At 37.9% G+C, this 55,911-nt stretch carries 51 protein-coding genes and 1 tRNA gene; 30 read left to right on the top strand and 22 right to left on the bottom strand.

The features are described from left to right. Positions 1 to 28: 28 nt before the first annotated feature. From RM529_RS03820 to RM529_RS03760, 13 genes are all read left to right on the top strand, one after another. Positions 29 to 778 (top strand): rubrerythrin family protein, encoded by a 750-nt coding sequence (locus RM529_RS03820; protein ID WP_311483419.1) that lies wholly within the window; start codon positions 29 to 31, stop codon positions 776 to 778. Between the two features lie 387 nt (positions 779 to 1,165). Then, positions 1,166 to 5,503: a CusA/CzcA family heavy metal efflux RND transporter gene (locus RM529_RS03815; protein ID WP_311483418.1), complete on the top strand. Its 4,338-nt coding sequence runs from the start codon at positions 1,166 to 1,168 to the stop codon at positions 5,501 to 5,503. Between the two features lie 2 nt (positions 5,504 to 5,505). Further along, positions 5,506 to 6,672, top strand: a complete 1,167-nt coding sequence (locus tag RM529_RS03810) for an efflux RND transporter periplasmic adaptor subunit (protein ID WP_311483417.1) — start codon at positions 5,506 to 5,508, stop codon at positions 6,670 to 6,672. After that, positions 6,673 to 7,389, top strand: a complete 717-nt coding sequence (locus RM529_RS03805; RefSeq protein ID WP_151674515.1) for a VIT1/CCC1 transporter family protein — start codon at positions 6,673 to 6,675, stop codon at positions 7,387 to 7,389. Between the two features lie 15 nt (positions 7,390 to 7,404). Continuing rightward, a complete protein-coding gene (locus tag RM529_RS03800) occupies positions 7,405 to 7,893 on the top strand; it encodes a DUF2231 domain-containing protein (RefSeq protein ID WP_008610836.1) in 489 nt (162 codons plus the stop codon). Continuing rightward, positions 7,886 to 8,470 (top strand): HD domain-containing protein, encoded by a 585-nt coding sequence (locus tag RM529_RS03795; RefSeq protein WP_008610837.1) that lies wholly within the window; start codon positions 7,886 to 7,888, stop codon positions 8,468 to 8,470. Before RM529_RS03800 ends, RM529_RS03795 begins: the two co-directional genes overlap by 8 nt. Before the next feature lie 32 nt (positions 8,471 to 8,502). Then, complete coding sequence (locus RM529_RS03790; protein WP_311483416.1) at positions 8,503 to 10,479, top strand: LTA synthase family protein; 1,977 nt, start codon at positions 8,503 to 8,505, stop codon at positions 10,477 to 10,479. Between the two features lies 1 nt (position 10,480). Next, positions 10,481 to 11,365, top strand: coding sequence for a diacylglycerol/lipid kinase family protein (locus RM529_RS03785; protein ID WP_008610841.1), 885 nt, complete (start codon positions 10,481 to 10,483; stop codon positions 11,363 to 11,365). Positions 11,366 to 11,603: 238 nt separating this feature from the next. Further along, complete coding sequence (locus tag RM529_RS03780) at positions 11,604 to 12,044, top strand: thioredoxin family protein (RefSeq protein ID WP_008610842.1); 441 nt, start codon at positions 11,604 to 11,606, stop codon at positions 12,042 to 12,044. Position 12,045: 1 nt separating this feature from the next. Continuing rightward, on the top strand, positions 12,046 to 13,026 hold the full coding sequence (locus RM529_RS03775) for an FAD:protein FMN transferase (RefSeq protein WP_008610843.1): 981 nt from the start codon (positions 12,046 to 12,048) through the stop codon (positions 13,024 to 13,026). After that, on the top strand, positions 13,023 to 13,235 hold the full coding sequence (locus RM529_RS03770) for a DUF4266 domain-containing protein (protein WP_040879443.1): 213 nt from the start codon (positions 13,023 to 13,025) through the stop codon (positions 13,233 to 13,235). Before RM529_RS03775 ends, RM529_RS03770 begins: the two co-directional genes overlap by 4 nt. Before the next feature lie 34 nt (positions 13,236 to 13,269). Next, the gene (locus RM529_RS03765) at positions 13,270 to 14,562 is read left to right on the top strand and encodes a DUF3570 domain-containing protein (RefSeq protein ID WP_008610845.1); all 1,293 of its coding nucleotides are present in this window, start codon (positions 13,270 to 13,272) and stop codon (positions 14,560 to 14,562) included. A gap of 69 nt (positions 14,563 to 14,631) precedes the next feature. Continuing rightward, a complete protein-coding gene (locus RM529_RS03760) occupies positions 14,632 to 16,578 on the top strand; it encodes a protein-disulfide reductase DsbD family protein (protein ID WP_311483415.1) in 1,947 nt (648 codons plus the stop codon). Between the two features lie 180 nt (positions 16,579 to 16,758). Here the strand turns inward: RM529_RS03760 and RM529_RS03755 are convergent, their stop codons facing one another. The 10 genes from RM529_RS03755 to RM529_RS03710 all read right to left on the bottom strand — a co-directional run bounded on the left by RM529_RS03755 (position 16,759) and on the right by RM529_RS03710 (position 29,319). Further along, the gene (locus RM529_RS03755) at positions 16,759 to 17,988 is read right to left on the bottom strand and encodes an SEC-C metal-binding domain-containing protein (protein ID WP_008610847.1); all 1,230 of its coding nucleotides are present in this window, start codon (positions 17,986 to 17,988) and stop codon (positions 16,759 to 16,761) included. Between the two features lie 87 nt (positions 17,989 to 18,075). Next, complete coding sequence (locus RM529_RS03750; RefSeq protein ID WP_008610848.1) at positions 18,076 to 18,786, bottom strand: hypothetical protein; 711 nt, start codon at positions 18,784 to 18,786, stop codon at positions 18,076 to 18,078. A gap of 7 nt (positions 18,787 to 18,793) precedes the next feature. Next, positions 18,794 to 19,570: a hypothetical protein gene (locus RM529_RS03745; protein ID WP_008610849.1), complete on the bottom strand. Its 777-nt coding sequence runs from the start codon at positions 19,568 to 19,570 to the stop codon at positions 18,794 to 18,796. Positions 19,571 to 19,573: 3 nt separating this feature from the next. Next, positions 19,574 to 20,479: a hypothetical protein gene (locus tag RM529_RS03740; protein ID WP_008610850.1), complete on the bottom strand. Its 906-nt coding sequence runs from the start codon at positions 20,477 to 20,479 to the stop codon at positions 19,574 to 19,576. Positions 20,480 to 20,578: 99 nt separating this feature from the next. Then, entirely contained in the window at positions 20,579 to 21,799 is a 1,221-nt protein-coding gene (locus RM529_RS03735; RefSeq protein WP_008610851.1) for a site-specific integrase, read from the bottom strand. Positions 21,800 to 22,029: 230 nt separating this feature from the next. Next, positions 22,030 to 22,103, bottom strand: a tRNA-Asp gene (locus RM529_RS03730). Between the two features lie 86 nt (positions 22,104 to 22,189). Then, the gene (locus tag RM529_RS03725) at positions 22,190 to 23,119 is read right to left on the bottom strand and encodes a DUF58 domain-containing protein (RefSeq protein ID WP_311483414.1); all 930 of its coding nucleotides are present in this window, start codon (positions 23,117 to 23,119) and stop codon (positions 22,190 to 22,192) included. Positions 23,120 to 23,207: 88 nt separating this feature from the next. After that, positions 23,208 to 23,525, bottom strand: coding sequence for a thioredoxin (trxA, locus tag RM529_RS03720; protein WP_311483413.1), 318 nt, complete (start codon positions 23,523 to 23,525; stop codon positions 23,208 to 23,210). A 707-nt stretch (positions 23,526 to 24,232) separates the two neighbouring features. Further along, the gene (gene dnaE, locus RM529_RS03715) at positions 24,233 to 28,621 is read right to left on the bottom strand and encodes a DNA polymerase III subunit alpha (RefSeq protein WP_311483412.1); all 4,389 of its coding nucleotides are present in this window, start codon (positions 28,619 to 28,621) and stop codon (positions 24,233 to 24,235) included. A gap of 248 nt (positions 28,622 to 28,869) precedes the next feature. After that, positions 28,870 to 29,319, bottom strand: a complete 450-nt coding sequence (locus RM529_RS03710; protein WP_311483411.1) for a ferritin-like domain-containing protein — start codon at positions 29,317 to 29,319, stop codon at positions 28,870 to 28,872. A 283-nt stretch (positions 29,320 to 29,602) separates the two neighbouring features. On the opposite strand from RM529_RS03710, the gene RM529_RS03705 reads away from it, so the two are divergent. Then, positions 29,603 to 30,190, top strand: coding sequence for a 30S ribosomal protein S16 (locus tag RM529_RS03705; RefSeq protein WP_311483410.1), 588 nt, complete (start codon positions 29,603 to 29,605; stop codon positions 30,188 to 30,190). Positions 30,191 to 30,205: 15 nt separating this feature from the next. Then, positions 30,206 to 30,733, top strand: coding sequence for a ribosome maturation factor RimM (gene rimM, locus RM529_RS03700; RefSeq protein WP_311483409.1), 528 nt, complete (start codon positions 30,206 to 30,208; stop codon positions 30,731 to 30,733). Positions 30,734 to 30,870: 137 nt separating this feature from the next. Here rimM and ald read toward each other — a convergent pair whose 3' ends face one another. The 3 genes from ald to RM529_RS03685 form a co-directional block, all read right to left on the bottom strand. Next, positions 30,871 to 31,968, bottom strand: coding sequence for an alanine dehydrogenase (gene ald / locus RM529_RS03695; RefSeq protein WP_311483408.1), 1,098 nt, complete (start codon positions 31,966 to 31,968; stop codon positions 30,871 to 30,873). A 103-nt stretch (positions 31,969 to 32,071) separates the two neighbouring features. Next, a complete protein-coding gene (locus RM529_RS03690; protein WP_311483407.1) occupies positions 32,072 to 35,596 on the bottom strand; it encodes a leucine--tRNA ligase in 3,525 nt (1,174 codons plus the stop codon). 147 nt (positions 35,597 to 35,743) lie between these two features. Next, entirely contained in the window at positions 35,744 to 36,670 is a 927-nt protein-coding gene (locus RM529_RS03685; RefSeq protein WP_311483406.1) for a ketopantoate reductase family protein, read from the bottom strand. A gap of 112 nt (positions 36,671 to 36,782) precedes the next feature. Here RM529_RS03685 and RM529_RS03680 point away from each other — a divergent pair, with 112 nt between their 5' ends. The 10 genes from RM529_RS03680 to RM529_RS03635 all read left to right on the top strand — a co-directional run bounded on the left by RM529_RS03680 (position 36,783) and on the right by RM529_RS03635 (position 42,926). Continuing rightward, positions 36,783 to 37,661, top strand: a complete 879-nt coding sequence (locus tag RM529_RS03680; protein WP_311483405.1) for a cell division protein FtsX — start codon at positions 36,783 to 36,785, stop codon at positions 37,659 to 37,661. A gap of 218 nt (positions 37,662 to 37,879) precedes the next feature. Next, complete coding sequence (locus tag RM529_RS03675; protein ID WP_311483404.1) at positions 37,880 to 38,146, top strand: DUF3098 domain-containing protein; 267 nt, start codon at positions 37,880 to 37,882, stop codon at positions 38,144 to 38,146. A 1-nt stretch (position 38,147) separates the two neighbouring features. Further along, on the top strand, positions 38,148 to 38,942 hold the full coding sequence (locus RM529_RS03670; protein ID WP_311483403.1) for an undecaprenyl-diphosphate phosphatase: 795 nt from the start codon (positions 38,148 to 38,150) through the stop codon (positions 38,940 to 38,942). A 13-nt stretch (positions 38,943 to 38,955) separates the two neighbouring features. After that, complete coding sequence (locus RM529_RS03665) at positions 38,956 to 39,240, top strand: nucleotidyltransferase family protein (protein ID WP_311483402.1); 285 nt, start codon at positions 38,956 to 38,958, stop codon at positions 39,238 to 39,240. Next, a complete protein-coding gene (locus RM529_RS03660) occupies positions 39,230 to 39,568 on the top strand; it encodes a HepT-like ribonuclease domain-containing protein (RefSeq protein WP_311483401.1) in 339 nt (112 codons plus the stop codon). Before RM529_RS03665 ends, RM529_RS03660 begins: the two co-directional genes overlap by 11 nt. Then, positions 39,558 to 40,280, top strand: a complete 723-nt coding sequence (gene truB, locus RM529_RS03655) for a tRNA pseudouridine(55) synthase TruB (protein WP_311483400.1) — start codon at positions 39,558 to 39,560, stop codon at positions 40,278 to 40,280. The genes RM529_RS03660 and truB overlap by 11 nt, the downstream gene beginning before the upstream one ends. An 18-nt stretch (positions 40,281 to 40,298) precedes the next feature. Then, entirely contained in the window at positions 40,299 to 41,018 is a 720-nt protein-coding gene (locus RM529_RS03650; protein WP_311483399.1) for an energy transducer TonB, read from the top strand. Between the two features lie 4 nt (positions 41,019 to 41,022). Beyond that, on the top strand, positions 41,023 to 41,598 hold the full coding sequence (locus RM529_RS03645; protein WP_311483398.1) for a DNA-3-methyladenine glycosylase I: 576 nt from the start codon (positions 41,023 to 41,025) through the stop codon (positions 41,596 to 41,598). A gap of 37 nt (positions 41,599 to 41,635) precedes the next feature. Further along, a complete protein-coding gene (locus RM529_RS03640) occupies positions 41,636 to 42,256 on the top strand; it encodes a hypothetical protein (RefSeq protein WP_311483397.1) in 621 nt (206 codons plus the stop codon). Next, complete coding sequence (locus RM529_RS03635; protein WP_311483396.1) at positions 42,231 to 42,926, top strand: DUF2490 domain-containing protein; 696 nt, start codon at positions 42,231 to 42,233, stop codon at positions 42,924 to 42,926. Before RM529_RS03640 ends, RM529_RS03635 begins: the two co-directional genes overlap by 26 nt. A gap of 1 nt (position 42,927) precedes the next feature. On the opposite strand, the gene aat is transcribed toward RM529_RS03635, so the two are convergent. The 3 genes from aat to RM529_RS03620 form a co-directional block, all read right to left on the bottom strand. Next, positions 42,928 to 43,566 carry a leucyl/phenylalanyl-tRNA--protein transferase gene (aat, locus tag RM529_RS03630; protein WP_311483395.1) on the bottom strand — a complete coding sequence of 213 codons (639 nt, stop codon included), beginning with the start codon at positions 43,564 to 43,566 and terminating at the stop codon, positions 42,928 to 42,930. A 141-nt stretch (positions 43,567 to 43,707) separates the two neighbouring features. Further along, on the bottom strand, positions 43,708 to 44,082 hold the full coding sequence (locus RM529_RS03625) for a DUF3127 domain-containing protein (protein WP_311483394.1): 375 nt from the start codon (positions 44,080 to 44,082) through the stop codon (positions 43,708 to 43,710). Positions 44,083 to 44,087: 5 nt separating this feature from the next. Next, complete coding sequence (locus RM529_RS03620) at positions 44,088 to 44,960, bottom strand: flavin reductase family protein (protein ID WP_311483393.1); 873 nt, start codon at positions 44,958 to 44,960, stop codon at positions 44,088 to 44,090. Between the two features lie 114 nt (positions 44,961 to 45,074). Here RM529_RS03620 and RM529_RS03615 point away from each other — a divergent pair, with 114 nt between their 5' ends. Next, positions 45,075 to 46,223, top strand: coding sequence for a sensor histidine kinase (locus RM529_RS03615; protein ID WP_311483392.1), 1,149 nt, complete (start codon positions 45,075 to 45,077; stop codon positions 46,221 to 46,223). Here RM529_RS03615 and RM529_RS03610 read toward each other — a convergent pair. From RM529_RS03610 to greA, 4 genes are all read right to left on the bottom strand, one after another. Then, entirely contained in the window at positions 46,220 to 46,540 is a 321-nt protein-coding gene (locus tag RM529_RS03610; protein ID WP_311483391.1) for an acyl-CoA thioesterase, read from the bottom strand. The genes RM529_RS03615 and RM529_RS03610 overlap by 4 nt on opposite strands. Next, positions 46,485 to 46,601, bottom strand: a complete 117-nt coding sequence (locus RM529_RS03605; RefSeq protein ID WP_311483420.1) for a hypothetical protein — start codon at positions 46,599 to 46,601, stop codon at positions 46,485 to 46,487. Before RM529_RS03605 ends, RM529_RS03610 begins: the two co-directional genes overlap by 56 nt. Positions 46,602 to 46,639: 38 nt before the next feature. Then, positions 46,640 to 47,035 carry an HIT family protein gene (locus RM529_RS03600; RefSeq protein WP_311483390.1) on the bottom strand — a complete coding sequence of 132 codons (396 nt, stop codon included), beginning with the start codon at positions 47,033 to 47,035 and terminating at the stop codon, positions 46,640 to 46,642. Positions 47,036 to 47,139: 104 nt separating this feature from the next. Beyond that, positions 47,140 to 47,616, bottom strand: a complete 477-nt coding sequence (gene greA, locus RM529_RS03595; RefSeq protein WP_311483389.1) for a transcription elongation factor GreA — start codon at positions 47,614 to 47,616, stop codon at positions 47,140 to 47,142. Positions 47,617 to 47,932: 316 nt separating this feature from the next. Here greA and RM529_RS03590 point away from each other — a divergent pair, with 316 nt between their 5' ends. The 3 genes from RM529_RS03590 to RM529_RS03580 are packed head-to-tail and all read left to right on the top strand — an operon-like array spanning position 47,933 to position 48,941. Continuing rightward, positions 47,933 to 48,367, top strand: a complete 435-nt coding sequence (locus tag RM529_RS03590; RefSeq protein ID WP_311483388.1) for a Rieske (2Fe-2S) protein — start codon at positions 47,933 to 47,935, stop codon at positions 48,365 to 48,367. A 47-nt stretch (positions 48,368 to 48,414) separates the two neighbouring features. Then, positions 48,415 to 48,684 carry a hypothetical protein gene (locus RM529_RS03585; protein WP_311483387.1) on the top strand — a complete coding sequence of 90 codons (270 nt, stop codon included), beginning with the start codon at positions 48,415 to 48,417 and terminating at the stop codon, positions 48,682 to 48,684. Beyond that, entirely contained in the window at positions 48,657 to 48,941 is a 285-nt protein-coding gene (locus RM529_RS03580; RefSeq protein WP_311483386.1) for a type II toxin-antitoxin system RelE/ParE family toxin, read from the top strand. The genes RM529_RS03585 and RM529_RS03580 overlap by 28 nt, the downstream gene beginning before the upstream one ends. Before the next feature lie 73 nt (positions 48,942 to 49,014). On the opposite strand, the gene RM529_RS03575 is transcribed toward RM529_RS03580, so the two are convergent. Further along, the gene (locus tag RM529_RS03575) at positions 49,015 to 51,396 is read right to left on the bottom strand and encodes a TonB-dependent receptor (RefSeq protein ID WP_311483385.1); all 2,382 of its coding nucleotides are present in this window, start codon (positions 51,394 to 51,396) and stop codon (positions 49,015 to 49,017) included. A 302-nt stretch (positions 51,397 to 51,698) separates the two neighbouring features. Between RM529_RS03575 and RM529_RS03570 the strand changes: the two genes are divergently transcribed. Then, positions 51,699 to 54,116 carry an ATP-binding protein gene (locus tag RM529_RS03570; protein WP_311483384.1) on the top strand — a complete coding sequence of 806 codons (2,418 nt, stop codon included), beginning with the start codon at positions 51,699 to 51,701 and terminating at the stop codon, positions 54,114 to 54,116. Here the strand turns inward: RM529_RS03570 and RM529_RS03565 are convergent. Continuing rightward, positions 54,106 to 55,464: a sigma-54-dependent transcriptional regulator gene (locus tag RM529_RS03565; protein ID WP_311483383.1), complete on the bottom strand. Its 1,359-nt coding sequence runs from the start codon at positions 55,462 to 55,464 to the stop codon at positions 54,106 to 54,108. The genes RM529_RS03570 and RM529_RS03565 overlap by 11 nt on opposite strands. Positions 55,465 to 55,911 lie beyond the last annotated feature (447 nt).

Below are 55,911 nucleotides of genomic sequence, written 5' to 3'. Positions count from 1 at the left end.
CAGCACATAAAAACCACAAAATGTGGATATGTATTTACATAAAATATTAAACAATTTAAAAACAAATAAAATGAAAAGAACAGCAGTAATACTAGTAATCGGAATGGCACTGTCAACTATGCTTTTTCAGTCTTGTAAAGATACTTCGGTAGATAAAATTGAGGTCAAATTTTCTGAAGAAATGGCTGAGAATACAATGGATACTATTAAAGAAAATGGAGACCCTCAAAAAGCAACTATTCAAAATATGAAGGATGCATTTAAGGGAGAGACAACGGCACATGCCAAGTATGCGGCTTTTAGTAAAAAGGCGGAAGAGGAAGGATACCCTGAAATTGCAATGTTGTTTAAAGCAGCATCAGGAGCTGAATTAATTCACGCAAATAATCATAAAGTGGTTTTACAAAGAATGGGAGAAGCAATACCTTCGGTTACGCCAGAATTTACTGTAGGTAGTACAATAGAGAATTTAAAGAATGCCATTGAAGGCGAAAGCTATGAGTTTAACACAATGTATCCTAACTTCATTAAGGATGCACACGCAGCGGGAAACTATATGGCGCAAATAAGTTTGACCTATGCGTATAAAGTGGAGCAAAAGCATAGGGATTTCTATATAAATGCTTTCAAGGCTTTGGAAGATGGAAAGGTAAGTTCATTGCCATCTGTTTATTACTTATGTCCAACTTGTGGAAACACATATGCAACAACTGCACCTGCACGTTGTGAAATATCTATGACCGACTCTAAATTATTTATAAAAGTGGACTCTCTATAAAGATTTTTGATTGATGGTTAGTGTTGATTGATTGACAAAGGCTCTGAAACTTCTTCAGGGCTTTTGTTTTTATTAACTTCTGTTAAATATTTAGTCAATCTTAAGAATATCTATATTCAGTCTTTAGAATACAAGATTACTTTTATAATAGAATTAGCAGTTTCACCCTTTAAAATGAAAAAGAAAAAAGATTCCCCTTAGCCATTAAATGTTTTTTGATTGGTTTTTTTGGTTAATAGTTGCAAGAGCTCTGAAAACTTTTCAGGGCTTTTGTTTTATGCTCTAAAGAGGAAAAAATAATCTTAAGCCAATCTTAAGAAACGGCTTAGAATACTTTTAGACACCTACTTTACATTTGATTTTATTACTTAATAAACCACCAGAAAAATGTTAGAACGGATTATCCAGTACAGTATTCATCACAAACTTATTGTGCTATTATTTACGGCCGGAATCATCGGATTCGGCTTGTATTCTCTTTCCAATATTCCTATCGGAGCAGTTCCGGATGTGACCAACAATCAAGTACAGGTCATTACTACATCAAGGAACTTAGCCACGGAAGATGTAGAAAAATTCTTGACCTATCCCGTAGAATTGGAAATGGCAAACTTGCCTGGAGTAAAAGAAATCCGTTCGGTTTCCAAATTTGGTTTATCAGTTGTAACCGTTGTTTTCGATGATGATTTGGGTACTTATTTACCACGCCAGCTCATTGCCGAAAAAATTAAAAGTGCCGAAGAAAAAATTCCAGCAGGCTTTGGCAAACCTTTTATGGGTCCAGTTTCTACAGGTCTGGGAGAAATCTATCAATACGTAATCGATGTAGATGCCAAACATAAAGACCAATACTCACTATCAGATGTTCGAACCATTCAAGATTGGGTCGTAAAACGTCAGCTTTCAGGTATTCCGGGAGTTGTAGAAGTAAATACTTGGGGAGGTTACTTAAAAACCTATGAAGTAGCTGTAAACCCTGAAAGACTTCGTGCTATGGACGTTTCTATTTTTGACGTCTTTACAGCTCTTAAAAAAAATAATAGCGTTGCAGGTGGTGGTTATATTGAGAAAATCAATGAAAGTTATTTTATTAGAGGCGAAGGTTTGGTTACTTCTGTTGAAGATATTGAAGATATCGTTGTTACTAATAAAGGCGAAGTTCCTGTGTATGTTAGAGATGTTGCCAATGTTGGCTTTGGTCACGCCAACCGTTTTGGGGCAATCACAGGAAATGGAGACGGAGAAAAAGTACTCGGGCAAGTAATGATGCTTAAAGACGCTAATTCCAACGCAGTTATTGAAGCGGTAAAACAGCGTGTATCGGAAATACAGGCGTCATTACCACCAGGCATATCAATCAATCCTTTTTTAGAACGAAGTGAGCTTATTGGTAAAACGACTTTTACAATCGCCGAAAACCTGATTTTAGGGTGTTTGATTGTCATTTTTGTAGTGGTACTGCTTTTAGGAAATTGGCGTTCTGGTTTAGTCGTAGCTTCCGTTATCCCTTTGTGTTTGCTATTTGCCCTTTCGTTGATGTATATTTTTGGTGTGGACGCTAACTTAATGAGTTTAGGCGCAATTGACTTTGGAATTATCATCGATGGTGCCGTAATTATTGTTGAATTTATTGCCTTTAAAATTACCAGTCAGCGTGCCAAATTATTAGCACTTCCTAAAAATGAAAGACAAGGTTTAATAGATACAATAACTTATCAAGGTGCAACTAAAATGATGAATTCCGCAGTATTCGGACAATTAATCATCATCATAGTATTTATACCTATTTTATCCTTAGTAGGTGTTGAAGGAAAAATGTTCCGTCCTATGGCATTGGTGTTCTGTTTTGCACTTATAGGTGCAATGGTGCTGTGTTTTACCTATATACCAGTAATGGCTTCTTTGTTCATTAAACCATCAAACACCGAAAAGAAAACCATATCATCTCGCTTGATTTCCTTTTTAGAAGATAAATACCGACCTACGATTGCTTGGGCATTACGTAAAAAGAGATTGGTGCTAGGTATGGCTGTTGGTCTATTGGTTTTTACAGGATTTTTATATTCCAGAATGGGCGGCGAATTTGTACCAACCTTAGATGAAGGCGACTTTGTTATTCAACCTGTATTAAAGACAGGGATGTCCTTAAGTAAAACCATTGAAGCCACTACGCAAATGGAAAAAATACTAAAAAAATTCCCAGAAGTGGAACAGGTAGTGAGCAGAATTGGTGCTGCGGAAGTACCAACCGACCCGATGTCTATGGAAGAAAGTGATGTTATTATAAAATTGAAACCAAAAGGCGAATGGACATCTGCCGATTCCAAAGATGAATTAGCAGATAAATTTAAAGAAGCCTTATCTAATGAAATCGCAGGAGTAGATTTTGAGTTTACCCAACCTATCGAAATGAGATTTAATGAATTGATTACAGGAGTAAGAGCTGATTTGGCAATCAAGGTTTTTGGAGAAGATTTAGACGTATTGTATCGAAAAGCATTGGAAATAGAAAAAGCCATTCAAAACGTAGAAGGAGCGGCTGATATTTCGGTAGAAAAAACAGCAGGTTTGCCGCAAATGTCGGTTAAATATAACCGCCGGAAAATTGCCAAATACGGATTGAATATAGAGGACTTAAACAAGGTCATTACAATGGGTTTTGCGGGAATGCCAGCGGGAACAGTATTTGAAGGCGAAAAGCAATTCGATTTAGTGATTCGTTTTGATGATTTGCACAGAAAGGACATTGAGAATATTGAAACCGCATCGGTATCACTTCCCAATGGAACAAAATTACCATTAAGCGAATTTGCAACCATAAGCTATACAAAAGGACCTGCAAAAATTTCGCGGGATAATACCAAACGTCGTATAGTGGTAGGTGTAAATGTTAGAAACCGAGATTTAGAGTCGGTGGTAAAAGATGTACAGGCAATTATTCAAAAGGATATCAAAATTCCAACAGGCTATTCTATAAGCTACGGTGGGCAGTTTGAAAACTTGCGCACAGCTTCGGCTCGATTAAAAATAGCAGTACCTATCGCCTTGATTTTGATATTTGTCCTATTGTACTTCGCTTTTGATTCCGTAAAAGAAGCGTTAATGATTTATAGTGCCATCCCATTATCCGCTATTGGTGGTGTAATGTTATTGTATATAAGGGATTTACCTTTTAGTATTTCGGCAGGTGTTGGATTTATTGCGCTTTTTGGTATAGCAGTATTAAACGGTATAGTATTGATTGAAGAGTTCAAAGAACTAAAAGCACACGGCATAAACAATATCAATAAACGAATATTAATGGGAACAAAAAATAGATTACGCCCTGTATTGCTAACAGCAGCAGCAGCAGCTCTAGGGTTTTTGCCTATGGCAATTTCAACATCTGCTGGAGCAGAAGTGCAAAGACCATTAGCAACTGTAGTTGTGGGCGGATTAATAACCGCAACGATATTGACCCTTGTAGTACTTCCAATTTTATATGCAATGTTCGATAGAAAAGGGCATCATCCTAAAAAGAAGACTAAAGTAAATTTAAAGGCGTTGAGCATTATGCTTTTACTGTTATTACCAATTTTTGGACAAGCACAACAAAACCCGTTAAGTGCGGAACAGACTGTACAATTGGCAATGGAGAATAATAAAGCACTTCAAGCTAGCGCTAAAAGAATCAACCAATCCGAACAAATGGTAGGTAGCGCTATAAATATTGATAAGACACAGGTTTACTATGGCTACGACCAAAACAATATTGCCGAAAATGGTCTGCCTCTAAAAGTTTTTGGATTGAGCCAATCGCTTCAATTTCCTACCATTTATGGTGCACAGCGCAAAGTGGAAAAGCAAAAAGTGGGAATGACGCAACAGCAATATCAACTAAACAAAAGGGTGTTGACCAAAGAAGTATATATGGCTTACTATAACCTTGTTTACAGCAATAATGTGGTTAGACAATACACCTATTTAGATAGTCTGTACAGTCAATTTGCAAGTGCTGCAAAGAAAAGATATAATGTTGGCGAAACCAATTTATTGGAAAAACTTACGGCAGAAACGAAGCAAAAAGAAATAGCCATTGCTTTAACCCAAGCACATGAGGATGTTTCAAGAGCACATACCATTCTCAATCAATGGGTGCAAAGTGACACATTGATTACGGTAAGTGAAGACAAACTTCCAAGGCTAGCATTAGAGGAGCTCAATATCACTAACCACCCAGGAATGTTGTATTACAATTCAGAAGAAAGTTTGGCAAAATCCTCACTCTCGTTAGAACGACAAAAGTTATTGCCCGATATACATTTTTCAGTATTTCAAGGCACTAATAATGGTGTGAATGCAAAAAACTACAATGGGTTTCAAGTGGGTGTTGCAGTACCGTTGTGGTTTGGAGCAAACAAATCAAAAATTAATGCCGCAAAAACCGAAACTATGATTGTGGCCAATGAATTTGAAAATTATAAAATTCAACTGCAATCAAATTATGATGCCCTTCTTTCTGATTTAAAAAAATATCAAGAAACGGTTGATTATTATGAAACTACAGGTAAGAAACTTTCAAAGGAATTAACAACAACCGCTTCAAAAGCATTTCAAAATGGCGAGATAGATTTCTTGCAATATGTACAGCTATTGGAAAGTTCAAAAAACATTGAAATCAATTATTTACAGAACTTAAACAAGTACAACAATACCGTTTTAGAGTTAAACTATTTAACCAATTAAAAATGAAAAATCCACACAACAATTCATCAAATTCAATTTTTTTCAAAAGCCTTTTATTGGTCGCAATAATGGCTTTAGCTTCTTGTAACTCAAATGAAAAAACTGAAGCTGCAAATACAGCCGAAACTGAAACAACTGAAGATACCGACATCATTACAATTACAGAAAATCAGTTTTCTGCAGGAAATATGGAAGTTGGAAAAGTAACCACGCAGCCTTTTAACACCATTGTAAAAGCCAATGGTATGTTTGCTGTGCCACCAGAAAACCAAGCAGATGTAAGTGCTTATTTTGCAGGCTATGTAAAAAACATCAGCCTGTTACCAGGCGACCCTGTTAAAAAAGGACAGACCTTATTCACGATTGAAAATCCTGAATACGTGCAAGTACAACAAGATTTCTTAGAAGCCAAAGGACGTTTGAGCTACTTAAAATCAGATTATGAGCGCCAAAAGGAGTTGATGGCAGATAACTTAACCTCAAAAAAGAATTTTCTAAAAGCAGAATCGGAATATACTGTAACCATGGCGCAATATCAATCCCTTAAAAAGAAGTTGAGCTTAATGAACATTAATCCGAATACATTATCGGGAGAGAATATTCGTTCAGTCATTAGCGTACTATCGCCATTATCGGGTTATGCAACAACCATTAATGCTACTAAAGGAATGTACTTAAATCCTTCGGATGTTGCTGTAACCGTTACTAATACTGATGATTTACACATTGAACTAAAGATTTTCGAAAAAGACCTTCCAATGGTAAAAGAAGGACAATTTATTAATGTACGACTACAAAATGATATGAATAAAGTGTATCAAGGCAAAGTGCATTTAGTAAATAAAGCGATAAATGCCCAAGACAGAACCGTCGCCATTCACGGCGATTTGGTAAACGAAAGTGATGTAAAACTATTTGCACCTGGAATGTATATAGAAGGAGAAATATTAACTACCACTTCAGAACATCCTGCGTTACCAGTAGAAGCAGTTGCGAATATTGATAATGACTACTTTGTTTTGGTTAAAGAAAACGGTACAACTTTTAAAAGGGTGTTAGTCAAAGTGGGTGCTGCTAATAATGGCTTTATTCAAATAATTAACGCCAATGATTTTAAACCAGATACAGAATTTTTGACCAAAGGGACATTTAATCTAATAACAGAATAGATGGAAGATAAAGAACAAGGATTAGACAATTATTTAGATAGCCATTTCATCCACAGAAGTAATTGGTTAAGAGCAGCGGTACTTGGCGCAAATGACGGTATTTTATCAACAGCAAGTCTCGCCATAGGTGTTGCAGCTGCAAGTGCGACACGAGAGCCTATTATTTTGGCAACATTAGCAGGTCTTGTTGCTGGTGCTTTGTCAATGGCAGCAGGAGAATACGTTTCCGTGAGTTCACAAACCGATGTGGAAAAGGCAGACATTGAACGCGAAAAACAAGAATTAAGCGAAATGCCCGAAATTGAATTACAACGCCTTGCAGAAATTTATGAAAAAAGAGGTTTGAAAAAAGAAACAGCTTTAACCGTAGCTAAAGAATTAACAGAACACGATGCTTTGGGTGCACACATTAGAGATGAATTGGGAATAAATGAAATTAGCCAAGCCAAACCTATTCAAGCGGCTTTTGCATCTGGGGCGGCATTTACCGTAGGTGGATTACTTCCTTTTTTGGTAACACTTTTTCTGCCTTTAAATAGTATGGAATATTCTCTTTATGGTTTTGCACTTTTCTTCTTGATAATTCTGGGAGCACTAGCTGCTAAAACAGGCGGTTCAAGTATCGTTAAAGCCATTGCTCGTATCACGTTTTGGGGAACAGTTGCAATGGGTCTAACTGCATTGGTCGGTTACTTGTTCAATGTAAATATGGTTTAAACAAAAAAATAAATTATGAACGACGCACATTTTCATTTAGTAGTCAATCATTTGCCTATTGTGGGCGTATTGATTGGTTTTTTAGTGTTGTTAGCAGGTTTAATTATGAAAAAACCGCAAATCAAAAATACAGCATTAGGTATTTTTATTTTTTCTGCATTAACAGCTATTGCAGCTTTTTTAACAGGTGAAGGTGCTGAAGAAATAGTTGAGAATTTACCTGGAATTAGTGAAACACTAATCCATAAACACGAAGATTATGCAGAATTGTTTCTTACGATGATGCTGATTTTAGGAGGCGTATCGCTAATAACCTTGTTTTTACAATACAAAAAGTTGCCATTCTCAAAATATGGATTTGTACTCATTTTACTGCTTTCTATGGTAACAATGGGAATTGCTAAATACGTTGGGACAAGTGGCGGAGAAATAACACACATAGAGATTAGAAGCGATGCAAATGTTATTCAATTAGATGGAAACCAGGACCACAACGATGATTAGTAGCGTTGCTACATATTGTAAAGATTTATTGACGACTTCAAAATGTTCGGCATTGCCTTTTCATAATCTTCAACATACCAAGGAAGTGGTGCAGAATGTAAAATACTTATGCGCTGCTATGGATATTAATAAGCAAAATACAGAGATTCTTGTCGTTGCAGCGTGGTTTCACGATACAGGATTCTCAACCACCTACAAAGGTCACGAGGATGAAAGTAAATTGATAGCCACCCATTTTTTAAAAAAAGAAAAAGTTAGTAAAGATTTTATAGAAAAAGTCAATAATTGTATCGATGCCACTAAAATGCCACAATGTCCAACCACAGCTTTGGCCGAAGTGCTTTGCGATGCCGATATTTTTCACATCAGCAATTCGCATTTCTTTTATCGAAAACTTTTGCTTCGTAGGGAATGGGAAGTGTATTGCGATAACAAAGTAACCGATTTTGAATGGCATAAACTGAATTTAGAATTTTTAAAAAAGCACCATTTTAGAACCCTTTACGGAGAAGATATCCTTGAACAAGGAAAACAAGAAAATATACATAAAGTAGAACAAATATTAGCTAGTTACTAGCTGAAAATTACATCTTAAAAACCTTAAATAAAATGTCAAAAATCTTCCCAATGCGCTTCACTTTATTCAAAGCCTATATTGGCTTGTTTTTAATACTTTCTTTTATAGTAAGGTGTAGTTTCTTTATTTGGAATTTTTCTGAAGTAGATAAAGAAGCATTTACTCTTATTGAAACCTTCGGAATAGGCTTCTTGTTCGATATAGCAACAATTTCATTTTTTGCTATACCTTATTTAGCATACTTATTGTTTTTTCCAAAACGATTTTATGGTTCTATAGTAGATAAAATCATTACTTATTTTGGATTCTCAATTGGTGTGCTGATTATATTTTTTTCCTTCTTTGGAGAGTTTACATTTTGGGATGAATTTCAAAGAAGATATAATTTTATAGCTGTAGATTATTTAATTTATACTTACGAGGTAGTAAAGAACATTAATGAATCTTACCCGTTGCCTATCCTTATTTCTGCTATGTTAATATTGGTTTTAACGAGTTTATTTATTGTGTATAAGTTAGGCTATTTTAATAAAACATTTAAAAGTGATACCACATTCAAACCTAAATTAATCGCTTCGTTTCCTTGGATAGTTATTGTTGTTATTAGTCTCATGTTTATTACAAATAAACAAGCGGATTTTTCTGAAAACCGATACAATAACGAACTGGCAAAATCAGGAATTTACTCATTCTTTGCAGCCTTCCGTAATAACGAGTTGCCTTATAATGAATTTTATAAAACCATTCCAAAAGAAGAAGCTTTTAAAACCGTTAAAGCGAGTTTGTTAAATTCAAAAAATGCGTTTGGAAATGCAAATATAAATTCGATTTATAGAACAATATTAAATACAGATAGTATTCAGAAATCAATAACACCCAATGTCATTTTCATTTGTATAGAAAGTTTAAGTGCCGATTTTTTAAGTGAATTTGGTAATAAAAATAACATTTCACCAATACTAGATTCATTAGCCAATAACAGTCTGTTATTTCTAAATCTCTATGCAACAGGAACACGAACAGTAAGAGGAATGGAAGCGATAACCTTATCCATTCCGCCAACACCAGGACGTAGTATTGTAAAACGAAAAAATAATCAAGATTTATTTACCATTGGAGAGGTATTTAAACAAAAGGGTTACGAACGTAATTTCTTCTATGGAGGCGATGGCTACTTTGATAATATGAACACCTATTTTGGAGGAAACGGTTTTAATATCGTTGATAGAGGACGTGGTTTTCTCTTGGATAAAAACATTACAACCACTCGTACTAATATTGAAGATGACGAAGTTACTTTTGAAAATGCTTGGGGAGTTTGTGATATGGATATTTACAATAAAGTACTAAAAGAAGCTGATAAGGCCTACGTAACGGGAAAACCATTTTTCGATTTTGTAATGACGACTTCTAATCACAAACCTTATACCTACCCAGAGGGCAAAATAGATATACCTTCAGGAACAGGGAGAAATGGCGCAGTAAAATATACCGATTATGCAATTGGTCAATTTATAAAAAAGGCACAGCAAAAACCTTGGTTTAAAAATACGGTATTCGTAATAATGAGTGACCATTGTGCAAGTAGCGCAGGACGTTGGGAATTGGATGTTAAAAATTACCACATACCGGCATTAATTTTCAATTTACCGAATCAACAACCAGAAAAAATAAACAAGCTGGCTTCTCAAATTGATGTATTTCCAACCTTGTTTTCGGCCCTGCATTGGAACTATAAGTCCAATCTCTTCGGAAATGATATTATGTCAATGCAACCACAAGATGAGCGTGCGTTTATAGGAAACTATAGAAAATTAGGGTATCTAAAAGACAATAAAATCTTGATATTAGATGAACAGAAAAATGCAAATTTCTACTCTTGGAATCCTTCAGATAATAGCTTGACAACCATTCCTTCCGAAGAAAGTTTTGAGAAAAAAAGTATTTCATTCTATGAGGTTTCAGATGATTTATATAGAAATGAAGGTTTAAAACTAAAGCGTAAATAAGGTGGTAACTATTCATTTCATAATTAACCCAATTGCAGGAACCGGTCATCATAGTTTTTCTGAAACATTACTTCATAATTACTTTGAAGTAGATAAATATAATATCAGTATTAAATTTTCAAATTACAAAGGACACGCAATCGATTTAACCAAAGAATCTATCAAACAAAAAGCGAATATCATTGTTGCTTGTGGCGGAGATGGCACTATAAATGAAGTGGCTTCAACTTTGGTTGGCACCTCTATTCCTTTAGGTATTATCCCAATTGGTTCAGGTAATGGTTTAGCTTCTAATTTGAATATTCCAAGAAATATTATAAAAGCACTTAAAATCATTAAAAATAATAACCAAACAAAAATTGATGTTGGCTGCATAAATGAAAGATATTTTTTTAGTAATACTGGTTTTGGCTTTACGGCTAGTGTTATAGGAAACTATGAATCTTTAAAGCAAAGAACACTTTTTTATTATATAAAAGCTTCTTTTAAATCATTTAAAGAATTTAATAAAGTAAAGGAAAATATTACCATTATAAATGGCGCTTCTGAAATCGTAAATCCATTTTTAATTTTTATTTCAAATTCAAATGTAATGGGGTATAATTTCAGTTTAACACCTAAAGCTTCATTACAAGATGGTCTGTTAGATGTGGTTATTGTACCTAAAATAAGTAAACTGAAGATGTTACTTTTTGGCTTTTGTATGATAATCAAAAAACCAAATGTATTAAAAGGCGTTAAAAGCTTTCAAACAAAGGAAATTTTGCTTTCTCGAAATCAAAATAATTTTTTCGAATTTCAAATTGATGGAGAATTAGCTCAACTAAAAGAACAATCTCTTTCTGTGTATTTAAAAGAGAAGTCATTACGTGTTATCATTTGTTAAAAAAAAATAAAATATGAGACAAATTAGTTTAATTAAATTAAGTAAATCGATTGCCTTTTATGTTGAATGTGAAGAGTTATAAAGAAGATGAACGTATATTTACCAAAGGCAGAAGCAATTTATTAGGCTTATATCGAGCCATTAAAAGTTTATGTTTTTATTAAAAATAATTGATATCATTATATGATATTAATAAAAAAAACCGTTTAGTATATAACTTTGTAAATTATTTTATTTTATGAAAAAAAATTTATCAGTAGCATTGTTATTTATAGCTACAATTACCTTAGTAAATGCCCAAGAATGGCAAACAAATTTTGCGAAAGCAAAAGAAAAAGCAGCAAAAGAAAGCAAACCAATTATACTAGTTTTTCAAGGCTCGGACTGGTGTGCACCTTGTATAAAGTTAGATAGAGAAATTTGGAGCACAGAAGTTTTTAAAACCTATGCAGCAAAACATTATGTAATGTTACGAGCTGATTTTCCTAGAAAAAAGAAAAACGCATTATCAGAATCTCAAACAAAAGCCAACGCTACACTTGCAGAAAAATACAACAAACAAGGTTATTTCCCATTTGTGGTAGTGCTTGATTCTAATGGTAACGTTTTAGGCGAAAATAGTTATAAAAAAACAACACCAGAAAATTATATTAAAGAATTAAATACATTTATAAAATAATTTGAAACATCATTTTTTTATATTATTTCTGTCTTTTACATTAGCTTGTATTGCTCAGGAGCCGTACAAACGCACACTCAAATTAATGGGTAGTCGTTTTGATATTACGGTTGTTGCTAACGATTCTGTACAAGGAAACCAATATATTGATACCGCTGTTGCGGAAATTTCAAGAATAGAAAAACTCATCTCATCTTGGGATGGAAATTCTCAAACTTCAAAAATTAATAGAAATGCCGGAATAAAACCTGTAAAAGTAGATTCAGAACTTTTTGAGTTAATAGAAAGAGCCATTGGAATTTCAAAACTTACCGATGGTGCTTTTGATATCAGTTATGCATCAATGGACAACATTTGGAAATTTGATGGTAGTATGACCACTATGCCTTCGGAAGAAGAAATTACAGCTTCGGTATCTAAAGTGGGTTATCAAAATATTATACTTAACAAAGAAAATAGTACGGTTTTCTTGAAATCTGAAGGGATGAAAATTGGCTTCGGTGCCATTGGCAAGGGCTATGCGGCAGATAAAGCCAAAGATTTACTAATTTCAAAAGGAGTGCCATCAGGAATCATAAATGCTTCTGGAGATATGAATACTTGGGGAAAACAGCCCAATGGAAAAGAATGGAAAGTGGCCATTACCAATCCAATAGATAAGAATAAAGTTTTTGCTTTGCTTCCTATTACAAACGAAGCAGTTGTAACCTCTGGTAATTATGAAAAGTTTGTCAATTTTAACGGCACTCGGTATTCACATATCATAGACCCACGAACAGGTTATCCATCTACCGGAATTATAAGCGTAACCGTTTTTGCACCCAAAGCAGAATTGGCTGATGCTCTGGCAACGTCCGTTTTTGTAATGGGAAAAGAAGCGGGATTGGACCGTATCAATCAATTGCCAAAAATAGAATGCATCATTATAGATGATAAAGGAAATATCACAAAATCAAAGAACATAGAAATCGATAAACTATGATGAAGAAAATAATAATGCTCACTATGATTACGTGCTTCTTTAGCAGTTGCGTAGTGGTTAAGGAATATGAGAAGGTTAATATAAATGACCCAGATATGGCACTCGCAGATAAGAAATGTGACCGTAATGTAACAACTGCACATTCTTATAGAGAAGCTGCCGTTGGGGCAAACGGAGGAAAAACTGGAGGAGGCTGCGGCTGTAATTAAATCAAAATTTCAATTGAAAAAATTTATTCTTTTTATGTGTGTATTCGCTTTTGCGAAAGCGTACTCTCAAACTAGTCAAGACTCAACCAAAGTCTATAAAAAACGTGTATTAGAAACTGTTGAAGTAGATTTTTTATCAAGCTATTATAGTCAAGATGGAGATAACGCAGCGGTAAGCGGTGGTATCGGGACTGAAGAATTGACTGATGTTACAGGGACATTTGTAGTCTCTATTCCTTTAAATGATGATGATGTATTAACAATTGATGCAGGTGTATCGGCATACACCTCTGCTTCATCAAGTAATGTGGGGCCTTTTGATGATGGTCCTGCAGACCCTTTTCAAGCGTCATCAGGTGCATCAAGTAGTGACTTGTGGGCGAATGTAACAGGAAGTTACAGTCATAGTTCTGACGACCGAAACGATATTTGGTCTGCCAAATTATCGGTATCCACTGAATACGATTACTTTTCGGTAGGTGTCGGGGGTAGTTATACCAAACTTTTTAACGAAAAAAACACTGAAGTTAGTGTAAACGGGAATGTATATATAGATACCTGGAACGCTATTTATCCTACAGAATTGAGGCCGTTTGGTGCTGGTGGAGATGGATTGAATAATCGTTTGTTTACCCAAAATACCATAACAGGAAATGCCAATTATAATCCGAGGTTTGAGCCTTTTGATAGTGAAGGGCGTAATTCCTATTCCTTAGGCTTTGGTTTCTCGCAAATTTTACATAAAAATGTACAAGGTTCATTGGCGTTAGATTTTGTGCAACAACAAGGGTTGTTGTCTACACCATTTCAACGCGTCTATTTTGGAGATGTAGCCGATTCCTTTATTGATGATTTTCAGCTTGCAGATGCTATTGAGCGCTTGCCCGATTCAAGATTTAAAGTAGCTGTAGGTGGTCGTTTAAATTGGTATCTCAATGAAACCTTTACAGTAAGAACCTTCTATCGTTATTATTTTGACGATTGGGGAATCAATTCACACACTGCAAGTATTGAAGTGCCAGTGAAAATTACCGATAAGTTTACGCTGTATCCTTCTTACAGGTTCTATAATCAAACCGCAGCCGATTATTTTAACCCATACGAAGGTGCTTTGTCCACAGATGAGTTTTACACTTCAGATTATGACCTTTCGGAATATTCGGCAAATCAATTTGGGTTTGGAGTGTCTTACACAGACATTTTTGCGAAAGCCCATCTCTGGAAATTTGGACTTAAAAGTATAGACCTGAAATTCTATCAATATGATAGGGATACCACATTTAGTTCTAGCATCATTACAGCAGGATTTAAGTTTGTGATGGATTAACTCAAGATTTATAAAATGATAACTGTCTTGTGGTTTTTAACCACAGGGCAGGAAAACTATACCTTATGTATGAAGAAATTAATAATAATATTTGCTGTTTTTGCAAGCTTTTTAGCAAATGCGCAACAGGGAATTATTGAGCCTGTTACTTGGAATTCTAAAGTGCAAAAGATTTCTGATACCGAATATAATATTATTCTAACGGGTAGTATTGATGAAGAATGGCACGTTTTTTCTCAATTTACTAATGAAGATGGTTCTTTACCTTCGGTATTAACTTTTAAAAATAGTGAAGGGAATTATGAACTGGTAGATAATGCAAAAGAAGGTGAAACCGTAAAGGCATTTAACGATATTTTCGAAGTAGAGGAAACCTACTTTTTAAATAAAGCCCAATTCACACAGCGTATAAGCTTACTTTCAGAAGGTGTAAAACAAGTAAATGTTCATTTGGAATATCAGGTATGTAAGGACGTCTGTATTAACAAGGAAGAAAATTTCATTATAAACTTGGACGGGACTAAAGCTGAGCTTACTAATGTAGTATTAGACGAAAAAAGTAAAGCACTCTCTAATAGTTTGCTATTAGATTTAAAGCACAAAGAACGCTTACAATCCGGTTCAGATGAAATCACCACAGAAGGTAATTTATGGAAAATTTTTGCACTTGGCTTTTTAGGCGGCCTTGTAGCGTTGCTCACCCCTTGTGTGTTTCCTATGATACCACTTACGGTATCTTTTTTTACCAAGCAATCCGGTAATAAAAGTAAGGGAATCACAAATGCCATTTTATATGGAGCTTTTATAGTCATTATCTATGTGGGCTTAAGTGTTCCATTTCATTTTTTGGATTCGGTAGACCCGGAAATTTTAAATACGATATCTACAAATATTTGGCTCAATGTTATATTTTTTATCATATTCATCTTTTTTGCTTTTTCATTCTTTGGTTATTACGAATTAACATTGCCTAGTTCCTGGTCAAATAAAATGGATTCCGCTTCTAGTGCTGGTGGTCTAATAGGAATCTTCTTTATGGCGGTAACACTCGCTTTGGTTTCTTTCTCGTGTACAGGACCCATTTTAGGCTCGCTATTGGCAGGTTCGCTAACTAGTGCTGGTGGTGCGTTTCAACTTACCGCAGGAATGACTGGATTTGGTGCTGCACTTGCGCTACCATTTGCACTATTTGCCTTGTTTCCTAACTTGTTGAAATCCTTACCAAAATCTGGCGGATGGTTAACCACAGTAAAAGTGTTATTAGGTTTTGTGGAGCTAGCATTGGCCTTTAAATTCTTATCAAATGCGGATTTGGTAGCACATTGGGGAATTCTTAAACGAGAAGTTTTCATAGGTATTTGGATGGTCATATTCCTGTTAATGGCATTATACTTCTTTGGTGTTATTCGCTTTCCACACGATGGCAAAAAGAAATTGAGTTTCCCAAAAATTTCATTTGCCATATTAGTGGTTGCGTTTGTCATTTATCTAGGAACGGGACTTACTAAAAATTCACACCTAAAATTGTTGGCAGGGTTTCCGCCACCTACATTTTACAGCCTATATGAACAAGAATCTGATTGTCCACTAGGGTTAGACTGCTATAAAGATTTTGATGAAGGTCTCGCTTTTGCGAAAGCGAATAACAAACCTATTCTTTTAGATTTTACAGGATGGGCTTGTGTTAATTGTAGAAAGATGGAAGAAAATGTTTGGAGCGACCCAAAAGTTTATAAACTACTAAAGGAAAACTATGTTTTAATTTCACTTTATGTAGACGACCGCAAAGCACTCTCTGAAGATGAGCAATTCAAAATAAAACTTAGCGAAAATCATTTAAAATCTATTGAAACCGTAGGCGATAAATGGTCAACATTTCAATATGTAAACTTCCAGACGGCTTCTCAACCTTACTATGTAACTATGAATGCCAACCTTGAAATACTCAACGAGGCAAAACAGTATGCTGGGATTGATGAGTATTATGAGTGGTTAAAGGTTGGTGTTAGGAAGTAGAATTTTGTTTGCTTTTGTTATTTTAAGTTGCGCTATAATTATTTAACTATCACGTTTTTATCAAATGCATAGGTTATGGTTTCGACATAAAATTATTTGTCGATAAAAACTATCACTCAAAAGTTAATAACACTATCCAATGCATCATCAGCATCTTTGTGGATGAGAAATCTAAATAATTTAGGCTTTAGGAAGATGACAATCTTTAAAAGCTTTCCCGCTTTTACAAGGACAAGGATCATCTGGGGACATAAACATTTCTTTTACTACAAAATCTGCTTCCCCTTTAAATTTTCCTTCTTTACCAGTTTCCGCAATTTTTAAAATTTCTTCCATTTCAGCTTCTTTTGTTTTTAATTCTTCGGCAGAAGGTTTGAGTCTTCGAGTAAGTTCCATATCAAAAATATTGTCCCATATTCGATACGTTTCAGAATCTTTAACAGGCGGCTCATCAAATACTTTCCCTTCTACATTTACTGCTTTGAATTTTTTAAAATCGTCTTTAAGTTGTGGTAATGTGACAAAGAATGTATCGGTTGGTTGGACAGCAAAGAAGAGATTCTTTAAAAATTTGTCATTTGTACTAAACACTCTTGCAAAAGGCGCATAGAACAAGTATTCTAAATCCAAGAGGTTTGTTAACCGTTCCCCACACAAAGAATTATTTATACCAATGAAGTAGAGGCAGACAATTTCGTAACAATACATAGCATAATTGGCAAAGCTATGTAAATCTGGATGTGACTCGTTTTTCCATCGAGCTTGGATAGACTCTCTTAAGTCTGGACTGATTTCAAAATAATCTATTACAAGATTTAATGTGTCAGCGGGTTCAAGTTCAACATAAAGTCGTTCCTGTAATCGTTCTTTTAATGCTAAAAACTTCTCTTCGTTTGAAGGTTTGTGGTCTTTTATTTTTATGCCTTTAAGATGGTCAAACTTTCCTTTAAATTCATCTACTACATTTTCATCTTTAGATTCTGTTCGCCATACTTCAGCTATGATTTCATCCAATTTGTCAAAATCGCCTTTTTTCCATCGTTTAATAGAGAGTTCTTCGAGTGTTTCAACGAATGTCATTCCTTTTTTTGTTGGCGTATTTATGGATTTCTTAGCGTTTAGAAAAGGTCGATTATCAGCTGTGGTAAATTCGCCAGTCAATGATTTTTCAACCAGCACCTTATAATTCATATTCACATAGGCATTATATGGGAACATTTTTTTTGCAAGATCAATAACTTGGTCTTTAGGTGTTTTTCTACCTTCCTTTTCTTCTTTTGCAAGGTCGCCAAGAATCTCTGAAACCAATAAGGGTGTAATGTTGACGATGTAATATTTATGAAGTTCTATTATATCTTCATAATTAAGACCTTGGAATGTTGATTTATCTAATACTATTGGTATTGACATATTTGTAGTTTTAATTTCGCAAAATTCATTTTGTTTTTATGTCTTTCAAAATTATCATTATTTGCGAATAAAACTTTTCGCTTGGAATTATAGATATAGACCTGGAATATATGTTTTAGGTGTAAGAAATGGAATTGACAATCTCGCCTGAACGGTTTGATTAAAATTGAAATTTTTGAAATCTGTTACTTCATAAAAATCATTTCGAGTAGGTTCAGAATCCAAAGCATATACAACACCATATGGTGGGAATGTAATTTCCCCAAGGGTATGATAGCCTTTTTTAGTTCTTGCCATTCCCCAACCATTTCTTACTTGTTTTGTAACGGTGTGATAAACAAAAACTCTCAAACTTTCTGGAAAAGCCTTTGAGTCTTTATCCAAAATGTAATCTGAAAGCCCTTTTAAATTTAATAGCTGGTCGCTTGTGTCTATGGCCATAAACATTGCTAATATCTGTTTTAAAATATTTAGGGGCTGTATGGCATATTCAAAGTTTATGGTTTTCGACGCCCAGATTCTATTTGTTAAAGCCATCATCCCCATATAGGCAAACTTTTTATAGCTGTCCCCATAGTAACTGCCCGTAAGATTATTACAAGGCTCGCATAAATAATAACCACCAGCACCTTGATTACTACGAATTTTTTTACCGTACAAATAGCTTTTTTTGTCGTGAAGATGGATGGACTTTTGAAAGAATACAGGATTAGAATTAAATGCACTTTGTGGTGGAACGCGCTCGAACGTTAGTTTTCCATAATTACCGCAAATTCTGCAAATTCCTTCTTTCTTCAAATAATACTTAGTGATTAAGGTTTTTAATTTTCTCAGTTAATTCTTTGTTTTGAAATCTTTCTTTAGCTTCACGTTCAATTCTTAATCCCAAGCCTTTTGTCTGATTGATATGATTTGAGGTAAGTTGACTGATATAGGCATAGATTATACCAACGTCCTTATTCATTTTTGTGTTCCAGTCGAAGTTATAAAGTTCTTTCAATTCTTCTGTCGGTGTAGTTCTGAATACGAAATTAGGGTTTTTATAGTGTCTGCCATCGTCCAGCAATATGACCATAAGAAAGACTCTGCTAAACCCTATCTTAACGTAGCCATCTGCTTGCTTTGTTCCCTTTTTCTGAACGCTTGTAATCTTGTTGATTTTTGGCGATTGATTTTCTAAGGATTCTGATTTTACTATTTTACATTCTATTCCAACAGCATTACTTTCATCGCTTGCTTTGTAAAGAAGGATATCAATATCGCCAGGTTTCTTTTTAGGTTCAGTAATTGGTTCCTTTACGCCACAATGATGGATGACAGAGGATGATGAAAATAGCTTTCTGTATAACATCTGTTTAAAATTATCATTGCTTATTAACCAATCAATGACATCGTTCTCATTTTCAAAGGTTCTGGTCACACTTACATCTGGCTCGGAATTATTTACAAAAAATGAAATTTTTGATGCGCCCGTTATAGGTTGTCTATCTGAAATGACAAACTGTGTAACCTCGTATTCCGGTGGTGGTTCTTTTTGAAAGAAAGCCTTAATTGTTTTTTGAAGTCTCGCCAGTATTTTCATAGATTAAAATGGCAATACTTGGTCAGTAAATTGCTTGAATATTTCACTGGCGAGCGCTTTGTCGAATGCTTTTTGAGATACTAAATCATACAATTTAGCTTTAAGAAGTTGACCAAATGATTTTTTGTCAAGGTTTGGAATATCCTCTCGTAGCTCATCAAATTCATCGAAGATGATTTGCTGGCCATAACCTAATTTTTCAATTTCTGAGAGTACTTTTTTAATCAGTTCCTTTAGTTCTTCATCAGAACTGCTAATTTTTGAGTAGTCTGTAACCTTTACTTTTCTTGCCTGTTCTATAGCGTATTTACCCTCAAGAGTTAAACGAGCACCAGTATCCTTAGTTGTAAGGATATCGACAAATCCTCTATTCTCTAACATTTTACCATAATCCCAATCTTCCCCGTGAATTTTCATTTCCACACCATTGCCTTCAAGTATCCACTTGATGGAATGATATTTTCTGTCATCGTATAGCTCATATAATTTGGAAAGAACGAGGTCGAGCCTACCGTCTGTGTCTAAATTTTTTCGTTCTTCTAAATCAATTTCATCAATCCTCACAATAGCATCTGAAATGGATAACGATTTCACATAATAAGCAAGACCATTAATCTCACTTTTAAGTGCTTCAATAGTATTTCTTATTTTTTGAGCAATGGGTAGCTTGAAACCAGTATTGAATCCACGTTTCTCTTTAAATTCATAGCCAAAATTTCTATGTTCAGGTTCAAAAGAAGTTTTTACGTAGTCAATTACTTCGCTTTCCCAGCTTTGCTTTTCTTCCTTTAGGTTTTCTAAATCATTTTCAGTTCTTGAAGACTTATATTTTTCAACTAAAGCTTTGCCTTCTGCTTTGTGTCCTTCAATTTTATTTTTGAAATCTTTCCATTTGACCTTTAGAATCATAAAAAATATTTTAGTTCATAAAGGTAGTGGAATGGAAATGCAAACTATTAAATTCTTAATTGAAGATTTCAACAGTCCGTTAAATCTAATTAAATTTTATTAGCCAATTTTTGATTTGAGAAGCGCCATATCATCACTCACTTTCCTCTCAACGACCCTTGCATAGATTTGTGTTGTGGATAGTTTGGTATGCCCTAATAATTTGGATACCGTCTCTATTGGAACACCATTGCTTAAAGTTACTGTTGTAGCAAAAGTATGGCGAGCCATATGAAAAGTTAGGTTTTTTTTGATACCACATAGGTCGGCGATTTCTTTTAAATAACTGTTCAATTTCTGATTGGATAACCTGGGCAAAAGATTGGATGTGTCATTGGTTCTATAATGGTCTTTATATTTATCTATTAAGATTGCAGCTTTGGGCAATAGTGGAATTTTGAACGGTGCACCTGTTTTTACCCTTTTGGCCATTATCCAAGGACTACCATCTATACCCATTACAATATTATCTTCATTTAATTGTACAATGTCAACATAAGAAATACCGGTGTAACAACTAAAAACAAATAAATCTTTCACAACCATAAGACGCTCTATGGACGAAGACAAATCTTCAATACTTAATAATTCAAAATCTGTAAGGAAACCACGTTCTTTCTTTTCAATTTTCATTTTAAAATTGACAAACGGGTCTCTTTCCATCCATTTCATCCGATAGGCAAGAGTAACCATTCTGCGTAAACGCTTAATATGCTTCATTGCGGTATTATTGCCAATTTTAGATTGACCACTTTTAGGTACATACGACCGAAGAAAATCTTCAAAGCCCACGATAAAACCATATTCAAGGTTGAAGAGTGGGATGTCTGTAAGTTTGTATTCCTTTAGAATATATTCCATCATATAACGTTGACTGGTCTTATATTGACCCATCGTATTCCTATGCAACTTGTGTTGCATCTTTTCATTGTAGTAGTCTACAAGGTTTTGAAAGGAAAAACGTGTTTTATCTTCGCCTAAAAATTTGGCTTTGACCATTTGGGAAGTGAAAGGCACTTCATCCCTCTTGAAATCTTCGTAAATCCTATATACTTTTGATTGTACTTCGTTCAAGTAAAGATTGAGAATACGGGAATCCTTATCGGTCCCACTTGCTCTTTGTAGTTTTTCATCCCAAGTAGAAATATTGATTTTCTTCTTGAGACTAATGTTAACACGTTTACCGTTTAAGGTAACCCGAATGTAGATGTTTGCTTTGTTGTTTACAGCACGTTTTCCGTACACCCAAAACAAAATTGAAAATGTTGATGAAGTTCGCATAATTGTCGTCTTTAATGATTAAACATTTAGTGAGACGAAAGTCAAATCAACTATACTAACATCAGTAAGTTACGTCAATCTGTCAACATAATCGCAGATAAAAAAATATGTTGACGATTTGTGACCTTTTAGATGCAAATGATATGAAATTATATGATTGCCCTAAAAACATAAAACCTTGCAAATCATAAGATTTACAAGGTTTTGAGGGAATTTGATTTCCCATTTAGCGGTCTGGACGAGACTCGAACTCGCGACCCCCTGCGTGACAGGCAGGTATTCTAACCAACTGAACTACCAGACCGTTGCGTTATTGCGAGGGCAAATATACCACCGTTTTACAATCCTGCAAACCTTTTTTTGCATTTTTTTCAGAATAATTTCAACCCATCAACCAATCTTTTGTCTTTCAACAAGATAAGTCGTCAAAATTTTTTCGAGATTTTTATTAATATCCGCCTGCACATACTGGATCTTATACCTGGCGCATTCCAGCTTAAGGGAATTGATATAATCCCCAACCGCAAGTTTGTAATTTTCCTTTACATTTTCAGAATATAAATCTACCTGTGCACCAGTTTCCACATCGGTAAACCGCCTGGGAACATTGTCAAAATCAAAACTAAGCTCCCTCTTTTCATCCATTACATGAAAAAGCACTACTTCATGCTTATTATACTTTAAGTGCCGCAGAGCCTCAAATAAATCAGTTTCTTCGGCATCTGCCTGGAACATATCGGTAAATAAGAATACAAGTGATCTCTTTTTCAGTTTTTCCGCAATCTGGTGCAGGTATTTATGAGTATCGGTTGCCCTTCTTTCAGATTCTTCCCACATAAGCCCGTTAAGCGTATTCAAAAGCATATGATGGTGCCGCTCACTTCCCTTTTCAGGCGCGTAGAATTCGAAATGGTCACTATACACGCTCAAGCCAACCGCATCGCGCTGCCGCTTCATTATTTCCATGATACAGGCCGAAGCTAAAGCAGCAAATCCAATTTTATTTAAAGAACCCACGTCTTGATTTCTCAATTTTGGATAATGCATAGAAGACGAGTTATCCAGAATTAAATGGCATCTCAAATTCGTTTCCTCTTCATACCGCTTTGTATAAAGTTTATCGGTCTTGGCAAATAACTTCCAATCGATATGCTTTGTACTCTCGCCGTTATTATAAATTTTATGCTCAGCAAATTCCGCAGAAAATCCGTGAAACGGACTCTTATGTATCCCCGAAATATATCCTTCCACCACCTGCCTCGCCAGTAACTCAATATTGGTAAATCCTCCTGCTTTGTGTACTTGTTCCTGTAAATCCATCCCGCTTAATTCTAAAAACAAACTGTAATATATAGAAAAAGGCCTGATTTTCATCAGGCCTTTTCCTTATCGTTATCTAATAATCCTACTATAAAAGATTATCAAGAGCTTCAGCATAAGTAGTTTTAGGAGCTACACCAACCTGGCGGCCTACTAATTCCCCATTCTGAAAAACAAGTACTGTAGGTATATTTCTCACTCCGTATTTGGCAGCAAACTCCTGGTTCGCATCCACATCAAGCTTTCCAACCAGTGCTTTCCCTTCGTATTCCTGACTTATCTCGTCGATGATAGGTCCAACCATTCTACAAGGTCCACACCATGCAGCCCAAAAATCTACCATTACAGGCTTATCACTCTTTAAAACTTTCTCTTCAAAAGTCGCATCTGTTATTTCAATTGCCATAATATCTTATTTTAAGTTTCGCTTCTTTTTATATGATATGTAAAAATAGTCAAATATTTTTGCTTTCCTTACACAAGCAATATTGTATTTGGCTATATCCTTATTCGCAAGGCTTATTTGGCGGTTTCCCCGCGCTCGTGGCGCGGGGCCGGGCTTTTCGCGCTACAAGGTAGCTTGCTCCAATCCCTAACCGAAAAAAGTCCAGTAACAGTGACACAGTTGGCAATTGTGGTTAATTATCAAAAATATCAATTAAGACCAATCCTGGTTCTGTTTTTTGCCACTGCTTAAATTTGGCAATTTTCGCCCCACAACAACATTAAACTGACCTTTTTCCGCTGCTTTCTAATCGTTTAACTTCACAAATACCAAATATCACACACCATATCTATACCGCTGTTTATTTTTTTCCCTGTAACGCCTAGACATCCTTTTTTTCGGTACTTTTTATGCCGAAAATTGCCATTTTGAGAGGTCATTTTCAGAAATTAATGGAAAAAAGGTACCCGTCCCCGATTTTAACCTTTAAACCGCCCCAGGAGGATGCTCTAAATTGTCAATTATCGACCTATCTCCACGCTCAACAGCAAACGGACAACAGACACAGACAACAATAAGCCTATGCCCGAAAATGCCAATTTTCGACCTACAGAAACTTCATTTTTCTTACTTCGAAAAACTCAAAACCCCGAACAACGAACAACGAACTAATTCAGCTTATAATTCACCTGTTCTTCTTCCAGCGCTTCCAGTAATTCCTGTGATATCTTTACTTTTTGTCGCTTGCTTGGCATATGGAGCTTCACCTGGTCTTTCATTTCATAAACCACAAAATTCAGTTTATGATCGCCGCGATGACTTCTGAATAAATCCTTTAAGGCGGTGATTTTCTCATCCTTCAGGTCATTTATATCCAGCTGGATGGTAAGTTTCTTTGCATAACTATCCATAATATCATGAAGTAGCTGGAAACTGTTAAACTGAATTCTTGGGTCACTCTTTTTTCCGGTTTCTTTATTGGTCCAGCCTTCCTTAATAAAAGCTTTTATATGTACAAATGAATTCGGCACCAGAAAATGCCTGAATTTAAGATACTCTTCCCCAAACATCCTGAATTCATAAGTCTCCACATAATCTTCTACAAAAAACGTGGCCCATCCTTTGCCCATTTTTGAGGTACGGTGCTGCACATCACTAATGATCCCGCCAAAAGAAAGCTCCCTGTTAACGAACTTTTCCATCTCATTAAAGTCGGCTAAAGTACCATTGCAGAAATATTGCAGTTCCTTCTTAAAGTCATCCAGCGGGTGCCCCGAAATGTAGATCCCCACCACTTCTTTTTCCCTTCTCAGTTTTTCCATGGTACCCCACGGCTCACATGGCGGCACTGTTGGCTCAGGAATCTGCACATCGCTGGCTTCTCCAAAGAGGCTTACCTGCGAGGAGTTTTCATTTTCCTGGAATTTTGCAGCAAATTTTATCACTTTTTCCAGAAAAGTCATTCCGTCGCCTTCATCATGAAAATATTGTGCGCGATGGGTATCGTTAAATCCGTCAAAGCCACCGGCCAGAGCTAGATTTTCAAAAGCTTTTTTATTGGCTGCACGTAAATCTATTCGTTTGGCCATATCAAAAATGGAACGATAAGAACCTGCTTCAGTTTTACGATTTTCTACAATAGTAGCCACTGCGCCTGCACCAACTCCTTTAATGGCACCCATACCAAACCTTACGGCATTTTCTTTATTTACAGAGAACTTGTAATAAGATTCATTTACATCAGGCCCAAGCACATTTAGCTTCATACGCTTGCACTCTTCCATAAAGAAAGTAACCTGCTTAATATCATTCATATTATTAGAAAGCACCGCCGCCATATATTCCGCAGGATAATGCGCTTTTAAATAAGCAGTTTGGTAAGCGATCCAGGCATAACAGGTAGAGTGGGATTTGTTGAAGGCATAGGCCGCAAATGCTTCCCAGTCTTTCCAGATTTTCTCCAGCACTTCCCTGGGATGGCCTTTGGCCTCTCCCCCATCTAAAAACTTCGGTTTTAGCTGTTCCAGTAAAGCGAATATTTTTTTACCCATTGCCTTCCGCAGCATATCGGCATCACCTTTGGAAAATCCTGCCAGTTTCTGCGAAAGCAACATCACCTGCTCCTGATAAACTGTAATTCCGTAGGTTTCCTGCAGGTATTCTTCCATATCGGGCAAATCGTAGGCGATTTCCTCATTTCCGTGCTTACGAGCAATAAAACTTGGAATATACTCCATTGGCCCCGGCCGATACAAAGCGTTCATAGCAATAAGGTCGTCAAAAACCGTGGGTTTAAGATCTTTCATGTGCTTCTGCATTCCCGGTGATTCATATTGGAATATCCCAACCGTTTCCCCTCGCTGGAACAACTTGTAAGTTTCCTCATCATCCAGCGGAAAACTATCCGGATCTAAATCTATGTCATGACGGCCTTTTACAATTTTCACCGTGTCCTTTATTAAGGTCAGCGTTTTAAGTCCTAAAAAGTCCATTTTCAGCAAGCCGGCGCTTTCCACTACCGAGTTATCGAACTGAGTAACATATAAATCGGAATCTTTGGCCACAGAAACCGGCACATAATTGGTAATATCCCCCGGGGTGATAATTACCCCACAGGCATGGATACCGGTATTTCTCACCGATCCCTCGAGAATCCGCGCCTGATTAAGCGTTTGCGCCTCCAGATCGTCTCCTTCGGCTATATTGAGAAGTTCATTGATCTTCTCCATTTCTTCACTTCGGAATTTACTCTTCAGCGTCTTCTCATCTACTCCAAAAATCTTCCCAAGTTTCGTATTCGGAATAAGTTTGGCAATCCTGTCCGCATCCATCAGCGGCAAATCCAGCACTCGTGCCGTATCACGGATGGAAGATTTGGCGGCCATGGTTCCGTAGGTAATAATCTGCGCCACCTGGTTAGCTCCATACTTTTTGATCACATAATCCATTACGCGGCTTCGGCCTTCATCATCAAAATCAATATCAATATCGGGCATGCTCACACGATCCGGATTTAAGAAACGCTCAAACAGCAGGTCGTACTTAATAGGATCGATATTCGTAATTGCAAGGCAGTAGGCTACGGCACTTCCAGCGGCAGATCCACGGCCCGGCCCAACCGACACGTCCATATTACGTGCTTCCCGAATAAAGTCTTCCACAATAAGAAAATATCCCGGGTAACCCGTATTTTCAATTACCGAAAGCTCAAAATTCAGCCGTTCTTCAATTTCGGGAGTAAGATCTTCGTAACGTTTTTTCGCTCCTTCAAAGGTGATGTGCTTCAAATAGGCATTTTCGCCCCGCTTTCCGCCATCCACTTTATCTTCTTCAACTAAAAAAGCTTTGGGGATAGTAAACGCCGGTAAGAGTACATCCCGCGCCAGTTCAAACGGTTCAATTTTATCTACAATCTCCTGAACATTGGAAATAGCTGCGGGTAAATCCTTAAAGAGATTTTTCATCTCCTGAGCAGACTTAAAGTAATATTCCTGGTTTGGCAATCCATAGCGATAACCTCTGCCCCGTCCAATTGGTGTAGCCTGCTTTTCACCATCCTTCACACAAAGTAGAATATCGTGTGCATTGGCATCTTCCTGCTTCCAGTAATACGTGTTATTGGTTGCAACCATTTTTATATCGTGCATCCTGGCGAAGTCAGTTAAGACCGGATTTACCCTGTTCTCGTCTTCCTGGTTATGCCGCATGATCTCCATATAAAGATCATCCCCAAATTCTTCTTTCCACCAAAGCAAAGCTTCTTCTGCCTGTTTTTCTCCAACATTCAGCACTTTACTGGGAACTTCTCCATAAAGATTTCCGGTAAGTACCATCACGTCCTCTTTATATTTTTTAATGACTTCCTTATCTATCCGCGGCACGTAATAAAATCCCTGGGTATAGGCGATGGAAGACATTTTGGCAAGGTTGTGATATCCCTTTTTGTTCTTTGCGAGCATCACGATCTGGTAACCATTGTCTTTCCTGGATTTATCCAGGTGGTTTTCACAAACAAAGAACTCACAACCCACCACAGCCTTTAATTCTTTAGCCTCGACAGGCAAATTATTCTCCAGCGCTTCAGCATTCTTCGCTTTAATAGATTTATTATAGGCGCCCACCTCTTTTACAAAATGGAAAGCGCCCATCATATTGGCATGATCTGTTAAAGCGACCGCCGGCATATTTTCTTCTCCTGCCGCATTTACCAGGTCAGGAATACTAATGGTAGACTGTAAAACTGAAAACTGGGAATGGTTATGCAAATGTGCAAACGGTACTTCATCCAGTTTTTCGAGGTTCTCTTCAATTTCCTCGGTAGTAATTGCTTCGGACGGTTGTTCCTTCTGAAGCTGTTTCCTTATTTCTTCGGAAGCCTTTTTGAGGTTGATATGTTTTAACCCGATAAGTTGTATCGGCTGCGGATTAGCTTCTGAAAAATTTTCGAAATAATCTGCAGGAACGTCCAATTGTTCTTTGGTGAACATTCTTTTGCGTACCAGCTCAAGAAAACAACGGGTCGTTGCCTCCACATCGGCCGTGGCGTTATGGGCTTCAGCAAAAGGTTCGTCAAATAAATACTCGTGAAGTTCCGTAAGTGTAGGCAGTTTAAATTTACCGCCACGCCCACCGGGAATTTTACACATTCCGGCTGTAACCTCTGTACAGGTATCGAGAATTGGCAAATTTTGAAGTGAATTTTCCATCTGAACACGGAAAAATTCGGCTCCCATAATATTAACGTCAAAACCCACATTTTGACCAACCACAAATTTTGACTTATCAAGGGCCACCTGGAATTTTTCTAAAACCTCCTGTAAAGTAATGCCGTCTTGCGCGGCCAGTTCTGTAGAAATGCCGTGAATTTTCTCGGCGTCATATGGAATATTAAAACCTTCCGGCTTTACCAGGTAATCCTGACTTTCAACAAGATTCCCCATGTCATCATGCAGCTGCCAGGCAATCTGGATACAACGCGGCCAGTTATCTGAATCGGTTAAAGGAGCGTCCCAACGTTTTGGCAATCCGGTAGTTTCAGTATCAAAAATAAGGTACATGTGATTCGGTTTAATTTAGGCAGGCTACAGTCTGATGTAAAAAAAGCACTTCAGCTTTTGCCTGCAAAATTAAAGATAAATAGACTTCCGGTAAAAGAAAGTTTTTAAGAATTATCAACCATTTACAGCATAAAAAAAGCCTCACAAACAGTTACCGCTAGGTACTTATTTGTGAGGCCTGATACGAACATTTTAAACTACTACTACATCAGTCAACCTGTGTTCGCATCGTTTTTGTTATTTCAATTTTAATCAAATTGCTTCTCTAGGCTTTTCACCTCATTGAGCGTAGCCATAATAGCATTTTTTTGCTTCAACAAAATATTTCCGGTAGATGCCGGGATACTGGCATCCTTAAGTATTTCTTCATAGTCCTCAACAGCCGCTTTTTCCCCTCTTACAGCTTCTTCCAGCACAGCTTCCTCTTTATCTGAGGAGAGACTTGTTTTTAAGTTCATCCATGACCTGTGAGCGTCTCCTGCCAAACTGGAGCCTTTATCTGGTGATTCCCCAAAATTGACAATTTCCGACTTTAATTCATGACCAAAATCATATCGCTGCTGGGCTTTATCTTTAAAGAATGATTTTAGCTCCCTGTTGTTTACGTTTTCGGCAGCAAATTTAAACCCCTTCTCCGCATCATAATTCTTCTCAAGAAGTTCGTTTAATTTTTTTGCAACTTTTTCTGAATATTTCATACCTGATTTTCTTTATCTATTTACCCAAATATACACTCCTAAAACCTTGGTACCAACCTATTTAACAGGGTTTAGCACTAATTAACTGCTTTTAACAGCGGCCTGATTTTTTCGCGAAAAATTTTCCCAAAAATTCTAAATCCTTACTTCCAGAAAGGCATTCAATTTCACAGAACGTCCCTTTACAATTTTTAATTTCGTAAAAACTTGTAAATAAGAAAAATGTAGTATCTTTGCAGCCTTATTAATAACAGGGGTCGGGAACCCCACAAATTAATTTTTTATGCCTGTAAAAATAAGATTACAAAGACACGGTAAAAAAGGAAAGCCTTTTTACTGGATTATTGCCGCAGATTCGCGCGCAAAAAGGGACGGTAAATACCTTGACAAAATAGGTATTTATAACCCCAACACCAATCCTGCAACTATTGAATTAGATGTTGACGGTGCGGTAAAATGGTTGCAGAATGGAGCACAACCTACAGATACTGCCCGTGCTATCCTTTCTTACAAAGGTGCTTTGTTAAAGAAACATCTTGCTGTCGGCGTTCGAAAAGGCGCTTTGACCGAAGAGGAGGCTGAGAAGAAATTCCAGGCCTGGTTAGAGGAAAAAGAAGGTAAAATCGACGCTAAGAAAGAAAATTTAACCAAAGAACAGCAAGCAGCCAGAACTAAAGCTTTGGAAGCTGAAAAAGAAGTAAACGCTAAGCGTGAAGCTGAAGCTAAAGGCGCTGAAGAAGAAACTGCTACCGATGAGAATTATGAAGGTGCTGCAGTAACTGAAGGTAGCGAACCTGAAGCAAATGTTGAAAAAGAAGTTGACACTGAAACTGCTAAAGAAGCAGCGACAGAAGACAAAAAAGACGCTTAATTTAACATGCCGGCGATGACTAAAGAGGAGTGTTTCTATTTAGGAAAAATCGTTAGCAAATTTAGCTTTAAAGGGGAGGTGCTCATAAAACTGGACACCGATGAACCTGACTCTTACACAGAAATGGAATCGGTTTTCGTTGAGTATAACGAAAACCTGGTTCCATTTTTTATTGAAAAAAGTGCTCTTCATAAAAGCACCTTACTCCGTGCAAAATTTGAAGATATTAATACCGAAGATGACGCCGAAGATATTATAGGCTGTGAACTTTACCTCCCACTTACCATGCTGCCCGAGCTGGAAGATCATCAGTTTTATTTTCATGAAATTATAGGATTTAAGGTTATTGATGCACATCACGGCGATATTGGCGAGATAGCTTCTGTAAATGATGCTACTGCACAAGCCTTATTTGAGATTAAAAAGGATGGCAAAGAAATCCTTATTCCCATGAATGATGAATTCCTGGAAAAAGTGGATAAGAAAAACAAAACAATTTACCTTAACACCCCTGAAGGACTGGTGGATATTTATTTGTCTTAAAGTAAGGATTTCATATTCTTTATTTTTATTACTTATTGTCACTCTAGACGAATTAGAAGGGTCTAATTTTGAACGCCAAATAAAAAAATGCCGCTCCCTAATGGCAACGGCATCTTGTATTTTTGTAATATCAGGATTTAAGCAAGAATTTCTTCCCATCCAAAGGCTTCGGCAATAGCTTCATATACAATCTTACCTTTTACAATATTCAGCCCTTTAGACAGAGCCTCATCCTGAGAGCAGGCGGTTTTCCAACCCGCAGCCAGTTTTAACACGTAAGGTAATGTAACATTTGTTAGCGCAAGTGTGGAAGTATGGGGCACCGCTCCAGGCATATTTGCCACACAATAATGCACAATATCATCTATAATATAAACAGGATCTTCATGGCTTGTTGGACGTGAAGTTTCTATGCACCCGCCCTGATCTACAGCCACGTCTACAATAACAGTCCCAGGCTCCATCTCCTTAAGCATATTCCTGCTAATAAGCTTTGGTGCTTTTGCGCCCGTGTTTAAAACCGCTCCAATTATAAGGTCATGTGTCTTTATATGCTTTCTGATATTATATTCATTAGAGAACTCTGTAACTACGTGGCTGGGCATGATATTATTTACATGGCGCAAACGATCCACATTTACATCCATAATCGTCACCTGGGCTCCTAATCCTGCGGCCATTTTTGCCGCCTGTATACCAACCGTACCTGCACCAAGAACCAGTACCTTTCCGGGACGAACACCCGGAACCCCTCCCAGCAGTAAACCTTTTCCTTTAACGGGCTTTTCCAGGTACTTTGCCCCCTGCTGAATAGCCATTCTCCCGGCCACTTCAGACATTGGAGTAAGCAAAGGCAGAGCCCCCGAAGCATCCTGCACGGTCTCGTAGGCTATACAAACAGATTTATACTGAATCATAGCCTCGGTAAGCGCCCTGTTGGAAGCAAAATGAAAGTAGGTAAAAATCACCTGATCCTCCCTTATAAGAGAATACTCCTTTTCAATAGGCTCCTTTACCTTTACCACCATTTCGCTCTTCGCGTACAACTCTTCAATGGTAGGCAATAAAATTGCTCCTGAAGCAGCATAATCTTCATCTAAAAATCCGCTGTTGTCACCCGCAGTAGATTGCACAAAGACCTTGTGGCCAAGCTTAGTGAGTTCCAGAACACCTGCAGGAGTCATCCCCACCCGGCTTTCGTTGTTTTTAATTTCTTTAGGTACACCAATTTCCATAAATAGAGTATTTTTAACGCAAAATAAATTAAAAATATTCAACAACAGGGGGTGCAAGGTATTAATTCACTAATTTTTATTCCAATCGTAATTTTAAGAGGGGTTAAATGACAATATTCACTATTTTGCCCGGAACAACTATCACTTTTTTAGGGGGTGCATCAGACAAATAACTTTTTGCCCGCTCATCTGCAAGCACTGTCTTTTCAATCTCTTCTTTGCTCATATCAAGCGGCAGTTCCATGGTGAAACGCATTTTTCCATTAAAGGAAATTGGATAGTTTTTAGTACTTTCTACCAGGAATTTCTCTTCATACACCGGATATTCCGCGGTAACAATGGATTCTGAATAACCTAATTTCGACCATAATTCTTCAGCGATATGCGGCGCATAAGGCGCAATTAATATTGCTAAAGGTTCTAAAACTTCCCTGCTGTTGCAGTTTTGAGCAGAAAGCTCATTCACACAAATCATAAAAGTGGAAACCGAAGTATTAAAGCTAAAATTTTCTATATCCTCAGTCACTTTCTTAATAGTCTTATGCAAAGTTTTTAGCGAATCTTTGGATGCCGGCTCATCTGAAACAGAGAAACTGTTCTCCCCTCCTAAGGAGGGGTTAGGGGTGGAATGATACAACTTCCAAAGCTTTTTCAGGAAATTATGCACACCGGTAATTCCGGCGGTATTCCATGGTTTTGCCTGCTCTAACGGCCCAAGGAACATCTCGTACATCCTTAAAGTATCGGCACCATAATCTTCACAAATATCGTCCGGATTTACCACGTTACCCCATCTTTTAGACATCTTTTCTACCTCTCTGGCTGCAACAAAATTTTGCTTATCGCAATCTGTAATTTCAGAACCTTCAGAATCTAAATAAATTGCATTCTTTAGCTCTTCATCCCCTGATGATTTTAAAGCAGCTAAATTTAAATTATCACTCAAACCATCCAAGAACTGTAAATTAACTCTAGGATCGCTAAAGCCACTGTATTGAATATAAACAGAAGATTTTTCAAGTTTCAGACCAAAAGAATTTTTAATAATTTTTTCAAATTCTTTTTTCATGGATGTGAAATAAGATAAACCATTTATTTTCTCCTGTATAAACCTAACTCCTTTAGCTCTCAAATCGGCAGAAAAAAAGACGCTATTGGAGTTTTCTATCAAATCTGCTTTAACTTCATAATAATCATCTGGCGTATCCTTTTGGTTATCTAAATTTGAAACTAAAGTAATTTTTGCCCTATAAGGAATTGCACTCTGTCCCAAAATCATCCCTTGATTGATTAACTTTTTAAAAGGTTCCTCAACCGACAGGTATCCGCGATCTTTTAAAAATTTTGTCCAGAAACGGGAATACAGTAAATGCCCGGTGGCATGCTCACTTCCGCCTATATATAAATCTACACTTTCCCAATATTGCTGTGCTTCCTTAGAGACAAAAGCCTCTTCGTTATGCGGATCCATATATCTGAAAAGGTACCAGGAGCTTCCTGCCCAACCAGGCATAGTATTTAGTTCCAGCGGAAAAATGCTCTTTTCATCTATTTCGGCATTTGGAACCACCTTATTATTTTCTGTGTCCCATGCCCATTCAGTTGAATTACCCAAAGGCGGTTCCCCGGTTTCGGTTGGAAGGTATTTTTCAACTTCAGGCAACGTAAGCGGCAAATGTTCCGCAGAAATCATTTGCGGCATTCCGTTTACGTAATAAACAGGAAAAGGTTCTCCCCAGTATCTTTGTCTGCTAAAAACGGCGTCCCGAAGTCGGTAGTTTGTTTTTCCGTAGCCAAGACCCAATTTTTCCAGTTCCAGGATCGCTTTCTGAAGCGCCTCTTTATATTTAAGCCCGCTAAGGAAATCTGAATTTGCAATCACCGTTCCTTCCTTTCCGGAGAAAGCCTCTTCAGAAATATCAGCATTTTCAAAAATATTTTTTATTGGTAAGTAGAAATGTTTTGCAAAATCGTAATCCCGCTGGTCACCACAAGGCACAGCCATTACTGCTCCTGTCCCGTAACCCGCCAATACATAATCCCCAATCCAGATTGGCACAGGCTCTTTGGTAAAAGGATGCTCTGCATAAGCACCGGTAAAAACGCCGGTGATCGACTTAACATCGGCCATACGTTCACGTTCACTGCGCTTCGCGCTGGCCGCGATATACGCTTCAACTTCTTCTTTCTGCTCCGGAGTGGTGATTTTTTTTACCAGTTCATGCTCTGGCGCGAGGGTCATAAAAGTTACCCCAAAAATCGTATCGGGACGGGTCGTGAAAACACGAATCCCCCCAGCCCCCGAAGGGGGAGCTTTTTGAACTTTCTCACTAACATGAGGTTGCCCGGAAAGAGCGGTTTCAATTTTTTCCAGAACCGCATCAATGTCTCCAATTACTTCTTCATTTCTAAACCTCAGGACTTTGAATCCTTTGCTTTCAATTATTTTAGTTCGATTTTCATCTTCTTTAACCTGCAGATCATGAATTCCTCCATCAACTTCAAGGACCAATCGCTTTGACAGGCAAACAAAATCAACTATAAAATCATCAATAAGATGCTGTTGGCGGAACTTATACCCCAAACTTTTGTTACGCAGATGATTCCACAAAATTTTCTCGGCATCCGTAGGACTATTCCTGTTTTCCCTCGCCTTTTCGAGAAGTAAATGAGCATTATTGCCTCCAGTCATATATCCCCGTCGTGCTTTCTCTTCCCCTTCGGGGAAGGATAGGATGGGGAATTCAACCATCGCTCCCACAGATTTCCCAATCCAGTTTCGCTGACTTTCCTTTAAGCTCTCGGTCCAGTCGAGTTTATCAAGATCCTGAAGAAGGCGTTCTGCAAAAGCGGAAATGCGCATGCTCCATTGTGTCATTTTTTTCCGGACCACGGGATAGCCGCCACGTTCGGAAACTCCGTTTACAATTTCATCGTTCGCGAGTACTGTTCCCAGCTGCGGACACCAGTTTACTTCGGTTTCAGCTAAATAAGTAAGTCTGTATTTAAGTAGAATCTTCTGTTTTTCTTCAGAAGAAAAAGCATTCCATTCTTCCGCAGTAAAATCTTCAACATCATCATCACAGGCTGCTTTTACCCTTTTATTCCCTTCCGAAGCAAAAATTTCTTCAAGTTCTGAAATCGCTCGGGATTTATCCTGCTCATAATCGTACCAGGACTCAAAAAGCTGGATAAAAATCCACTGCGTCCATTTGTAATATTCGGGATCACTGGTGCGCACTTCCCTGCTCCAATCAAAAGAAAAACCAATCTTATCCAGCTGCTCGCGGTAACGTTTTATATTATTTTCTGTAGTAACCGCCGGGTGTTGCCCGGTTTGGATAGCATACTGCTCTGCCGGAAGCCCAAAACTGTCATATCCCTGTGGATGCAGAACATTAAAGCCCTTATGGCGCTTGTAACGCGCATAAATATCACTCGCAATATACCCCAGCGGATGCCCTACATGAAGGCCTGCCCCGGAAGGATAAGGAAACATATCCAACACGTAATAAGCCTCCCCCAGCCCCTCCGAAGGAGGGGAGCCAGGATTTTTAGCTTTAAAAGTTTGATTATCGGCCCAGTATTTTTGCCATTTGGCTTCAATTTCGTTGAAGTTGTAATTCATTTCTTCTCTTAACTATTGGTCATTGCGAACAATGAAATCACGCGGCAATCTAAGACTGCTTCCCGTTGTTCGCAGAGACGTTAATCACTAATTGCCTGCAAATTTACAATTTTATACTTGTTGGATTGCCCAATAGCAGAGAGATTCTTAAGCTTTCCTGGCTTCTTTTTCCATTGGCAGCACCAGCTCATAAAGCAACCGGTTAACGGGGGTCGAAATTTGCCATTTTTCACCTTCCTTTACAATATACCCATTGAAATTTTCCAATTCTGAAGGTTTACCATTCATAATATCCCGCTGCGTAGAAGCAGTTGTTCCTTTTGGCTGCTGCTCTGCAACCTTAAGTGCTTTTTCCACATGTTCCTGTGTTAAAGCGATGCCTTTTTTATTGGCAACGGCCAAAACTTCTTCGGCAGTTTTACGCATCATGTCCTTTAGGTAATCGCTTTTCAGAATTTTATCTATAGAAACCCTGGTGAGGCCTCCAATTGCACTTACCGTAGTGATATAAAGGAATTTCCTCCAGATTTCCAGCTGAATATCCTCCGGAATTTCACAATTCACCCCCGAACTATCAAAAATTTCCTTCAACTGAAGAATTCGCTCTGTTTTAGAATTATTCAGTTCCCCAAAAGTTACATGAGGCTCTATGGAAGGATGTTTTATCTTCCCGGGACCTTCTTTAAAAGCTATAATGCGGCATAATCCTCCTAAAACATTCTCTTTTGGAATTACCTCCATAAGTTTTTCAGCATTACTGGCACCATTTTGCAAAGGAAGTACCATCGTATTTTTGCCAATTATCGGCTTTATAGCTTCTGCAGCTTCAGATATCTGCCAGGATTTTACTCCGAGAATTACCAGGTCAGGAGTGGGAACTTCAGCTACATCATCGGTTGCCAATTTTGGTTTCACAGTAAAATTTCCGTTAATGCTCTCTACTTCAAGTCCGTTTTCCTTAATTGCTTCCAAGTGTTTTCCGCGGGCAATCATACTGACTTCATATCCGGCTTTTGACAACTTCCCTCCAAAATAACCTCCAACTCCTCCAATGCCATATATCAATATTTCCATAGCTGTTTTTTTCAAATTTAAGCTTCTTAGAATAAATCTAAAAGTTTGAACGTTTTAAAGAATCGGGAATCATTAACTTTCTTATTTTTACACAAAATTCTGAGTCCGCTGTATGAGCACATCTTTTGAAAGGTATCAAAAACGCCGACTGATTTCTTCCTACTTTTCTGTAGTAATCAGTATTTCCTTAGTACTTTTTTTGTTGGGAATTTTGGGCTTGCTGGTACTCAATACCAAAAAAGTAGCCGATCATTTTAAGGAACAGATCGCCATGACGGTTTATTTTAAAGATACTGCCAAAGAAGTTGAAATAGAGCAGCTAAAAAAGAGCCTGGCCATGGCAGATTATACGAAATCTACCACCTACGTTTCCAAAGAAGAAGCTGCGGAAGAACACAGCAAGGAAATTGGTGAGGATTTTATGGAGTTCCTGGGATATAACCCGCTTCAGAATTCTATTGATGTGTACATGAACGCCGATTTTGTTTCTTCGGAACAGGTAGATGAAATTGCTGCAGAGCTTACTGCGAAAAACTTTGTTGACGAAGTTATTTATGATCAACCCCTGATTGCTTTGCTTAACGAAAATGTGAAAAAGATAAGTTTCTGGGTGCTTGTAGTAAGCGGAATTTTCACTTTTATCGCAGTACTGCTAATTAACAGCAGTATAAGGTTGGCGGTTTACTCCAAACGCTTTATTATAAAAACCATGCAGATGGTGGGGGCTACGAAAGGTTTTATAAGAAGGCCGTTTATCTGGCAAAGTGTGAAATTGGGTATAATTGGAGCTATACTTGCACTTATAGGAATGGCCGCAGTCCTTTACTATCTGAATAAAAGTTTTGGTGAACTGAATTTACTGGGAGATGTAAAATTACTGGCTGCACTTTTTATAGGAATATTTTTAATGGGCGTAATCATCACCTGGATAAGCACATATATAGCCACCTCGCGGTTTCTTAATTTGAAGACGGATGAATTGTATTATTAAGTTAGAAGTTAGAAGTTAGAAGTTAGAAATTAGAAATTAGAAATTAGAAAAATGCCAATTTCGGAACTGAGAATACATTTCTAAAACGGAAACTATTAAAAGATATAAATATGTCACGTCGAGCGGTTCCGATAGCTACTGGAAAGAGACGTTTTGTTTTTAAGAGCATATTTGTATTAATTACAAAATTCTGAATAAGCGCAAAAAAATCACAATAAATGAGTAAAAAGAATAACACTTCACCCAAACAACAGACGTCTTTTATCTTCGGAAAGAAAAACTACACCATGATGTTTATAGGGCTGGGAGTAATAGCACTTGGATTTATTTTAATGGCCGGTGGCGGCAGTGAAGATCCAAATACATTTAATCCCGCCATTTACAATTTCCAAAGAATCCGTTTGGCCCCAACTCTAGTCCTTATAGGCTTTGCCATAGAGGTCTATGCTATCCTCTTGAACCCAAATCCTAAAAAAGCAGAATAAATTGGAAGCACTAGACGCTGCCATTCTTGGTATTATACAAGGATTAACTGAATTTCTTCCTGTTTCCTCCAGTGGTCATCTAGAATTGGGAAAAGCAATTTTAGGTGATACCAGTGTTCCTGAAGAATCATTATTATTTACCGTTGTACTGCATTTCGCTACTGCTTTAAGTACGTTAGTAGTTTTCAGAAAAGATGTGATGGATATCTTTAAAGGCCTGTTTAGGCTTGAATGGAATGATGAAGCAAAATTTTCACTTAAAATAATTATTTCGATGGTTCCCGCAGCACTTGTGGGACTATTTTTTGAAGAGCAGCTGGAAGTATTGTTTGGCGGTAACATCATGTTCGTAGGTTTTATGTTGCTCATCACTGCCCTCCTGCTATGGCTCGCAGATAAGGCTAAAAACACAGGAAAAAGTGTAAGCTACAGCAATTCCTTTGTAATTGGTGTATCCCAGGCCATTGCAATGCTGCCGGGAATTTCCAGAAGTGGAGCTACTATTTCCACTTCGGTTTTACTCGGAAATGACAAAACAAAAGCCGCAAGATTTTCTTTCCTGATGGTGGTTCCTTTGATCTTCGGAAAAATAGCCAAGGATTTACTAGATGGCAATATTGCAGCATCTACTACAGAAACCTCCATTCTTTTAATAGGTTTTATCACGGCTTTCCTGGCCGGACTTGTCGCCTGTACCTGGATGATTTCCCTGGTTCGAAAAAGCAAACTATCTTATTTTGCCATCTATTGTTTTGTTGTAGGACTTGTGGCAATTATCTTTGAATATGTGAATTAATTATCTTTGTACTATGGATGCAAAGACGAATCAAATAATTATCGATTACCTAAAGGCATATGATCCCAAAGAAATTGCTGTTTTTGGATCATATGCCCGCGGAGAAATGAATATCGCCAGCGATATTGATATTTTGTATTCCCTGAACAAAAAAATAACATTGTTTGACCTTGCCCAGATCAAGATAGATTTGGAAGAAAAATTAAATAGAAAAGTAGATTTTGTCTCCAAAAAAGGTCTAAAAGAATGGATTATCCCGTATGTGATGAAGGATTTAAAAGTTATTTATGAAAAATAGCTTTGGATATATTAAGGATATGTTGGAACATATTTCCTATATCGAGGAATTCTTGTTTGGGGTGACTGAAGAGGAGTTGAGTAGAAATAAAGAAAAAGAATTTGCTATTATCAGAAGTTTTGAAGTTATTGGAGAAGCTGGAAAAAAGGTAGATAAACACCTGAAACTAAAATATCCCGGTATTCCATGGAGAAAAATGGCAGGTTTTAGGGACATTCTTATCCATGACTATGACAGAGTAATAACTGAAATCCTCTGGATTACAGCAACAAAAGAACTACCGCCGCTTAAGGCGCAACTTCTTCAAATTCTTGAAGATGAAAAATAATTTATTTACCGCAGAAGATTTTAAAGAAGGACAAATTCTTTTATTCGATAAACCGCTGGGATGGACGTCGTTCCAACTGGTGAACAAGGTGCGATGGCTGATTAGAAAAAGCTGCGGAATAAAAAAAATCAAAGTTGGCCACGCGGGGACTTTAGATCCGCTTGCTTCAGGATTGCTGATCATCTGCACCGGAAAATTCACCAAGAGAATAATCGAACTCCAGGGCCAGGAAAAGGAATATACGGGAACCTTCACTTTAGGTTCTACCACACCTTCTTACGACCTTGAAACCGAAATCGACCAAACTTTCCCTACAGACCATATTTCTAAAGATGATCTTCAAAAAGCCACGGAAAAATTTAAAGGTGAAATAGAACAAATTCCGCCGGTTTTTTCAGCTTTAAAGAAAGACGGAAAGCGGCTTTATGAATATGCGAGAAAAGGCGAAGAAGTGAAAATACAATCCCGAAAAGTGAATATTAACGGATTTGAAGTGGAGACTAAAGATTTTCCGTTGGTAAATTTCAGGGTGGTTTGCAGCAAAGGAACATATATAAGATCCCTGGCGCAAGATTTTGGGCAGGAATTAAACAGCGGCGCGCATCTTTCAGCTTTAAAAAGAACGAGAATTGGCGGGTACAAAGTCGGAAAATCTCTGGATATTGAGTCTTTTGAAAAATTACTACCTTCCCGGGAGAATAAACCTGCATAAGTGCAGTTTTAATTACCTATGGATTTTTTCGATAAACATAAAGCCCTTATAATAACCTCGTTGATATTTGCCATTTTGTTACTGACGCTTTATAATTTCAACTTATCCAACAGCAATCAAAAGACGCGGGAATTTCTGGTAAACCTGGATCAATATAAAGCTGAAAGTGAACCCCAAGAAGAAACTGAAGCTGAGCCTGAAGAGACACAACAGCAGCAAAGTGAGCAGGTGCAGACCCACAGAGCATATAATGAAAATCGGGGAGCGCGGGAACAGAATTTCGATAATCAGTTAAACGAAATTTTTGAAAAGAACAGTGCTTCCAGAGAAGAAACTTCTGAAGCTGAAACCAACACTTCAAACGGCGATTTTAACGTAAATAGACCTAAAAGAAATCGCCCGAAAAGAAGATCTGACGGGAATAACAGCAGCGACAATATTTCTACACAAACCGGCGGGATAGACAATAGTTCGATAACTTATTCTTTAAGAGGAAGGACGGCGTTAGAGATTCCAAATCCCATTTACACCTGTGATAATGCCGGTAAAATTGTAGTGAATATTATGGTAAATGCTGAAGGTGTTGTGCAGGAGACGAGAATTAACAAGGCCAGTTCCACCTCATCTAACGCCTGCCTGGAGGAGATGGCTTTAGAATACGCCGCGGGAGCAAAATTTAGCAGGCTGCCCGGCAGAGATTCACAACCGGGAACCATAAGTTACCAATTTAAACCTTAAAACTATGCCTGAAATTTCACGATGCGGCTGGTGTGTTGGCGATCCTTTGTATGAAGCCTACCACGACCAGGAATGGGGAGTACCCGTTTTTGACGACAAAACTATCTTCGAGTTTTTGCTGCTGGAAACTTTTCAGGCCGGTCTTAGCTGGATCACTATTCTTCGGAAAAGGGAGAATTTTCGCTGTGCTTTTGATGACTTCAATTATAATAAAATTGCTCTATATTCTGAAGAGAAAATTCAGGAGCTTCTTCAGGATAAAGGAATTATCAGAAATAAATTAAAAGTTCGTTCTGCAGTAACTAATGCACAATTATTTATTCAAATTCAAAAGGAATATGGAAGTTTCAGTAACTACATATGGAGCTTTGTAGATGGCAAACCCGTCCAAAATGAAGTTAAAGATTATAGAAAAGCCCCTGCAACTACTGAAATTAGCGATAAATTGAGCAAAGATCTGAAAAAACTCGGATTCAAATTTGTTGGATCTACCGTGGTGTATGCGCATATGCAGGCCACCGGAATGGTAAACGATCATGAGGTTTCCTGTTTTAGATATAATGAAGTAAAGAAACTATAATTTTAGAAGAATGGTTTTCTGAATAAAAATTCTCACAATGATTATTCAATACATCAGCCTCCAAAAGGTCTCCTCTTTAAAATGCCAATTATCGGCCATATTGTTGCTTATTGCTTCTTTTTCTGCTGCTGCACAAGACAAAAAGATTGAGAAAGAAGACCGTATTTCCGAAGAAAAAATGCCGGAGCAGGCGATCCTTCTTTTTAATGCTGAAAAACCTAAAAATGCGCGAAGGCTACGGTTTTACTTTGAAACCGATGGCGAAAAAACCAGTTACGAAGCAAAATTTAAACATAAAGGCTATGATTACAGCGCCGAATTTGGAAACGATGGTAATCTGGAAGACATTGAAGTAGAGCTGAAGGAAAAGGAAATGCCGGAAAAAGCCCTTCAGAAGATTACAGATTACATAGAACAGGAAAACAACAGGCACAAAATTGAAAAAATACAGGCGCAATACCTTCCCAAGAAATCTCCTTCAGAAGTTTTCAGAAAAGCTTTAGATCCTGAAAAAAATGAGCCTGCAAATTATGAACTTATTGTTGCGGTCAAGAACAATGGAAAGCTGGAAAGGTTCGAAATGCTTTTTGACCATTCCGGAAATTTTGTTCAAAAAAGAGAAATTGTAAGAAATGAGTATGACTACCTCTTGTTTTAAACAGCTCCTGTTTTTGGCAATTTTCGTGTTCTTCTGCAATAAAGGCAAGGCGCAGGAAGATTTTACCGTATTACTTGAACCGGAATTCTCGTTAAATATCGATTCTCCAAACCGCTGGTCCTACAACTTTGGCCTTTCTAACCGGGACCTGATTTATGCAAACGAAGAATCAATATTTGAAGTAAGACACGTAGAAATCACCCATTTCTCCAGTTATGAAATTGGTTTTTACAGCAAAATAAGTCTGGGCTTTCGTTACCGTTTTAGAGAAGTTTTTAATGAAAACCTGGAAGACGAAAAAAGGTTTATCCAGCAATACGGACATTCCAGGAAATACAATGCCTTAAAGATCGCACACCGTGTACGCCTGGAAGAAAGGTTTAGGGAACATACCACCTTTAGGACGCGCTATGAATTTTCTGTGGAAATGCCTTTAAGCGGACTACGTGTAGATCAAAAAGAGTTTTTTCTCGTAGCCGATAGTGAAGCTTTATGGAGTATGGGCAAGTTTGAAAAACCTTCTTTTGAACATAGGATTGGTTTATCTATAGGTAACGATATTGGCAGAAAAACGAAAGCGATCCTTGGCCTGGAATTCAGATATACAGATTATACGAACCAACCTGAATCTGAACTTTTTATCCAAACCGGAATTTCGGTAAATCTTTAAATTACTTTAAGAACTTTAGAAATTCTTCCCTCGGGATTTCCTCTGCTCCCTGGCTGGCGAGATGTTTTGTATAGACCTGGCAATCGATAAGTTTAACTCCCGCGGCACCAAGTTTTCTTACCAAATGGATAAACCCAAATTTTGAGGCATTGCTCTTCCTGGTAAACATACTTTCCCCGCAGAACACTTGTTTTTCCTTCAGGTAAATACCGTACAAACCTCCTACCAATGCATCATCCTCCCAGACTTCCACAGAAATTGTAAATCCCAGTTGATGCAGTCTTAGATAAGCTTCCTTCATCTCTTCTGTAAGCCACGTCCCAAATTGGCCTTTTCGTTCTACCGAAGCACAATTCTGAAGAACTTCAGCAAAAGCCTTATTATACGACACCTGATAATTGCCTTTTTTGAGCACCTGCCTCATACTCTTTGAGACCTTCAGCTTTTTAGGAAAAAGCACCATTCTTGGATCAGGACTCCACCAAAGTACAGGCTGGGTAGCATCGTACCAGGGAAAAATACCTCGATTATAAGCATCAATAAGCCGCTTTACAGACAAATCCCCGCCAATAGCAAGCAAACCGTCTTTACTGGCAAACTCTACAGGAGGAAAATCTTCATTTTTCCTGATAATATACATTCAGCAGTTTAAATTAATTTGAATTTATTCAGAAATAGAAGAGGCTGTCCAAAAATGGCAATTATCGTCCTACTGAATTATTTTTCAGTAATATGATAGTTATCTTTAGACAGCCTCCTGATTTTTTTTTAATAAAATCGCTTAGAAAGGCAAATCATCATAATCTTCGTCATTAAGATCGTTTGCCGGTTCAAAGTTATCTGGTGGCGGCACATTTTGTTCTCCCGGAGTATTGCCTGCTGCAAGATTTTCTATTCTCCAGCCCTGGATAGAATTAAAATATTTTGTCTCTCCCTGAGGACTTACCCATTCGCGACCGCGTAAGTTGATCCCGATTTTCACAGGCTGCCCAACTTTGTAGCTATCGAGTAAATCTGTTTTATCCTGAACAAATTCCACCATAATATGCTGCGGATATTGCTCTTCTGTAGTAACCACGACTTCCCTTTTTCTGAATCCGTTATTTCCGAAGGTTTTCGTATCACCAATTAATTTAATTTTTCCTTGTACTTCCATTTCTTCTATTTTGCTAATAATAATTTCCAGGCATCTTCTGGTTGATCTTCATCAATCAACAGCTGTGCCTGCCTATGAATTTCCTTTATGTCTCCTTTTAATACGATTCTGGCAGTTTTTGGATATTGTTCCAGGTAATCTTTAATTTCTTCTTCGGAAGGCAAAGCTTCCACATTACCCAGTTTCCCGAGGTCGTTACCTGTTAGAACCATGCTGTTCCTTATTTCTTCCGGAAAAGCATCAACACCAATTCCAACTGTTCTAAGCGGCTTTTTTACCTCAAACAAACCTGCATTTGCGCGGGAATACCAGTTCCCTCCCATTCTTGCGACCTGGTCTATCTTCTGAGGATCTATACCTCCTTTATCATCCAGAATTTCTTCTTTTATGTGCAGCTTCAGTACTTCACAAATTACCAGGTTCCCGGCCCCTCCCTCACTACCAAGTTCTACAACTTCATTGACCTTGCACTCCATTTGAACGGGAGATTCCGCTACGCGAAAAGGTTTTACAAGATCTGACTTCAGCATAGTAAGACCGGCTTTTTCAAATTCATTTACACCCTCACCATATTCTGTACTGGAAAGGGACATTTGCTGCACAATATTGTAATTTACAATATTTATTACCACCTCCATTGTTGCTTTTACGTTTGTAAAAGTATGCTTAACCGTGTTATCCCTTCCTCTTCGAGAGGGTGAAAAAACGAGGATTGGAGGATTGGTGCTAAAAATATTAAAATAGCTGAAAGGCGATAAATTAGGCCTTCCTTCGGCATCTACTGTGCTGGCAAAAGCAATAGGCCTGGGCCCCACCGCTCCCTGTAGATACTGGTGCAGCTCGCCTGTAGTAACCTCTTTAGGTGCTATACTTAACATTTTTTACTTTTCCACAAAGGTAACGAAACAGCTAAGGAATGAAAAGAACGGGCACACAATAATATTCTTTTAAAAACGCTTATCTTTAAAACGCATTAAACGTTGATGTCTTTCATGAATTTTACAGATGAGCGAAATTTTAGCCGCTGGTTTATTATTATTTCCTGTCTTGTTGTTGTAAGCCTGGTCCTTTGGAACACCACTATTTTTTTCCAGCGGCTTAAAGAAGACGAACGTTCAAAAATGAGCATTTGGGCGCATGCCCTGCAGGATTTTGAGAAAATGAATCCCAATGAGGATGCAGCGCTTATTCTTGAAATCCTGAACAATAACACCACCATTCCCATTATCCATACCAATGGCAAAGGAAAAATAGATTATACCACCAATATAAATCCTAAAATACTGGACGACGAGGAACGTCTAAACGACCTGCTCCTCCAGATGATGGAGGAGAATGAACCTATAATTATTAATCTTGGAGAAGGCCAGGATCAATACATTTACTACGGAAATTCGCCTACACTGAATAAACTAAAATACTATCCCGTTGGCCTCACCCTTATAGGGTTCCTATTTATAGGTGTTGTTTATTTTTTCTACACCACCACTAAATCTAGTGAACAGAATAAACTATGGGCGGGAATGGCGAAGGAAACGGCCCACCAAATAGGTACTCCCCTCTCATCCCTTATAGGCTGGACAGAAATCCTGAAAGATGAAAACGTCAACAAAGATTACATTACAGAAATAGAAAAGGATGTAGACCGTCTCAAAACAATTACAGAACGTTTTTCTAAAATAGGCTCTGCGCCTTTGCTGAAAATCACAGATGTGGTTACAGCTACCCGCGAAAGTTTTGATTACCTCCAGGTTAGAAGCTCCAATCTTATCGACTTCTCCATAAACACACCCAAAAAAGTTATTGAAGTGGAGTTGAACCAGCAATTGTATAGCTGGACCATAGAAAATCTTGTAAAAAATGCCATAGACGCCATGCGCGGTAAAGGAAAACTGAATATTGAAATTAAGGAAGAACCTAAATGGGTGTGTATTTTCATAAAAGACACCGGTAAGGGAATAGAGAAAAGCAAATTCAAAACAATTTTTGAACCGGGACAGACTTCCAAGAAACGCGGATGGGGATTAGGTTTATCTCTTGCCAAGCGGATCATTGAGGAATATCATAAAGGCAAAATAAAAGTCCTGCAAAGTGAACTGAATAAAGGCACCACTTTTAAAATTTCACTTAGGAAAATCTAAAACTTTTCCAGAATATCACGGAGTTCATTGGGAATACGGAAGGTTTTATTTTCGCCGAAATCGTAGCACACCACCACATCTTCACCTTCAGCACAAATTTTGCCGTCCTCGTTCAGGATTAAATGCTTAAGGCTAAAACTGGAATTTTTCATATAGCCCAATTTTGTTTTAACTACAGCTGTGCCAGGGTAGTAAAGCGATTTTTTAAAATCGCAGTGCTTTGAGACCAGCATGGTGCCACGACTGGTGCTATTGTAATTCTTATAGATCACGGTGGCTTCCCAAAAATTTACCCGCCCGGACTGCAGGAAGCGCATAGAAGCGCATAAAGGAAACGTTGTTTACATGCTGATAAAGATCCAGATCACTCCAGTCTATACGTATTTCCAGGCTAAGTTTGTAATCTGATAAATCGACTAAAGCACCACATTTTCTTTAATAGCATCTGCCAGTTCCTGAAACTCCTCTTCAGTCATTTCCTGGTTCCTGGAAAAATCCATGTCCTGCATACTATTTAACGGAATAAGATGAACGTGTACATGCGGCACTTCAAGCCCAACCACAGCCATTCCCACTCTTTTACAGGAGACGGTCTTTTCCAGCCCAAGCGCCACTTTACGTGTAAAGCGCAGTAATTCCTGGTACATTTCTTCTTCAAGCTCAAAGAGTTTATCTACTTCTTTTTTAGGTATACAGAGGGTATGGCCTTTTGCATTTGGTCTTACATCCAGAAAAGCCAGAAACTGACTATTTTCGGCTACTTTGTAAGCAGGAACCTCACCTTTTACTATCTTGGTAAATAAACTGGCCATAACTTTGATTTTTTATCTGTTAGTTCCTATAAAATTAAAAATCCTTTCCGAAATTCTTAGTTAAAGAACATGAAAAGGATTTTTCTTTTTCGGTGGGATTTTAACTATTCCCGCCATATTTCAAGAATATCAAATTTCATAGTACCGTTGGGAACCTGAATTTCTGCTGTGTCTCCTACTTTTTTTCCAAGAAGGCCTTTTCCTATAGGAGAATCTACAGAAATTTTACCAGATTTTAAGTCGGCCTCGCTTTGTGCCACCAGCTTGTACTTCATCTCGGTACCATTTGTCTGATTTTTTATTTTTACGTAAGAATGTACCAAAGCTTTAGACGTATCCAGTTGAGATTCGTCTATAACCCTGGCATTAGCTACAATTTCTTCCATTTTTGAGATTTTCATCTCCAGCAATCCCTGTGCTTCCTTGGCCGCATCATATTCTGCGTTTTCACTTAGATCTCCTTTATCCCTGGCTTCTGCTATGGCTTCTGAAGCTTTTGGACGCTCAACGTCCCTTAACTGGTTAAGCTCATCTCTCAATTTTTTGAGCCCTTCTGCTGTATAATAAGATACTTTGCTCATAACTTATACGTTTATATCTACATTTGAGGTTTTTAAAGCCTCGTTTAATTTTTAAAATTTAAATAGTATAATGATGTTTTTGTTTTTATTTCCCGGAAGGGCGGGAATAAACGGTTTTACAAATTATGCTGCCGTTTTAAACTATGGCTTCATTATATAATAGAAAAAATCCCATTTTTAGGCGGGATTTCTATACTAACAAATGTAAGGAATATAAAGCTTCAATACAATTATATTATTTTTGCTTGTTGAAGACCTTTTTCTTCGGAAATTAATTTTTTCCAGCAGAAAAAACTTTGACTGAAATTAAGATGACATGATAAAAAAGGCAATTATCGGCATATTTAGTATTATATTACTCACAGGCTGTACATCTGATGATGATGAATACCGGAATAATCCAAATTTGATCAATTTAAATTTCCGCATTCAGCTAAATCTGGATTTACCCGAGTATAATAGTCTTCAATTCCCTGGAAATAGCTACACGACCTACAGCAACGGGATAAAAGGGATTGTGATCTATAATATCAACAACACGCAATACACCGCTTTTGAACTGAGTGATCCAAATCACCCGCCAAGCAACTGTTCTGCAATGGTAGTAGAAGGGATTACGGCAAAATGCCCTTGCGAAGATGGTAACGAATACAATCTTGTGACCGGCGAAATGACCAATGGAACAGGACAATATCCCATGAAACCCTACATAATAGAGCGCCGCGGAAGCTTTATTGAAGTTTATAATTAACCGGCTATACGCAGAAAAAATTGATTACTTTTAGGTAAAGCAAAATTATGATGGAGAATAAGGAGCTGAAGAAAGAGTTATTGAAGAAGGTATCAGCGGCTGATGACCTGTTACTAATAAAAATTCAATCTATTATAGAAGCTTACGAAGACGACGAAATCGTTGCCTGTACTATAGAAGGGAAATCCCTGGATAAAAATGGCTATAGAAATGAGGTAGAACGATCTTTAAAGGAATCAAAAGCCGGAAATACTTTGACAACAGATGAATTAAAAATAGAATTTGAGGATTGGAAAAAATCATTTGGTCCAGAGTAGCAACTAATGATCTCTCTCAAATCTGGCTCTTTTATGCTCATAAAAACTTGAAAGCGGCAGAGAGAATAGTTGAAGAGATTATAGCGTTAGCAGAAAAACTTAAATACCCTGAACAATACCAGGAGGACGAAATTCTGGGAAAGCCCTACCGCAGAATGATCCATAAACATTTTAAAATTGTCTATTTAAAGTTCAATCACCAAATTCTTATAACCAATATTTTTGATACCAGACAAAATCCTGCCAAATTAAAATAGAAGCCATTCTGGTTCATTACAAAAATCCCGAAAGCCGAAGATTTTCAGCTTTCGGGAGAAAATAAAGGTTAGATTAGAATTTAAGTGTTAATCCGGCTAAAAAGTTTGTTGTTGCCTGTGGGTAATATCCTGCGCCATCTAAAGTCTCCACACCTGTTGCAAAGTCTGGGTTTTCGACATCGTATGTGAAGTAATAGCCATTGGAAACATATTTTTCATTAAAAATGTTGTTCACCAGCCCTGTAACCACGATTTCTTCAAAAAGTGGCACATTCCTCCAGGTATACTGAACATTAAAGTCGTTGATAAAATAGCTGTTCAACTCAGAGTTCTCAGCTTCAATGTTGCTCATATACTGCTCGCCTACAAATTTTGAAAGCAATTTAAGCTCCAGGCCTTCTACAGGAGTATAGCCTATGATATTCCCCGCGACAATTTCCGGAGAAAAAGAAATATCGGTATCGCCAAATTCTACCAGCTCCCCATTTAAAGTAGACACAAAATCCACATTTTTATTTCGGCTAATTGCAATATTTGGTCTTACATTAATTTGATCTGAAATTCGAATTGTGGCATCCACTTCCAGGCCTAAACGGTAACTGTTCCCACTGTTCTCTCGTACAAATGCACCCACATCGTCTATACCACCGGTCAAGACCAGCTGGTTTTGATAATCCATAAGGTACAGGTTAGAATTAATCTGAATATTTGGCGTATTGTACCTCCAGCCCAATTCATAATCATTTAATTCTTCATGCTCTGGATCGCCATTTTCGTAATCACTTCTTTGCGGCTCGCGGTTTGCCCTTCCGTAGGAAAAATAAAACTGGTTGGCTGGATTTAGCTCGTAAGTTAAACCCGTTTTTGGATTGAAAAAGGTAAACGAATCGTCTACGTTAAATTGTTGGCCATCGTCCAGAACACCTTCTGTTTCATAATTTATGGTACGCAATTGCATATCTATATAAGCCGCTAATTTTTCGGTAATTGCAAAGTTTGCCTTTCCATAGATATTGAAATCGGTCTTTGTCCCCGTATTTTCATAGTACGGTTCGTAAGGATCGTTGTTTTGTGCAAACCTGGAATAGATCACTTCTCCAAAATGGTCGCCAATATATTTGTTCCAGCCTCCACCCAGCACAACGTCAAAGGCTTCTTCTTCATAATTTAAACTAAAAGTAGTTCCGAAGAAATCATTATCCAGCCATTTTCTTCCGACGAGGTCTGATGTGGTTACTTCTTCCCCTTCAGCAATAAAAGGCTGCAGCCCGAATTCGGTTAGTGCAGCATCTTCCTCAAATTCTTCATAATAACCTCTTCCGTAGGTATAGTGAAGGGCGAGATTAGAAGACCAGCGCTGGTTATATTCCTCATTCCACAGCAATTGATAATGATCCTGTTTATAATTGTCTGTCTGGTTCTCATAAAACTGTTCCCTGCCCTCTTCATCTTCATAACTTCCCGCAGGATTGTAAGTACGGTCTTCTCTTAAAGTAGCAGCATCTATACCATTCCAGGCGTGATATGTAGATTCACTACCACCAAAAGTTATTGCTTTAACGAGGGTATTATCATCTACATAAGTTCCCTGAAGAAAGTAGGATTTCAGATCGGTATCCGCTCTGTCTATATAGCCATCACTTCTAATTTTTGAGGCTCGGCCTGCAAAAGCCCAATGCCCGTCCATCAATCCAGTGGTGAACTCCAAGGTGTGCTTAAAGGTATTGTAAGAACCAACACTGTTTGCCAGCTCTGCGGAAGCTTCTTCTTTATAACCATCTGTGAGGATGTTTAAACTGGCACCAAACGCACCGGCACCATTAGTGGAAGTTCCAACCCCGCGTTGTAACTGAAGATTTTCTACTGAAGAAGCAAAATCTCCCATGTTAACCCAGAATACGCCCTGACTTTCAGCATCGTTTACAGGAATACCATTGATGGTTACATTTACCCTGGTGGCATCGCTACCTCTTACCCGAAGCCCGGTATATCCTATCCCGGCACCAGCATCTGAAGTGGTCACCACATTGGGCATGTAATTCATGAGCGCAGGAATATCCTGCCCCAGGTTTCGATCCTGGATTTCCTCGTTCGAGAGGTTGCTGTAGCTAATAGGCGATTGGGCATTTACTCTTACTGAAGAAAGAAAAACCTCATCGAGAACCTCTTCTGCCGTGCTCATGTCCACATTCAGGACTTTGTCCTGGTTAAGGTCTACCTTTACCCGCTTCCTGTTTCCGAAGGAAAAGAGAATGGTGTAATTCCCCTCCTGCAAGGTGAGGGAATACGATCCACTTTCATCGGTTTGGGTACCATTACCGGTGCCGGTTGCAAAAACACTAACTCCTTCCAAAGGTGTTTCTCCTTCGGTTACAGTTCCCTGTAAAGTGTAATTTTGAGAAAAAGCCTGCATTGAAAAGAAAAGCAAGCTCAGGAAAAATAATACGTTTTTCATCCGTAATAAAAATTTTTACGAATAAAAGGGGCGATTATTCCTTGATTAATAATTGGTTAAAAAAATAAATCCTGAAGTTGCCTTTCGATTTTTGGCATTTTCAGGAGTACGCTATACACTGCGCAATTTCTTGCACTTTTCCCTTGGCAGCATTACCCGCCCAGGTTCATTGGGTATAATCTCAGCCCCCGTTTTGGCGGCACCCCTTTGAGATTTGTGGCAAATGTAAACAGGTTTTTTCAATAACCAATAATTTATTTCGTTTGATTTTAATAATGTAATTTTAGCACAAAGAAAGGCCCATGCGCAACACCAGACGATCCATAACCTTTAAGGTAGTCGCCGGATATCTTATTTTAGCCCTGCTTGCCGGGGCTGCCACCTGGTTTGTCTATACACAGGTTCTTGCCTATACCAATCTCACTCAATACAATAACAGCAACAACAAACAGCTTTTTATGGTGAGTGAGATCACCACCGATCTCTATGAAACTGAAAATATTAGTCGACGGCTAATACAGACGGGAAACGAAGAAGATGTAGAAATTTACAGTGCACAAATTGACAGCATAAGGGAAAATATACAATTGCTGAAAGAGCGATATTCTGATTCTTTAATGCAAACCGGGCTGGACAGCATAGGTAAATTACTAACGCAAAAGACCGAAAACCTTCAGGAGCTACTGGAACTTAGAAAACAGGACAGGAACACCAATTACTATTCGCAGGTCCTACAGGAACTAAGAAGAGTGGACGAATCTTTTGCTGAAGATGATTATGAAAGGCGGTTCAATAATTTAGAGCCGCACCAGCGGAATGTTCTTATAAGCTGGCTGGAATACGCCAAAGAAGATAATGCCGAAACACTTACAAACAGGACGGCAGACTCTTTGGTAAATTCGGTAAAACGTGTGCTGAGCGAGCTGGAATATGCAAACAGGCAATTCAGGAAAACTGTGCTGGAAAAAGAAGATCAGTTATTAGACAACGATTTGATACTGAACCAGCAATTGCGGAGCTTGCTTTCTAAAATAGAACAGGAAGAGCGGGAAGCTTCCATAGCACGTGCAGAGAATTCTCAGGCAATGTTGGAAAGCACTTCCAAGATTATTTTCTTTGCAGGAAGTATAAGTGTTATTATCATCCTGATCTTTCTGATCCTGATCTTAAAAGATATTTCCCGAAGCCAGAAGTACCGGATGCAACTGGAAGAAGCCAAGACCTTTGCTGAAACTCTTTTAAAAAGGAGAGAGCAATTTATGGCTGCGATTACCCACGATTTGCGTTCGCCACTTACTACCGTAATAGGATATTCTGACCTGATGAAGAAAACAGGACTCGACGGCAAACGGAGCCGATACCTCGAACAGATAAGAAAATCATCAGATTTTATTCTTCACCTGGTAAATGATCTTCTGGATCTCTCTAAGCTGGAGGCAGGGAAAATGCTGGCGGAAAGCCTGCCTTTTAATCCGAAGAGTCTTATTGAGGATACTGTAAATAATAATATTCCTGCCGAAACAAAGGAAGAGGTTAAGGTAATCGTAGAAGCTTCAGAAAATACAGATATTGATGTACTTAGCGATCCTTTCCGGATTAAACAAATTATCGCAAACCTGGTTACCAATGCCTATAAATTCACAGAGCGGGGTGAAGTTCGTGTAACCGCAAATATTATCAAAAAAGGAGACTATTGGCTGGTGATCTCTGTAAAGGACACAGGAATAGGAATTTCAGAAGAAAAGCAGGAAGAAATTTTTGAAGAGTTTTCCCAGGAAAATAGCAAAATCGAGAAACAATATGGAGGCACAGGCCTGGGGCTAACGATTACCAAAAGTCTCTCGCAATTGTTAAAAGGAGACATTGTATTAAAAAGTAAGCCCGGTGAGGGAAGTGAATTTATAGTATCCATTCCCGTAACTAAAGTCGCCGTAAAAGGAAAAAAGGAAAATTCACAACCTGAAATTGAGCCTGAAAACGTAAATTTAAGCGGCAAAAAAGCTTTGGTAGCCGACGACGAAAATTCTCAACTGGCCTTAACAAGTGAGCTTGTGAAATCAATCGGTTTTTCATGTGAGACCAGCGTTAATGGAAAACAGGCCCTGCAAAAATTAAAAGCTGATCAATTCGATCTCGTATTAACCGATATTCAGATGCCGATAATGGATGGCTTTGATCTGATAAAGGCGATAAGGAACGATCTGCAAATTAAGGATATCCCGGTGATTGCCCTCTCCGGTCGCAGGGAAATTCCTTCGGAAACTTATCGTGAGGCAGGATTTAATAAAAACCTTTTAAAACCATACCAACCAGCAGATCTACTCCGCACCATTGCTGAAATTTTTCGAGTGGAGATCCAGGAAAAAAAGCACAAAAAGCAACAACAAAAGAGTGTCACCACGGCATATGATCTGGAAGAAATCTACCTCTTTTCCGGTGGTGATGATGAGGCCATGGAAGTTATTTTAAAAGCATTTCTGGATAGCTCAAAAGAAAATGTAACAGCCCTTAAAGATGCTGGAATAAAGAAGGATACGGAGACTATGGGGAAAATTGCGCATAAAATGCTCCCTATGTTAAAACAGATGAAAGCCGTTCACGTAATACCGGCACTGGAAAAACTTGAAAGACAACAGGAAGTATCAGACAGGGAAATTACCAAAACAATAAAGGAACTAATGCAGTTAATGAAGAATCTAAAGACCGAAGTTACAGCTTGATCCCATACTGTTTTAGCTTATTGTATAAGGTTTTGCGATCTATAGACAACATTCTAGCCGCCTTACTCTTATTACCTCCAGATTTTTCCAGGGCATCAAGAATAAGTTGCTCTTCATTTTTATTCCTGAACAGACTGTAATCATCTTCAGATTTCTCTGCAGTAGAAATCTCATGTGGTAAAACTCTTAAAGGAATCAAATCCTCCTGCGTCAATAGCACCGCCCTTTTTACCATATTTTTTAGCTCCCTCAGATTTCCCGGCCAACTATAATTTTTAAAAGCTTCTACTGCTTCATCACTAAAACCTACTACATTTTTTTCCAGCTCGGCATTGGCTTCATCGAGAAAATGTTCTGCAAAAATTATTAAATCGTCTGTACGCTCTTTTAAGGACGGTACCTGTATGGAAAATTCATTTAGACGGTGATACAGATCTTCTCTAAAATCCCCCTCTTTTACAGCCTGGGCGAGATCTTCATTGGTTGCGGTCACCACCCTTATGTCTACTTCAATCTCGTTGTTGCTGCCTACAGGTTTTATCCTTCTTTCCTGAAGTGCCCGTAGCAGCTGCACTTGCAATTCATAACTCAGGTTACCTATTTCATCAAGAAATAGTGTACCGCCGTTGGCTGCCTGGAAATGCCCTGTTTTATCGTTTATGGCCCCGGTAAAGGAACCTTTTAAGTGCCCAAAGAATTCACTTGAAGCTATTTCTTTTGGAATTGCCCCACAATCTACAGCAATAAAAGGCGCACCTTTTCTTTTACTCTGGTTGTGGATACTCTTCGCCACCTGCTCTTTTCCGGTTCCACTCTCTCCCATTATAAGAACAGACATATTAGTGGGTGCCACCAACTCGATATAGTCGTTAAGTTTTTTTGACGCATCGCTCACGCCTGTTATAAAACTGCTGCTTCCGGACGAAGTATTTTTCTTTTTCTTTTCTGTTGTTCGGGAAGGTTCTTCCTGTTGGACAGACTGAACGGAATTATGGTCGAGGGCATTCTTTATAGTTTGTAGTATGGATTCAGGCCTGAAAGGCTTCGATACATAGTCAAAAGCTCCAAACTTCATGGCTTGCACTGCCATACTAATTTCGGCATAACTAGTCATTACAATAACCTCCGTCTCTTTGTTTGCAGATTTTGCTTCTTTTAATATGTCTAACCCGCTATCATCCGGAAGACGAACATCTGTAAGCACCATATCAAACTTAATGGAAGAAATCTTTTTATAAGCCTCTGTTGCAGAAAAGGCCAGTTCTACATTATAGTTCCTTTTAACCAAAAAAGTTTTTAGCATCGTTCCAAATGCCACGTCGTCTTCTACCAGGAGAATTTTTGCCATAATCGTGTCGAAAGTATATCCACAAAGTTAACAATCTTTGGTTCATTAGATTTTAAAATCAGATATAAAAAAAGAGGCCTCGTTGAAGGCCTCTTTCTTACAATTGTAAATTATATTATAACTTATAATTGTTAATATCCATTTGACGAATGAATGGGAAAATATTCCTCTCACAATTCACCTAAAAACAAAAAAAGAAGTATTCCTGGCGTTAGTTGTTAGTATTGGTTTTCGGTTAATCCGAAAAGAACACTTCTTTTCCTCATCTGTTGGGGTTACAACATGTAGCTGCTTATTATTCTCTGTTCATTCGTTGCTGAAAGAGTTGGCTTCTCTTAAATTCCAGCATTTATTTCTGTACTAATTTATTCTAGCCCTGTTTTTCTTCTTTTTCTTCCATCCAGTTACCGTCTGCATCAGCTACGACACTCTGGGATTCTCCGTCAA

It is taken from the genome of Autumnicola edwardsiae (assembly GCF_031846505.1).
Classification (GTDB): Bacteria; Bacteroidota; Bacteroidia; order Flavobacteriales; family Flavobacteriaceae; genus Autumnicola; species Autumnicola edwardsiae.
This window is presented reverse-complemented; position numbering and strand designations above follow the sequence as displayed.

What these genes read in the sequence shown, in the direction of transcription:
- RM529_RS03790 (WP_311483416.1), top strand. Translation starts at nt 8,503, where the DNA reads ATGTCAAAAATCTTCCCAATGCGCTTCACTTTATTCAAAGCCTATATT.
- RM529_RS03685 (WP_311483406.1), bottom strand. Translation starts at nt 36,670, where the DNA reads ATGGAAATATTGATATATGGCATTGGAGGAGTTGGAGGTTATTTTGGA.
- RM529_RS03710 (WP_311483411.1), bottom strand. Translation starts at nt 29,319, where the DNA reads ATGAAATATTCAGAAAAAGTTGCAAAAAAATTAAACGAACTTCTTGAG.
- RM529_RS03610 (WP_311483391.1), bottom strand. Translation starts at nt 46,540, where the DNA reads ATGCGCTTCCTGCAGTCCGGGCGGGTAAATTTTTGGGAAGCCACCGTG.
- RM529_RS03780 (WP_008610842.1), top strand. Translation starts at nt 11,604, where the DNA reads ATGAAAAAAAATTTATCAGTAGCATTGTTATTTATAGCTACAATTACC.
- RM529_RS03570 (WP_311483384.1), top strand. Translation starts at nt 51,699, where the DNA reads ATGCGCAACACCAGACGATCCATAACCTTTAAGGTAGTCGCCGGATAT.
- RM529_RS03680 (WP_311483405.1), top strand. Translation starts at nt 36,783, where the DNA reads ATGAGCACATCTTTTGAAAGGTATCAAAAACGCCGACTGATTTCTTCC.
- RM529_RS03745 (WP_008610849.1), bottom strand. Translation starts at nt 19,570, where the DNA reads ATGAAAATACTGGCGAGACTTCAAAAAACAATTAAGGCTTTCTTTCAA.
- RM529_RS03645 (WP_311483398.1), top strand. Translation starts at nt 41,023, where the DNA reads ATGCCTGAAATTTCACGATGCGGCTGGTGTGTTGGCGATCCTTTGTAT.
- RM529_RS03815 (WP_311483418.1), top strand. Translation starts at nt 1,166, where the DNA reads ATGTTAGAACGGATTATCCAGTACAGTATTCATCACAAACTTATTGTG.
- RM529_RS03725 (WP_311483414.1), bottom strand. Translation starts at nt 23,119, where the DNA reads ATGGATTTACAGGAACAAGTACACAAAGCAGGAGGATTTACCAATATT.
- RM529_RS03735 (WP_008610851.1), bottom strand. Translation starts at nt 21,799, where the DNA reads ATGCGAACTTCATCAACATTTTCAATTTTGTTTTGGGTGTACGGAAAA.
- trxA (WP_311483413.1), bottom strand. Translation starts at nt 23,525, where the DNA reads ATGGCAATTGAAATAACAGATGCGACTTTTGAAGAGAAAGTTTTAAAG.
- RM529_RS03565 (WP_311483383.1), bottom strand. Translation starts at nt 55,464, where the DNA reads ATGGCAAAAATTCTCCTGGTAGAAGACGACGTGGCATTTGGAACGATG.
- RM529_RS03640 (WP_311483397.1), top strand. Translation starts at nt 41,636, where the DNA reads ATGATTATTCAATACATCAGCCTCCAAAAGGTCTCCTCTTTAAAATGC.
- RM529_RS03675 (WP_311483404.1), top strand. Translation starts at nt 37,880, where the DNA reads ATGAGTAAAAAGAATAACACTTCACCCAAACAACAGACGTCTTTTATC.
- RM529_RS03650 (WP_311483399.1), top strand. Translation starts at nt 40,299, where the DNA reads ATGGATTTTTTCGATAAACATAAAGCCCTTATAATAACCTCGTTGATA.
- RM529_RS03705 (WP_311483410.1), top strand. Translation starts at nt 29,603, where the DNA reads ATGCCTGTAAAAATAAGATTACAAAGACACGGTAAAAAAGGAAAGCCT.
- truB (WP_311483400.1), top strand. Translation starts at nt 39,558, where the DNA reads ATGAAAAATAATTTATTTACCGCAGAAGATTTTAAAGAAGGACAAATT.
- RM529_RS03810 (WP_311483417.1), top strand. Translation starts at nt 5,506, where the DNA reads ATGAAAAATCCACACAACAATTCATCAAATTCAATTTTTTTCAAAAGC.
- RM529_RS03660 (WP_311483401.1), top strand. Translation starts at nt 39,230, where the DNA reads ATGAAAAATAGCTTTGGATATATTAAGGATATGTTGGAACATATTTCC.
- RM529_RS03625 (WP_311483394.1), bottom strand. Translation starts at nt 44,082, where the DNA reads ATGGAAGTACAAGGAAAAATTAAATTAATTGGTGATACGAAAACCTTC.
- RM529_RS03575 (WP_311483385.1), bottom strand. Translation starts at nt 51,396, where the DNA reads ATGAAAAACGTATTATTTTTCCTGAGCTTGCTTTTCTTTTCAATGCAG.
- greA (WP_311483389.1), bottom strand. Translation starts at nt 47,616, where the DNA reads ATGAGCAAAGTATCTTATTATACAGCAGAAGGGCTCAAAAAATTGAGA.
- ald (WP_311483408.1), bottom strand. Translation starts at nt 31,968, where the DNA reads ATGGAAATTGGTGTACCTAAAGAAATTAAAAACAACGAAAGCCGGGTG.
- RM529_RS03665 (WP_311483402.1), top strand. Translation starts at nt 38,956, where the DNA reads ATGGATGCAAAGACGAATCAAATAATTATCGATTACCTAAAGGCATAT.
- RM529_RS03600 (WP_311483390.1), bottom strand. Translation starts at nt 47,035, where the DNA reads ATGGCCAGTTTATTTACCAAGATAGTAAAAGGTGAGGTTCCTGCTTAC.
- aat (WP_311483395.1), bottom strand. Translation starts at nt 43,566, where the DNA reads ATGTATATTATCAGGAAAAATGAAGATTTTCCTCCTGTAGAGTTTGCC.
- RM529_RS03755 (WP_008610847.1), bottom strand. Translation starts at nt 17,988, where the DNA reads ATGTCAATACCAATAGTATTAGATAAATCAACATTCCAAGGTCTTAAT.
- RM529_RS03740 (WP_008610850.1), bottom strand. Translation starts at nt 20,479, where the DNA reads ATGATTCTAAAGGTCAAATGGAAAGATTTCAAAAATAAAATTGAAGGA.
- RM529_RS03690 (WP_311483407.1), bottom strand. Translation starts at nt 35,596, where the DNA reads ATGAATTACAACTTCAACGAAATTGAAGCCAAATGGCAAAAATACTGG.
- RM529_RS03620 (WP_311483393.1), bottom strand. Translation starts at nt 44,960, where the DNA reads ATGTTAAGTATAGCACCTAAAGAGGTTACTACAGGCGAGCTGCACCAG.
- RM529_RS03635 (WP_311483396.1), top strand. Translation starts at nt 42,231, where the DNA reads ATGAGTATGACTACCTCTTGTTTTAAACAGCTCCTGTTTTTGGCAATT.
- RM529_RS03800 (WP_008610836.1), top strand. Translation starts at nt 7,405, where the DNA reads ATGAACGACGCACATTTTCATTTAGTAGTCAATCATTTGCCTATTGTG.
- RM529_RS03805 (WP_151674515.1), top strand. Translation starts at nt 6,673, where the DNA reads ATGGAAGATAAAGAACAAGGATTAGACAATTATTTAGATAGCCATTTC.
- RM529_RS03590 (WP_311483388.1), top strand. Translation starts at nt 47,933, where the DNA reads ATGATAAAAAAGGCAATTATCGGCATATTTAGTATTATATTACTCACA.
- RM529_RS03760 (WP_311483415.1), top strand. Translation starts at nt 14,632, where the DNA reads ATGAAGAAATTAATAATAATATTTGCTGTTTTTGCAAGCTTTTTAGCA.
- RM529_RS03795 (WP_008610837.1), top strand. Translation starts at nt 7,886, where the DNA reads ATGATTAGTAGCGTTGCTACATATTGTAAAGATTTATTGACGACTTCA.
- RM529_RS03585 (WP_311483387.1), top strand. Translation starts at nt 48,415, where the DNA reads ATGATGGAGAATAAGGAGCTGAAGAAAGAGTTATTGAAGAAGGTATCA.
- RM529_RS03820 (WP_311483419.1), top strand. Translation starts at nt 29, where the DNA reads ATGTATTTACATAAAATATTAAACAATTTAAAAACAAATAAAATGAAA.
- RM529_RS03615 (WP_311483392.1), top strand. Translation starts at nt 45,075, where the DNA reads ATGAATTTTACAGATGAGCGAAATTTTAGCCGCTGGTTTATTATTATT.
- dnaE (WP_311483412.1), bottom strand. Translation starts at nt 28,621, where the DNA reads ATGTACCTTATTTTTGATACTGAAACTACCGGATTGCCAAAACGTTGG.
- RM529_RS03770 (WP_040879443.1), top strand. Translation starts at nt 13,023, where the DNA reads ATGATGAAGAAAATAATAATGCTCACTATGATTACGTGCTTCTTTAGC.
- RM529_RS03765 (WP_008610845.1), top strand. Translation starts at nt 13,270, where the DNA reads ATGTGTGTATTCGCTTTTGCGAAAGCGTACTCTCAAACTAGTCAAGAC.
- rimM (WP_311483409.1), top strand. Translation starts at nt 30,206, where the DNA reads ATGACTAAAGAGGAGTGTTTCTATTTAGGAAAAATCGTTAGCAAATTT.